The organism is Pseudomonas sp. YuFO20 (genome assembly GCF_035064975.1).
GTDB classification, from domain to species: domain Bacteria; phylum Pseudomonadota; class Gammaproteobacteria; order Pseudomonadales; family Pseudomonadaceae; genus Aquipseudomonas; species Aquipseudomonas putida_AE.
Map to the genome: position 1 here is coordinate 1 of NZ_JAXDEO010000001.1, position 56399 is coordinate 56399.

The following is a 56399-nucleotide window of genomic DNA, read 5'->3' on the forward strand; positions in this document are numbered from 1 at the left end:
TTATCGGCGCTTTGGTGAAGGGGTGGGGCGAAGTCTCCCACGGTCTGTACTGGCTAGAGTCAGATGCTGGCTTTTAGTCCCACCACCCCTACAAGTCTAAACATACAAGCGGGCTTGCTCGCGAAGGCGTCCTCAAGAACACACAAATTCATACCTCAAACCACCGCCGCAAAATTCTGCCTGAACTGCTGCGGTGTCACCCCCAGCCTGCGGTTGAACACGCTGCGCATGTGCTGGGCATCGCGGAATCCGCACTGATAGGCCACGGTCTTGAGCGGCGCCAGGGTGCTTTCCAGCAGCACCCGCGCCGCATCCACCCGCGCCCGCTCGACAAACTCGGCCGGGGTGATTTTCGCTTCCTTGGCAAACACCCGGGAAAAGTTGCGGGCACTCATGTTGGCGGCATTGGCCAGGTCGGCGATGGTCAGGTCGCCTGTCAGGTTCGCCAACACGTAATGCTGAACCATCGCCACGGCGGAGGTCGGCTCAGCGTGAGGCGTAAGGAACGGGCTGAACTGTGATTGCCCACCCGAGCGCTGGGTGAACACTACCAATCGTTTTGCCACGCTCAAGGCCACGTCCGGCCCGTGATCGCGCCCCAGCAGATACAGCGACAGATCGATCCCGGCCGTCACCCCGGCCGAGGTGAACAGCTCGCCGTCCTGGACGTAAAGCCGATCGGCTTCGACCTGAGTCGTCGGACACAACTCAGCCAACGCAGCGGCATCGCCCCAATGGGTGGTCACCGTCCGCCCTTCCAGCAATCCCGCCCGGGCAAGCATGAACGCACCGTTGCAGATCGAGCCAAAACGCTGCGCCCGCGCGCAGGCATCGCGCAGCCAGGCATCGAACGCAGTGCCGAAGGACATGAAGGGCAATTGCGGTCCGCCGGCCACCAGCAGCAGGTCATAGGACGCCAGCGCTTCGCTGAAATGCCGGTGGGCGTTCAACGCCAAACCGTTGGAGCACGCCATCACCCCGCGTTCCACGCCAATGACCTCGAGCAGGTAGTGATCCTCGGGGGCGAGGAAGCGGTTGGCTTCGGAAAACACATCCATGGGGCCGGTGACGTCCAGCGCCTGGACGCCGGCGAAGACCACGATGGCGACGGTTTTCTGCATGGTTCAAATACACCTTCAAAATTGAAAGAGATCACACGCCACCCTAGCCAAACCACGCTCAACAAGCGAGGTTGGCGCGATATGCATGCTCATTGGCAAGGATCGCAGCCATGGGTCGATTGTCCCGTTTGCCGGCCGCGAACAGACTTTAACCCTCAGCGCCGCTTCGGCGTCTACCTTGAGGAAAAGCCCATGAGCACCACCATCGCCGGCATCAAGATCCCCGACAGCGCCTTGGCCAACGCCACCACCGAATACATCCGCGACATCGAATCCGACCTGCTCTACCACCACTCGCGCCGGGTGTTCCTGTTCGGTGCGCTGAGCGGCGAGCGCAAGCAACTGGCCTACAACCCGGAGCTTTTGTACGTGGGCGCGATGTTCCATGACCTGGGCCTGGTGGAAGGTTATCGCAGCGACAACGAGCGCTTCGAAGTCGACGGCGCCAATGCGGCGGCCGCGTTTCTCAAGCCCTACGGGTTCAGCGATGACGACATCGAGCAGGTCTGGCTGTCGATCGCCCTGCACACCACGCCGGGCGTGCCGCAACACCTGCGGCCAAACGTGGCGCTGGTAACCGCTGGTGTTGAAATGGACGTGCTGGGCATGGACTACGCGGCGTTTTCCACCGTGCAGCGTGAAGCGGTGGTGCATGCGCATCCACGGGGTGAGGGGTTCAAGAAGTGCATCATCTGCGCCTTTGCCGACGGCTTGCGCCATCGTCCGCAGACCACGTTTGGCAATGTGAAGACCGATGTATTGATGGATCAGGAGCCGGGGTTCAAGCCGATGAACTTCGTTGAGGTCATCCGCAAATCCCCTTGGGTAGCGTGAACGCCAAATAAACCTGTGGGAGCGGGCTTGCTCGCGAAGGGGTCGTGTCAGTCAATAGAGATGTCGACTGACACACCGCTTTCGCGAGCAAGCCCGCTCCCACATGAGATCCCGGTTGACCATGATTCTGCGGCCAACCGGTCGAGACTTACGCCGCTTCCGGCTGCGCGCGACGCACGTCCGGTTGCTTCCACGAATCGGCGGCGCTTTCTTCGATGGCTTGCTGGATCGCACGCTTGCGCGCTTCTTCGGCGCGACGGCTGAAGAACCAGACCAGGAAGGTCATCAGCGACACCGCCAGCAGAATCAGACTGGCCACGGCGTTGATTTCAGGTTTCACACCCAGGCGTACCGCCGAGAACACTTCCATCGGCAAGGTGGTGGAACCCGGGCCCGACACGAAGCTCGCCAGCACCAGGTCATCCAGCGACAGGGCAAACGACATCATGCCGCCGGCACCCAAGGATGGCGCGATCATCGGGATGGTGATCAGGAAGAACACCTTCCACGGCCGTGCACCCAGGTCCATCGCTGCTTCTTCGATGGACAGGTCCAGCTCACGCAAGCGCGCCGACACCACCACCGCCACATACGCCGCACAGAACGTGGTGTGGGCGATCCAGATGGTGACGATGCCACGTTCCTGTGGCCAGCCAATCATCTGCGCCATGGCCACGAACAGCAGCAACAGCGACAGACCGGTGATCACTTCGGGCATTACCAGCGGCGCGGTGACCAGGCCACCGAACAGGGTGCGACCCTTGAAGTGGGTGATCCGGGTCAGCACGAAGGCCGCCAGCGTACCCAGCGCCACCGCCGCAATCGCCGTGTAGCAGGCGATTTCCAGCGAGCGCAGCACCGAGCCCATCAGTTGGGTGTTGTCCATCAGGCCGACGTACCACTTGATCGACCAGCCGCCCCACACCGTCACCAGTTTCGAGGCGTTGAACGAGTAGATCACCAGGATCAGCATCGGCGCGTAGATGAACAGCAATCCCGCTACCAGCATGAAACTCGAGAAACGGAAGCGCTTCATTCCTTGCCCTCCATCTCTTTGGCTTGGCTACGGTTGAACAGGATGATCGGCACGATCAGGATCGCCAGCATCACCACCGCCAGGGCGGACGCCACCGGCCAGTCACGGTTGTTGAAGAACTCTTGCCAGAGCACTTTACCGATCATCAGGGTCTCCGGACCGCCGAGCAGTTCCGGGATCACGAACTCACCCACGACCGGGATGAACACCAGCATGCAGCCGGCGATGATGCCGTTCTTGGACAGCGGAATGGTGATCTTCCAGAAGCTGTTGAAGGTGCTCGAACCGAGGTCGGACGCGGCTTCCAGCAGGCTGTTGTCGTGCTTCACCAGGTTGGCGTACAGCGGCAGGATCATGAACGGCAGATAGGAATAAACGACACCAATGTAGACCGCGAGGTTGGTGTTGAGGATCTGCAGCGGCTCGTCGATCCAGCCCATGGTCATCAGGAAGCCGTTGAGCAGGCCGTTGTTGCTGAGGATGCCCATCCACGCATACACGCGGATCAGGATCGCGGTCCAGGTCGGCATCATGATCAGCAGCACCAGCACCGTTTGCAGCTCTTTGCGGGCACTGGCGATGGCGTAGGCCATCGGGTAGCCGATCAGCAGGCAGAGGATGGTGCTGATCAGCGCCATCTTCAACGAGCCGAGGTAGGCGGCGATGTACAACTCGTCGTCGCCGAGCATCGCGTAGTTGCCCAGGTTCAGCAGCACCTGCAGTTTCTGTTCGGCGTAGCTGTAGATCTCGGTGTACGGCGGAATGGCCACGTCGGCTTCGGCGAAGCTGATCTTCAGGACGATGAAGAACGGCAACATGAAGAACAGGAACAGCCAGATGAAGGGAACCCCGATGACCAACTGGCGGCCACCGGGAATTATTCGATTGAGGCGGCGTTTGAATTTGCGCATGTTCATGAGCGAAGTACCACGCCGCTATCGTCTTCCCAGTACACGTAGACCTGGTCACCCCAGGTTGGCCGCTGGCCACGGCGCTCGGCGTTGGCGACGAACGACTGGACGATCTTGCCGCTCGGCAGCTCGACGTAGAACACCGAGTGACCGCCCAGGTAGGCGATGTCATGGACCTTGCCGCTGGACCAGTTGTATTCGCAGGTCGGCATGGTCGGGGTGACGAGCAGTTTTTCCGGACGGATCGCGTAGGTCACGGCCTTGTCCTGCACCGAGGTGCTGATGCCGTGGCCGACGTAGATCTTCCGGTCGAGGTCCTTGCAGGTGATGATCGCGTGGCCCTCGGCATCGTCGATCACTTCACCGTCGAAGATGTTGACGTTGCCGATGAATTCGCAGACCAGGCGGCTGGTCGGGGTTTCGTAGATGTCGATCGGGCTGCCGATCTGGGCGATCCAGCCCAGGTGCATGATCGCGATGCGCTCGGCCATGGTCATGGCCTCTTCCTGGTCGTGGGTCACCATGACGCAGGTTACGCCGACGCGCTCGATGATCTCCACCAGCTCCAGCTGCATTTGCGAACGCAGTTTTTTATCCAGCGCGCCCATCGGTTCGTCGAGCAACAGCAGCTTCGGACGCTTGGCCAGGGAACGGGCCAGGGCCACACGCTGGCGCTGGCCGCCGGACAACTGATGCGGCTTGCGCTTGGCGTACTGGCTCATTTGCACCAGCTTGAGCATGTCGGCCACGCGGGCATCGATTTCCGCAGATGGCAGCTTGTCCTGCTTGAGGCCGAAGGCGATGTTCTGCGCCACGGTCATGTGCGGGAACAGGGCGTAGGACTGGAACATCATGTTGATCGGCCGCTCGTACGGCGGCATGTCCGTGATGTCTACGCCATCGAGGAAGATGCGCCCCTCAGTCGGTCGTTCGAAGCCGGCGAGCATGCGCAGCAAAGTGGATTTGCCCGATCCCGAACCGCCGAGCAAGGCGAAGATCTCGCCTTTCTTGATTTCCAGGGACACATCGTCCACGGCAATCGTCTCGTCGAACTTCTTCGTGACCCGGTCGATTTTGACCAGCACCTGTTTAGGTGACTGGTCGCCCTCGAGGGCTTTCTTATAGGCGCCGGAGGCAACAGCCATTTACGAAACTCCCAGAAAAAAAGAGTGCAGTTCGCTCAAGGTGAGCCAACCTTGGATAGTTTGAGCCTTGAAGCTATTTGCCCGACTTGACCTTGGTCCAGCTGCGGGTCATCAAACGTTGAATGTTTGGCGGCAGTTCGATGGACACGTAGGTCTTGTCGAGGACCGATTGCGGTGGATAAACCGATTCGTCGGTGCGAATCGACTGTTCCATCAGTTTGTCCGACGCCGGGTTAGGGTTGGCGTAGCCGACATAGTCACTGACTTGAGCGATCACCTCAGGTTTCAACAGATAGTTGATGAACGCGTGGGCTTCCTTGACGTTGGCGGCGTCCTTGGGAATCGCCAGCATGTCGAACCACAGCGCGCCGCCTTCCTTGGGAATCGAGTAGACGATGTCCACGCCTTTCTTGGCTTCGGCCGCGCGGTTGCGGGCCTGGAACATGTCGCCGGAGAAACCGATCGCCACGCAGATATCGCCGTTGGCCAGGTCCGCGATGTATTTGGAGGAGTGGAAGTAGGTCACGTAAGGCCGCACCGCCAGCAACTTGGCTTCAGCCTTCTTGTAGTCTTCGGGGTTGGTGCTGTTGGGATCCAGGCCCAGGTAGTTGAGGACCGTGGGCATCATTTCGTCGGCGGAATCGAGGAACGCCACGCCGCAGCTTTGCAGCTTCTTGATGTTCTCCGGCTCGAAAACCGCGGCCCAGGAATCGATCTTGTCGACGCCCAGCGCAGCCTTGATCTTTTCGGGGTTGTAACCGATGCCGTTGGTGCCCCACAGGTACGGCACGGCGTACAGGTTACCCGGATCGTTTTGCTCCAGGCGCTTTAGCAGCACCGGGTCGAGGTTCGAATAATCCGGCAACTGCGACTTGTCGAGCTTCTGGAATGCCCCGGCCTTGATCTGCTTGCCGAGGAAGTGGTTGGACGGCACTACCACGTCGTAACCGGTGCGCCCGGCCAGCAACTTGCCTTCCAGGGTTTCGTTGGAATCGAATACGTCATACACCGGTTTGATTCCGGTGGCTTTCTGGAAGTCGGCCAGGGTGGTCTCGCCGATGTAATCCGACCAGTTATAAATATGCACGGTACCGGCAGCCTGGACACTGGCAGCGAGTGTCAGTCCGGCGCCGATCAACATGGCATTGCGCAACAAAGAAAAAATAGGCAAGTGGAGGTCCTCTAAAATGAGTTGGGCTCAAGTTGCCCCGTGTTACATGACAGCCATGGCTGCCTGGCAACTAAACCGGCGCGCAACTTACCCTCGAAAAACCGTTCCAGCAAACTTTATGAAGACCCTTGTAGGAGCGAGCTTGCTCGCGATGGTCGTCAACGATAACGCTGGGTGCCTGACACCCCGCGGCGTTGCGATTTTTTTCGCGAGCAAGCTCGCTCCTACAGAGGTTTTACTTACTCCTTATTTACCGGATTTGATCTTGGTCCAGCTGCGGGTCATGATCCGCTGGGTCGCGGCCGGCAGGTCGGCAATCGCGTACAGCTTGGCCAATACATCCGCCGGCGGGTAGATGCCCGGGTCGGCAGTGATTTCTTTATCAACCAATGGCGTAGCGGCCGCGTTACCGTTCGGGAAGCGTACGGCGTTGGTGATTTCCGCCATGATTTCCGGCTTCTGCAGGAAGGTCATGAACTTGTAGGCGCCTTCGACGTTTTCGGCATCTTTAGGGATGGCGACCATGTCGTAGAAGCTGCCTGCACCTTCTTTCGGAATGTTGTAGCTGACTTTCACCTTGTCACCGGCTTCAGCCGCGCGGGACTTGGCCTGGTAGATGTCACCCGAGTAACCCACGGCCACGCAGATGTTGCCGTTGGCCAGGTCGGAGATGTACTTGGACGAGTGGAAGTAGCCTACCGAAGGACGGATTTTCAGGAACAGCGCTTCAGCTTCGGCCAGTTGTTTCTTGTCCTGGCTGTCGGTTGGATAGCCGAGGTAGTGCAACGCCACCGGAATCATCTCGGTTGGCGAGTCGAGGAAACTGATACCGCACGACTTCAACTTGGCGGCGTTTTCAGGTTTGAACAGCAGATCCCAGGAATTGGTCGGTGCGTCGGCACCCAGCGCAGCCTTGACCTTCTCGGCGTTGAAGCCGATACCGATCGAACCCCACATGTACGGGAACGCGTGTTCGTTGCCCGGGTCGCTGACCGACACGGCTTTGAGCAGGTCAGTGTTCAGGTTTTTCCAGTTGGGCAGCTTGGACTTGTCCAGCTTCTGGTAAACGCCGGCCTTGATCTGCTTGGCCAGGAAGTTGTTCGACGGTACGACGATGTCGTAACCGGACTTGCCTGCCAGCAACTTGGCCTCGAGTGTTTCGTTACTGTCGAACACGTCGTAGACGACTTTGATACCCGACTCGTCTTCAAACTTTTTAATGGTGTCCGGAGCGATGTAATCGGACCAGTTATACACGTGCAGAACTTTGTCATCCGCCTGAACCGCGCCCGCCATCAAGCCCATCAGGGACATGGCGAGGAGGGTCTTGCCAGCAAGCTTTTTTCCTAATGCCTTCATGCGTAATGCTCCAAATTTTTCTTTTTTGAACCACTTTGTTCAGCGGCCGAACCCGGACAACTGGAACCGCGGCTAGTCTGGCAAGATCCGAGGCGGTCTTTCAAGGAAAGGCCAGCCTTTCTCACGGCTCCGGGCGAAAGTTTCATGCCTTGCGCCCAGAGCCTAGCACTTAGGCCTGCAACGCACTCAGGGTCAGGTCCAGGCACTTGCGCGCCTTGGTCACCAACTCATCGATTTCCGCAGGCGTAATCACCAGCGGTGGCGCGATGATCATGGTGTCGCCCACGGCACGCATGATCAGCCCGTTATCGAAGCAGAACTGCCGGCAGATCATGCCGACGCCTTTGCCTTCGTAGCGCTTGCGAGTGGCCTTGTCCTGAACCAGTTCGATCGCCCCCAGCAGACCGACCCCACGAACTTCCCCTACCAGAGGATGATCGTTGAGTTCACGCAAACGTTTCTGCAAATACGGTGCCGTTTCAGCGTGGACGCGCTCGATAATTTTTTCATCGCGCATGATGCGGATGTTTTCCAGCGCCACTGCCGCCGCCACCGGGTGACCGGAATAGGTGAAGCCGTGGTTGAAGTCGCCACCTTCGTTGAGCACGTCCACCACTTCGTCCCGCACGATCAGGCCACCCATGGGGATGTAGCCGGAGGTCAGGCCCTTGGCGATGGTCATCATGTCTGGCTTGAGGTCGTAGAAATCGCTGCCAAACCACTCGCCGGTACGGCCGAAACCGCAGATCACTTCGTCGGCCACGAACAGGATGTCGTACTTGGCGAGAATTTCCTTGATGCGTGGCCAGTAGCTGTCTGGCGGAATGATCACACCGCCAGCGCCCTGGATCGGCTCGGCAATAAAGGCGCCGACATTGTCCACGCCGACTTCGAGGATTTTCTCTTCCAGCTGGTTGGCCGCCCAGATCCCGAACTCTTCAGGGGTCATGTCGCCGCCTTCGGCGAACCAGTACGGCTGGGCGATGTGGACGATGCCCGGAATCGGCAAGTCGCCCTGTTCGTGCATGTAGGTCATGCCACCCAGGCTCGCGCCGGCCACGGTGGAACCGTGATAACCGTTCTTGCGGCTGATGATGACTTTCTTCTTCGGCTGGCCCTTGATCGCCCAGTAGTGACGAACCATGCGCAGCATGGTGTCGTTGCCTTCAGAGCCGGAACCGGTGAAGAACACGTGGTTCATGCCTTCTGGCGCGACATCGGCGATGGCCTTGGCCAGCTCCAGTACCGGCGGGTGGGCGGTCTGGAAGAACAGGTTGTAGTACGGCAGTTCGCGCATCTGCTTGCTGGCGGCATCGGCCAGTTCATCGCGACCGTAACCGATGGCCACGCACCACAGGCCGGCCATGCCGTCGAGGATCTTGTTGCCTTCGCTGTCCCACAGGTAGACGCCCTTGGCATTGGTGATGATCCGCGGGCCTTTCTCCTTCAGCTGCTTGAAGTCGCTGAACGGAGCCAGGTGGTGATCATTGCTCAGGGTTTGCCATTCACGGGTTTGCGGATTGTTGCTGGTCATACCAATCTCCTAAAAAATCCAGGTGAGAGCGCCACCCGACAACGGCGGCGCCCGGCGCATCAGACGGCAAAAAGCAGGAATTCCCGTTCCCACGAACTGATGACGCGCTTGAAGTTTTCATGCTCGGCCCGCTTGACCGCGACGTAGCCAGTGATGAAATTCTTGCCTAGGTAACGCTCGATGGTTGCGCTGTTTTCCATGCGCTCGAGCGCGTCTTCGATGGTCAGTGGCAGGCGCAGGTTGCGGCGCTCATAACCACGGCCCACCACCGGCGCGCTCGGGTTCAGGCCCTCGACCATGCCGATGTAGCCGCACAGCAAGCTCGCGGCAATGGCCAGGTACGGGTTGGCATCGGCGCCCGGCAGGCGGTTTTCCACGCGACGGTTCTGTGGCCCGGCATCCGGCACCCGCAGGCCCACGGTGCGGTTCTCTTCGCCCCACTCCACGTTCACCGGCGCCGAGGTGTCCGGCAGGAAGCGGCGGAACGAGTTGACGTTGGGGGCGAACAGCGGCAACAGCTCGGGAATCAGCTTCTGCAAACCACCGATGTGGTTGAGGAACAGCTGGCTCATGGTCCCGTCTTCATTGGAGAAGATGTTCTTGCCGGTCTCCATGTCGATGATGCTCTGGTGCAGGTGCATGGCGCTGCCAGGCTCGCCGGTCATCGGCTTGGCCATGAAGGTCGCGGCCACGTTGTGCTTGAGTGCGGCCTCGCGCATGGTGCGCTTGAACACCAGGATCTGGTCGGCCAGGGACAGGGCATCGCCGTGACGGAAGTTGATCTCCATCTGTGCCGTGCCGTCCTCGTGGATCAGCGTGTCGAGGTCCAGTTCCTGCAGTTCGCACCAGTCATAGACGTCCTCGAACAGCGGATCGAACTCGTTCGCCGCCTCGATGGAGAACGACTGGCGACCGATTTCCGGGCGACCGGAACGGCCGACCGGTGGCTGCAACGGATAATCCGGGTCGTCACTGCGCTTGGTCAGGTAGAACTCCATCTCCGGCGCCACGATTGGCTGCCAGCCCCGGTCGGCATAGAGCTTGAGGACCTTCTTGAGCACGTTGCGCGGCGACAGCTCGATCGGGTTGCCCTGCTTGTCGTAGGTGTCGTGGATCACCTGGGCGGTCGGTTCGATGGCCCATGGCACCAGGAACACCGCGTTCTGGTCGGGACGGCAAATCATGTCGATGTCGGCCGGGTCGAGCAGCTCGTAATAGATGTCATCTTCGACATAGTCGCCGGTCACGGTCTGCAGCAGAACGCTCTCGGGCAGGCGCATGCCCTTTTCGGCGATGAATTTGTTGGTCGGCGAGATCTTGCCCCGGGTGATCCCGGTCAAGTCGGCGATCATGCATTCGACTTCTGTGATCTTGTGGTCTTTCAACCAATCGGTGAGCTGGTCGAGGTTGTTACTCATAAATGCCTCTAGGCTTTGAGTTTCCTGACTCTTGGGAGTCAGGCAGTAGTTGACGCATCGGCGTCGCGTTGAAATGCAAGTTTGCGCCAGGCTATCGTGCTTGTGTGTACTTCTGCGCATGACAGGCGTGCAGAATCGCGAGCGGTGCCCTGCACGAAGGCCGAGCCGCTATTGTGAATCGGTTCTATATTGAATGGAGTAACCGTAATGGGTGTGCCGTCGAGACCGTCCAGAATATCGGACGGGGTCGGTCGATCCGCCAGGGACGGGAAGATCACCGACAGGTCCGGAGCCGCTGCGGCCACGGCGCTGACGCAGGTGTCGCCACTGCTGTGATAAGCATACAGACCGATCTGCGAAGAGCAGGCGGTGACGCCGATTATCGGCAGGCGAGACATGAAGCACCCCGGTATTATTGCTGTTATGGGTTTGATTCGAGCTTAGCCTTGTTCATTTTTTTACACAACACCCCCGTAAAAAATACAACACGGCCCGCTCAAGCTTGCGGGGGTTAAACGGCCAAGGGCTATAAAAACGCCCCAAAGCGCCCAAAAAAAGCCACACGAGCGCTTTTTTAGGGCAAAAAAGGCCTCGCTTGACTTCGGCAAGCCGTTCGGGTTGACTGGAATCCGAAAAGATCAATGATTGATATTTTTAACAACAAAGGTGTTGCATCATGTCGGTACCCCCGCGTGCCGTTCAGCTTAACGAAGCGAACGCGTTCCTTAAGGAACATCCTGAGGTTCTGTACGTTGACCTTCTGATTGCGGATATGAATGGTGTGGTGCGCGGCAAGCGCATCGAACGCACCAGTCTCCACAAGGTTTACGAGAAAGGCATCAACCTGCCGGCCTCTCTATTTGCTCTGGATATCAACGGCTCTACGGTGGAAAGCACCGGCCTAGGCCTGGACATCGGCGACGCCGATCGAATCTGCTATCCAATCCCCGATACCCTGTGCAACGAGCCATGGCAGAAGCGCCCCACCGCGCAACTGTTGATGACCATGCACGAACTCGAAGGTGATCCTTTCTTCGCCGACCCGCGGGAAGTCCTGCGACAAGTCGTGACCAAGTTCGATGAAATGGGCCTGACCATCTGCGCCGCGTTCGAACTGGAGTTCTACCTGATCGACCAGGAGAACGTGAACGGTCGTCCGCAACCGCCGCGCTCGCCGATTTCCGGCAAACGCCCGCACTCGACACAGGTCTACCTGATCGACGACCTCGACGAATACGTCGACTGCCTCCAGGACATCCTGGAAGGTGCGAAAGAGCAAGGCATCCCGGCCGACGCCATCGTCAAGGAAAGTGCCCCGGCGCAGTTCGAAGTGAACCTGCACCACGTGGCCGACCCGATCAAGGCTTGCGACTACGCCGTACTGCTAAAGCGCCTGATCAAGAACATCGCCTACGACCATGAAATGGACACCACCTTCATGGCCAAGCCTTACCCGGGCCAGGCGGGCAACGGTCTGCATGTGCACATTTCGATTCTCGACAAGGACGGCAAGAATATTTTTGCCAGTGAGGATCCCGAGCAGAACGCCGCGCTGCGTCACGCGATCGGCGGTGTGCTCGAGACCCTACCGGCGCAGATGGCTTTCCTCTGCCCGAACGTCAACTCCTACCGTCGATTCGGCGCGCAGTTCTATGTGCCGAACTCCCCGTGCTGGGGCCTGGACAACCGCACCGTGGCGATTCGCGTACCCACCGGCTCCGCCGATGCCGTGCGTATCGAACACCGTGTGGCCGGCGCCGATGCCAACCCGTACCTGCTGATGGCTTCGGTCCTGGCGGGCGTGCACCACGGCCTGGTCAACAAGATCGAGCCGAACGCACCGGTGGAAGGCAACAGCTACGAGCAGAACGAGCAGAGCCTGCCGAACAACCTGCGCGATGCGTTGCGCGAGCTGGACGACAGCGAGGTCATGGCCAAGTACATCGATCCGAAATACATCGATATCTTCGTGGCCTGTAAGGAAAGTGAGCTGGAGGAGTTTGAACACTCCATCTCCGACCTTGAGTACAACTGGTACCTGCATACCGTTTAAGTGGTTGCAGTGAAAAGAAACGCCGTCGGCCGCAAAGCCTGCGGCGTTTTTTTATGGGTAATTTCAGTTGCACCGAGTCGCCTGCTTCGCGAGCAAGCCCGCTCCCACATTTGTCCTGCGTACACAGTTCAAGTGTGGGAGCGGGCTTGCTCGCGAAGGCGTCCGGGCAGACAACATAGAAGCCTGCTCGTACAATGCCCCCTGCCCCGCAGGAGACTCCAATGACGCGCACCGCCACCGCTCGCAAACCCCGCGCCCGCAGCCAGGCCCGGATCGATTCGATACTCGACGCCGCCCGCACGCTGCTGGCCGCCGAGGGCGTGGCCAGTCTGTCGATCTACAGTGTCGCCGAACGCGCGCAGATCCCGCCCTCCTCCGTCTACCACTTCTTCGCCAGCGTCCCGTCCCTGCTCGAAGCGCTGACCGCTGACGTCCACGCGGCCTTCCGCGCCTGCCTGCAAGCACCCATCGACCATGGCGCCTTGAGCGGCTGGCGTGACCTGTCGCGACTGGTGGAGCAACGCATGCTCGAGATCTACAGCGAAGACGCCGCCGCCCGCCAACTCATCCTCGCCCAACACGGCCTGACCGAAGTGACCCAGGCCGACCGCCAGCACGACATCGAACTGGGCGACCTGATGCACAAACTATTCGACCACCACTTCGAGCTGCCGAAGCTGCCGAACGATGTTGATGTGTTTGCCCTGGCCATGGAGCTCGGTGACCGGGTGTATGCGCGCTCGGTGCAGCAGCATGGGCAGATCACGCCGCGCATGGCTGAGGAAGGGATGCGGGTGTTCGATGCTTACCTGGGGCTGTATTTGCCGCCTTACCTGCCCAAGCGCGTTGCGCTTTAAAAGATCGCAGCCTGCGGCAGCTCCTACAGAGGAATCCGTTCCCCTGTAGGAGCTGCCGCAGGCTGCGATCTTTTGACTTTAAAAACACTGGCGATCACAACTTGGCGATCGACACCTCGGTGGATTTCACGAACGCGATCACTTCGCTGCCCACCGCCAGCTCCAGCTCTTTCACCGAACGGGTGGTGATTACCGACGTGACGATCCCGGAAGCGGTCTGCACGTCGATTTCCGACAGCACATCGCCCAGAACGATTTCCTTGATCGAGCCTTTGAACTGGTTGCGTACGTTGATGGCCTTGATAGTCATGATATTGATTCCTGTCGTTGATTGAGGCTTGAGTTATTGAGCCCAACGCAACTGCGTAGGCAAGGGTGAAACAGGTTCCGGTTCCGGCGGTTGGCCAGGCAGGGACAGCACGCGGTTGAGCACTTGGGTTTCCAGCGCCGCCAGCCGATGGGAGCCGCGAACCCGAGGGCGCGGCAGTTCCACGTGCAGGTCCAGGCCCACTTCGCCGTCTTCGATCAGGATCACCCGATCGGCAATTGCCACCGCTTCACTGACGTCGTGGGTCACCAGCAACACGGTGAAGCCGTGCTGTTGCCAGAGCCGCTCGATCAGCTGCTGCATCTCGATTCGCGTAAGCGCATCCAGGGCGCCCAAAGGTTCGTCGAGCAGCAGCAAGCGCGGTTGGTGGATCAATGCGCGAGCCAACGCCACCCGTTGCTTCTGCCCACCGGACAGGGCCGCCGGCCACTCGTTGGCGCGATCCGCCAGGCCGACCGCTTCCAGCGCTTCCAGCGCCTTTGGCCGCCAGTTGCCCGTGAGTCCCAGGCCGACGTTGTCGATGATCTTTTTCCACGGCAACAGACGCGCTTCCTGGAACATCAAGCGAGTGTCTTCCCGCGCCTCACTCAGCGGCGCGGAGCCGGCCAGCAATTCACCACCGGTAGGCTTGTCGAGGCCCGCGAGCAAACGCAGCAAGGTGCTTTTGCCACAGCCACTGCGACCGACCACCGCGACGAACTGACCCGCCGGAATGTGCAGGTCGATCTCACGCAGCACCTGCCGCGAGCCGAAGGTTTTTTGCAGCTTGCGCACCGCCAGCGGAATTCCGCGCAGCAGGCGTGGAGGTTGTTGAGCAGTCATGCGGCACCTCCCTTGACGACCTGATAAGCCGGATGCCAGCGCAGCCACACACGTTCAAGTCCACGGGCGGCGAGGTCGGCCAGTTTGCCGAGCACCGCGTAGAGCAGAATCGCCAGCACCACCACGTCGGTCTGCAGGAACTCCCGGGCGTTCATCGCCAGGTAGCCGATGCCGGAACTGGCGGAAATGGTTTCCGCGACGATCAGCGTCAGCCACATGAAACCCAGGGCAAAACGCACACCGACCAGGATCGAGGGCAGCGCCCCCGGCAGGATCACCTGGCGGAACAGGCTGAAGCCGGACAGACCATAGCTGCGCGACATTTCCACCAACGCCGGATCGACGTTGCGGATGCCGTGATAAGTGTTGAGGTAGATCGGGAACAAGGTGCCCAGCGCTACCAGGAAAATCTTCGCCGACTCGTCGATGCCGAACCACAGGATCACCAGTGGAATCAACGCCAGGTGCGGCACGTTGCGGATCATCTGCACCGAGCTGTCGAGCAGGCGTTCGCCCCACTTCGACAGGCCGGTGATAAAACCCAGGGTCAGCCCGATGCCGCCGCCGATGGCGAAACCCAGCGCCGCGCGCCAGCCGCTGATTGCCAGGTGCGTCCAGATTTCGCCGCTGCGCACCAGGTTCACACCGGCTTCGATCACGGCAATGGGCGCCGGCAGAATCCGCGTCGACAACCAGCCCGCCGACACCGACAACTGCCACACCGCCAAGAGCAAGACTGGCAACGCCCAGGGCGCAAGGCTGTGAATGATCTTCTTCATGGCGCGCCTCAGCTCTGGGACGCGGCTTTAGGGAGAATGTCGTTGGCGACCATCTCGCCAAACGGGCTGACGTAGCCGGCGCTTTTCGGTAGCTCCGGACGTTCGATATCCAGGTGCGGGAACAGCAGCTCGGCGACGCGATACGACTCTTCCAGGTGTGGATACCCGGAGAAGATAAAGGTGTCGATGCCCAGGTCCGCGTATTCCTTCACGCGCGCCGCAACGGTCGGGCCGTCACCCACCAGCGCTGTGCCTGCACCGCCGCGCACCAGGCCGACACCGGCCCACAGGTTGGGACTGACTTCCAGGTTGTCGCGATTGCCGCCGTGCAGCGCGGCCATGCGTTGCTGGCCAACGGAATCGAAGCGCGCCAGCGAAGCCTGGGCGCGAGCGATGGTGTCGTCGTCCAGGTGCGAGATCAATCGATCAGCCGCTTGCCAGGCCTCGGCGTTGGTTTCACGCACGATCACATGCAGGCGAATACCGAAGCGCACGGTGCGCCCGAGCTTGGCGGCCTTGGCGCGCACCTGGGCGATTTTCTCGGCAACGGCGGCCGGTGGCTCACCCCAGGTCAGGACCATTTCGACCTGCTCGGCTGCGAGGTCTTGCGCCGCTTCCGACGAACCGCCGAAGTACAGCGGCGGACGCGGTTGCTGGATCGGCGGATAGAGCAACTTGGCACCCTTCACGCTGATGTGCTGGCCGTCGTAGTCGACGGTTTCGCCTTCCAGCACCCGACGCCAGATGCGGGTGAATTCCACCGAGGCCTGGTAGCGCTCTTCGTGGCTGAGGAACAGACCGTCGCCGGCTAACTCTTCCGGATCACCCCCGGTGACCAGGTTGAACAGCGCACGACCGCCGGACAGACGATCCAGGGTCGCGGCCTGCCGCGCTGCCACCGTCGGGGAAATGATCCCGGGGCGCAAGGCGACGAGGAATTTCAAACGCTGGGTCACCGGGATCAGCGACGCCGCCACCAGCCACGAGTCTTCGCAGGAACGCCCGGTGGGAATCAGCACCCCGCCGAAGCCCAGTCGATCCGCCGCTTGCGCGACCTGTTGCAGGTAACCGTGATCGACGGCGCGAGCGCCTTCGGCGGTGCCAAGGTAATGGCCGTCGCCGTGGGTAGGCAGGAACCAGAAGATATTGAGGCTCATGGAGTGGTCTCCTTGGGGGTTCGAATTTACTGGGCTTTGGTTACAGAGCTTTGGTTACTGAGCTTTGGGCAACGGCCGCCGGTGGCGTCCAGATCACGTCTTTGATACTCAGCGGCTTGGGAATCAGCTTGAGCTGGTAGAAGCTGTCGGCGATTTTCTGCTGGGCGGCGACCACTTCCGGGGTCAGGAACAACGCGCCGTAGCCCTGGCGTTTCACCGAAGTCAGGGTGATGTCCGCCGGCAGGCCGAGCAGTGGCGAAACCTGTTTGGTCACGTCTTCAGGGTTGGCTTTCGACCATTCGCCGACTGCCCGCACTTCTTCCACGAGGGTCTTGATCACCTCAGGATTTTTCTGCGCATAGGGCTTGGTGGCGAGGTAGAACTGGTGGTTGTCGACGATGCCCTGGCCATCGCGCAGGGTGTGCGCTTGCAGCTGCTGTTCGGCGGCCGCCTGGTACGGGTCCCAGATGACCCAGGCATCGACGCTGCCACGCTCGAACGCGGCGCGGGCATCGGCCGGCGGCAGGAAGACGGTCTGGATATCGGTGTATTTGAGCCCGGCGTCTTCCAGGGCGCGCACCAGCAGGTAGTGCACGTTGGAGCCTTTGTTCAGCACGACTTTCTTGCCCTTGAGGTCCTTCACCGATTTGATCGGCGAGTCCTTCGGCACCAGGATAGCTTCGCTGTGCGGCGCTGGCGGTTCGTAGGCGACGTAGAGCAGATCCGCGCCCGCTGCCTGGGCGAACACGGGCGGGGTTTCGCCGGTGACGCCGAAGTCGATGGAGCCGACGTTCAGGCCTTCGAGCAGTTGCGGGCCGCCGGGGAATTCAGTCCATTGCACGTCGACGCCTTGGGCGGCGAGGCGTTTTTCCAGGGTGCCTTTGGCTTTGAGCAGCACCAGGGTGCCGTATTTCTGATAACCGATACGGAGTGTCTCGGCTTGAGCTTGAGTAATGGCGCCGAAGGTGACAGCCGCAGCAAACAGAGCGACCAGACCGCGACGCAAAATGACAGGGCGCATGGCGCTCTCCTTTTTGCAGTTGGGTTTTGGCTGCACCTGCTTGCCCGTTGGCGGGCGAGTAAGGCCAGTACTTCAAATTTCGATGAGGCTTAAATGCTCCAGCGAGCACTCAATAAACGATCATTCAACAGGTTCGGATCAAGCGGCCTGGGCCGTCGTGCCATGGCGCTGAAAAACAACTCCAGCGACTCGTCCAGTCGTTGCTCCAGCTCCGGCGCCAACTGCGCCAGGGCGCTGCCTTCGCCATAGGCGATCTGGCTGTCGACGGCGAAAATCCCTTGCAGCAGCTCCTGGGCCTTCAATGCCGACAGCACCGGCTTGAGGGCATAATCCACCGCCAGCATGTGGGCAATGCTGCCCCCCGTGGCCATCGGCAGCACCACCTTGTGGCTCAGGGCGCGTTCGGGCAGCAGGTCCAAAACGGTTTTCAGGGCTCCGGAAAACGAAGCCTTGTACACCGGCGTGGCGATCAGCAGGCCATCGGCGTTTTCAATCTGTTGCAGCAGATCGACGACCTTCGGGCTGTCGAAGCGTGCGTGCAGCAAGTCTTCGGCCGGGAAGTCCCGTACCTGATAACTCACCACTTCCACGCCCCGCTCTTGTAACCAACGTCGGGAGCGATCCAGCAGCACCCCGGATCGGGAGCGCTGGCTGGGACTGCCACCCAGTGAGACGACCAGCATTGAGAGACTTCCTTAAACGGTGTTGGCGATTCGCGGCTTGCGATCTCGCTTTGATGCAGTGACCTTAACAGGTGATTTATATATCTATAAATCATATTTATTCATTTGGTTATTCGTTTAAGAGATATGCGAGTCAGTTTCTTCCAGGCAAAAAAACAGGCCGTTAAAACGACCTGAAATCCCCTGCTTTATGGATGCATTTCACTCTTGACACTGCGTTGCCTGACCCGCCGTCTTCGCGAGCAAGCCCGCTCCCACAGGGAGTACGCGGTCACTGTGGGAGCGGGCTTGCTCGCGAAGGCGGCATCTGCCACAGCACAAAGCTCAATGACTCATTTGTTTGGCTGCGGCGTCAGGCGCAGGTACGGTTTCACCGCGCGATAGCCCTTGGGAAAACGCTGGCGGATTTCATCTTCATCCTTGAGCGACGGCACGATCACCACCTCGTCACCGTCCTGCCAGTTGGCCGGGGTGGCCACCTTGTAGTTGTCGGTGAGTTTCAGCGAGTCGATCACCCGCAGGATTTCATGGAAGTTGCGCCCGGTGCTCGCCGGGTAGGTGATGGTCAGCCGGACCTTTTTGTTCGGGTCGATCACGAACAGCGAACGCACCGTCAGGGTGTCGTTGGCGTTGGGATGGATCAGGTCGTACAGGTCCGAGACCTTGCGGTCGGCGTCGTCGAGAATCGGGAAATTGACCAGGGTGCCCTGGGTTTCGTTGATGTCTTCGATCCACTTGTGGTGCGATTCCACCGGGTCGACGGACAGGGCGATGGCCTTGACCCCACGCTTGGCGAATTCATCTTTCAGCTTGGCGGTGAAGCCCAGCTCGGTGGTGCACACCGGCGTGAAGTCGGCCGGATGGGAAAACAGCACACCCCAGCTATCGCCCAGCCACTGGTGGAACTGGATAGCACCAGCGCTGGAATTCTGTTCGAAATCGGGGGCGATATCGCCGAGTCTGAGGCCCATGGTGCTGCTCCTTGTGAGTGCTTGATGAGCTCAACTGTGCCTGTATTTTTTATCTATTAAAAAGAATAAATATCGATTTATTTAGCACTAAATAGAATATTAAATATCTCTTCACTGGACGCGCGAAGCCATCGCGCCGAACATCGGCCACAAGGTTCGAGAAGGCCTTGAGTTGCTGCAAAAGAGGGGACTTTCCTGGCGGGTTTACGGGGGTGAGCCCGCCTCGAAAACACAAAAGCCCCACCCGGCGTGATGCCGGGTGGGGCTTTTTTTTCCTTTGGTTACCCGAGCGCTGTTAAAGCAGCGGGATCGAGTAGCTGACGATCAGGCGGTTCTCGTCCTGGGAGCGAGTATTCGGCAGATCGGTGCGCCAGGTGGCGTTTTTCCACATTACGCCGAGGTTTTTCAACGCACCGGACTGGACCACGTAACCCACGGTCAGGTCGCGCTCCCACTCGGAAGCGCCGCTGGCCGCTTCACGACCGGCAGCGTTGACGGTATCGATGTCATCGCCATGCAGGTACACCACACCCGCCGTCAGGCCAGGCACGCCGAGCTTGGCGAAATCATAGGAGTAGCGTGCCTGCCAGGTGCGCTCGCCGGCACGGGCGAACTTCTGGATTTGCGAATCGGTGATGATGTAGGCCGACGATCCGTCGCCCTGGTTCAGCCAAGGGAAGTCGCTGCTGCCGTTGCTGACCTGGTAACCGCCACCGAAGGTGTGACCGGCAACGGTGTACAGGAACAGGCCGCTGTACAGGTTGTTGTCGACCTTGCCTTTACCGCTCGGCGCGTTGTAGTTGCCGGTGGTGTAGTACAGCGGATCGTGGCCGTTGGCACCGTCATCGGTGCTGTTGAAGTAGCGCAGGTCCGACTTCAATACACCTGGGCCGATTGACCAGTTGTGCACCAGGCCCAGGAAGTGTTGCTTGTAGAACTCTTCGAGGTTGCCGTAGTAGTACTGGGCCGTCAGGTCCTTGGTGAGCTTGTAGTCACCACCGGCGTAGATGAACTTGTTGCTGTCCCGGCCTATTGAAGCACGGCTATTGGCGCCGGAGATAGAAAGCTGTTCGTTGTTGCTCGAGTTACGGCCTTTTACCTGCTCGATCTGGCCACCGATCAGGGTCAGGTCCTTGATGTCGCCCGAGGAGAGTTGGCCACCCTGCCAGGTTTGTGGCAGCAGACGGCCGTCGTTGGTCACGATCACTGGCAGTTTTGGCTGCAGGGTGCCTAGTTTCAGCTCGGTCTGGGAGATCTTGGCTTTGGCAGTCAGGCCCAGGCTGGAGAAGTTATCAACGGCTTCGCCGTTGGACTTGCTCGGGAAAACAGTACCGCCGTAGGAGTTGTTGGAAGCACCGTTGGTGCCGCCACCCGAATCCAGCTTCACGCCCAACAGGCCGATCGCATCAATACCGAAGCCAACCGGGCCTTGGGTGTAACCGGAGGTAAAACGCAGATCGAAGCCCTGGCCCCATTCTTCGTTTTTGTTCGGACCCGTACCGTCACGGTAGTCGGTGTTGATGTAGAAGTTGCGCAGCCCCAACGTTGCCTTGCTGTCTTCGATGAAACCGGCGGCGCTTGCCTGCTGCGCCAAAACCCCTACGGCCACAGCCAGGGCCAAGGTGGACTTGTTCATTGTTTCGCTCCTATCGTTTTCTAATTCCTGGTCCTGGGTCGAATGCCCTGGATCCGCAAGCGCAATTGGCGCCAGACCGTCTGGATCGGTCGTTTTTTTGGCCGCGCAGAATACTCCTTCATAATCCTAAAAAGAATTGCAAAATTAATTTTAATCGCATTTAGGAATATGACCCGACAGCGCTGACCCGAGGTTGTCGGCGATAAAACCGATTCCGGTGTTGTAGGGTGTTCGGGGATGTGAAGCTCGAATCCGAGGCTTACGGTGCGTGCCGGATGGCCTTACTTTAAGCGGATTAGTAAAAAGCTAAAAAGAATAAAAGATCATCACATGCATTGTTTATGGAATATAAAAATGCACGCAAAAAAAAGCCTCGTCCGGTGACGAGGCTTTTGGCTACGGCTTACTTGAAGGCGTAGGTGTAGTTGAAGATCAGACGGGTCTGGTCTTCATCGAGCGTACTGGTGTTACCACGGTACATACCGTGACGCAGCGTCGTGCCGAACCCTTTAAGCGGACCGGTTTGAATCACGTAATCCACACGCAGGTCGGTCTCGCGCTCGTTCAGGTCATCACCCACGCCATTGGTGGCCTTGATGTCCCGGCCATACAGGTAGGCAGCCGACGCTTTCAAACCTGGCACGCCCAGCGAAGCGAAGTCATAGGAGTATTGACCGTAGGTGGTGTTTTCACCGGCACGGATAAAGCTGGCCACAGTGGCATCGGTGAACGAGTAGAAACTGGCGCCGCCAGCACCTTCGTTGCGACCGTTGCCATCGACAACGTTGCCCTGGTTGAGGAAGACGAAGCCGCCGTCATCGCTGACACGCTGATGTCCGAGCAGGAATGCACTGCCGCCCAGGGTATAGGTGAACGTGGCGCTCCAGGTCTTGTTATCGACCTCGCCCGGGGTCTTGGCGTAGCCGTTGTTGTTGTTGAACTGGTAGCCGGCCTGGCCGTTCTTGCCGTCGGAGCTACTGTCGAAATAGCGGATGTCGGTCTTGAACGACTGGTTGGCTGCGATCGGATAAACGTGCACCAGGCCGAGGAAGTTCTGCTTGTAGTAGTCTTCCAGGTTCGCGTAGTAGTACTGCAGCAACAGGTCCTTGGTGACCTTCCAGTCAGCACCGGCGTAGCGGAACTGGTTGCTGTCCTGAGTACCGCCAGCCACGGCAAGGCCAGTGCTGTTGGAAGAGGCGCGACCTGTCGCGTGCTCCAACTGACCCACGTTAAAGGTTACGTTGTCGATTTCCTTGGAGGTGATGGTGCCACCTTCAAAGGTCTGTGGCAGCACGCGGCTGTCGTTCGCGATCAGGATCGGCATGTTCGGTTGCAGGGCGCCACCGAGGTGGGCCTCGGTCTTCGAGACACGTGCCTTGACGTTGCCCGCCAGACGGCTCCACGAGCTCTCTGCAGAACCATCGGAATCGCTTGGGGTAAAGGAGTTGTTGTCCGGGTGATGGCCCTTGCCACCGTCCAGGTGGATACCGACCAGCGCCTGGGCGTCGATACCGAAACCGACAGTACCCGGGGTATAGCCGGACTGGAAGTCGAACTTGAGACCTTCAGCGGCCTCTCGCTGCCGGTTGGCAGGCGTGCTCGCGCCTTCACGCTTATCGGCGTCGAAATAATAGGTACGCGAACTGACGGAAGCCTTGCTGTCTTCGATGAAACCGGCGGCGCCTGCCTGCTGCGCCAAAACCCCTACCGTCACGGCCAGGGCCAAGGTGGACTTGTTCATTGTTAAACTCCTCTCGTCTCTAATTCTTGTATTCCTGGCCGGGGGTCAATTGCCCCTGATCCTAAGATTCGCGATTAGCGCCGCAGCGTGACTCACAAGTCAATCGTAACTATGTGTGTCTACGACCATAGTCTAATCACCGGTTTTTTGGTCCATGCAGGGTCATGAGTTCGTCATAAACCTGAAAAGAACGGATAAATTCTTTTCTCATACCCTTTAGGAATTTAGCTCACCGTCTTGCCTACCTCAGGATAGAGCGGCTGACTCATAAGCTAATTCCGAAATTGTATTTATTAGGCGTTTTTTAGATCGATTAGGTTTAGTAGCAATTCCGCCACAAAACCTATCGAAAAGGCCGAAGCCATGACGACCAAGCGCGCACTATCCCGACCATTTGTTACAGTTTGTGTATCGTTGATTTTTTCTTTTTCCGCCCACGCGGCGAACCTCACGGTGGGCTACCAGACCGGTATCGACCCCAGCAAAGTCCCGCAGGCCGATGGCCTTTACGAAAAAACCATTGGCGAGAAAATCGACTGGCGACGTTTCAACAGTGGCCCGGAAGTGGTCACCGCCATCGCCTCCGGTGATGTGCAGATCGGCAACCTCGGCTCCAGCCCACTGGCCGCCGCGGCGTCGCGCAATCTGCCGATTGTCGCGTTCCTCGTTTCCGCACAGATCAACGCCGCCGAGGCCTTGGTAGTGCGCAACGGCAGTGGCATCGATAAACCGCAAGATCTGATCGGCAAGACCATCGCCACCCCGTTCGTTTCCACGTCCCACTACAGCCTGTTGGGTGCGTTGAAGCACTGGGGCCTGGACGCCTCGAAAGTCAAAGTGGTGAACCTGCAACCGGCGGAAATTGCCGCCGCGTGGAAGCGCGGAGACATCGACGGCGCGTTCGTCTGGTCGCCCGCCCTGGGGGAAGTTCGCAAGACTGGCAAGACCTTGACCGATGCCGCGCAGGTCGGCCAATGGGGTGCACCGACCTTCGAAGTCTGGGTCGCGCGCAAGGATTACGCCGAGAAACACCCGGAGGTCATCGCCCGCTTCGCCAAGGTCACCCTGGACTCATTTGCCGACTATGCGGCACACAAGGACAGCTGGACCGCCGATTCGGTGCCGGTGCAGAAAATCGCCAAACTGACCGGTGCCAACGCCGCCGACGTGCCGGAACTGCTGGCTGGGTCCGCGTTCCCGGATGCCAAGGCACAACAGACCGGTGCCTTGCTGGCCGGCGGTACGGCGCAGGCGATTGGCGAGACGGCGAAGTTCTTGAAGGAACAGGGGAAGGTTGAGACGGTGCTGGCGGATTATTCGCCGTATGTCAGTGCGAAGTTCGTCCAGGAATAACGCAACATCCCCTGTAGGAGCTGCCGCAGGCTGCGATCTTTTGATCTTGAAAAATCAAAGTCAAAAGATCGCAGCCTGCGGCAGCTCCTACAGGGGGTTCGTGGTTACAGGGCTTTTTCGAAGATCTTCGAATTGCGCTGATAGTTGTACAGCGACGCCCGCGCCGATGGCAGGCGATCGACGCTGCTCGGCACGAAGCCGCGCTCGCGAAACCAGTGCGCCGTGCGCGTGGTGAGCACGAACAGGGTTTTCAACCCTTGGGCCCGGGCGCGGGTTTCAATGCGCTCGAGCAGTTCATCACCGCGACCGCCATGGCGGTACTCCGGGTTCACCGCCAGGCACGCCAGCTCCCCGGCATCGGAGTCGGCGATCTGGTACAGCGCCGCACAGGCGATAATCATGCCCTCACGCTCCACCACGCTGAACTGCTCGATCTCCCGCTCGAGCACTTCGCGCGAGCGGCGTACCAGAATGCCCTGCTCTTCCAGCGGGCTGATCAGGTCCAGCAAGCCGCCGACGTCTTCGATGGCCGCTTCGCGCACCACCTCGAATTGCTCCTGGGCCACCAGCGTGCCGCCACCATCACGGGTGAAGAGCTCGGTCAGCAGCGCACCGTCTTCGGCGTAGCTGACGATATGGCTGCGGGCCACGCCGCCACGGCAGGCTTCAGCGGCGGCATCGAGCAGCTCGGCCTGGTAGTTGCTGCCCAGGCGCTGCAGATGCGCCGGCACCTGTTGCGGACGCAGCTCGCGGACCAGCCGGCCGTGTTCATCGATCAGGCCAAGGTCGGCGCCAAACAGCAGCAGCTTGTCCGCGCCCAGGTCAATGGCCGCGCGCGTAGCGACGTCTTCACAGGCGAGGTTGAAAATTTCACCGGTCGGCGAGTAGCCCAGCGGCGACAGGAGCACGATGGAGCGTTCGTCCAGCAGGCGATTGATGCCCTTGCGATCAACCCGACGCACTTCACCGGTGTGGTGATAGTCGACACCTTCCAGCACGCCGATCGGCCGTGCAGTCACCAGGTTGCCGCTGGCCACCCGCAAGCGCGAGCCCTGCATCGGCGACGACGCCATGTCCATGGACAGGCGCGCTTCGATGGCGATGCGCAGTTGACCGACCGCATCGATCACGCACTCCAGGGTCGCGGCATCGGTGATGCGCATGCCGTGGTGGTAATGCGGGGTCAGGCCGCGAGCCTCGAGGCGTGCTTCGATTTGCGGGCGCGAACCGTGCACCAGCACCAGGCGCACGCCGAGGCTGTGCAACAGCACCAGGTCGTGGACGATGTTGCCGAAGTTTGGATGTTCAACGCCGTCGCCGGGCAGCATGACGACAAAGGTGCAATCGCGGTGGGCGTTGATGTAGGGCGAAGCATGACGAAGCCAATTGACGTATTCGGGCATGAACCTGGGCCTGTAATAAATAGCAGCCGAAAAAAGGGCGAAACAGTAAAACGCACAGCGGGCTGATGGTTATCGTCGGAACAGGCTTGGCGACACGCGCGCTCTCCTCATGAATACGGGTTTTGAACCTGACAAATTAATCGAGAACCCCTGTAGGAGCTGCCGAAGGCTGCGATCTTTTGATCTTTGTTTTACAAGCAAGATCAAAAGATCGCAGCCTTCGGCAGCTCCTACAAGGGCTTGCGTTCAACCGACAGACGCCAGTTCTTTGGCCGGCGTCAGGCAGTAATGTTCAATCAACTGACGTAATAGATGCACCGTAGGCTGCAAACGTGACATTTCGAGGAATTCCCCCGGTTGGTGGGCGCAGGCGATATCGCCCGGGCCGAGCACCAGTGTTTCGCAGCCAAGGCGCTGAAGATAAGGCGCTTCGGTGCCGAATGCCACTGCTTCGGCGGCATGGCCGGTGAGCTTTTCGGCGATGCGCACCAGTTCCGCATCCTCAGCCTGTTCGAAAGGCGGCACGGCGGGGAACAGCGGTGCGTAATCGATCTTGACCTGATGGCGTTCGGCAATCGGCTTGAGCTTCTGCAGAATCTCGGCACGCAGGACCTTGGGATCCATCCCCGGCAACGGCCGCAGATCGAATTCCAGCGAACACTGGCCGCAGATACGGTTGGGGTTGTCGCCACCATGGATGCAGCCGAAGTTCATGGTCGGCATCGGCACGCTGAACTGCGGATTACGGAATTCGCGCTGCCACAGCAGGCGCAGGCCGCGCAGTTCGCCGATGGCATCGTGCATGGCCTCGAGCGCGCTGTGACCCAGGCGCGGGTCCGAGGAGTGGCCGCTTTGCCCAAGGATATCGATGCGCTCCATCATGATGCCTTTGTGCATGCGGATCGGCTTGAGCCCGGTCGGCTCGCCGATCACCGCCGCACGCCCCAGCGGGCGCCCCGCCTCGGCCAGCGCCCGGGCGCCGGACATCGAGCTTTCTTCATCGCAGGTGGCCAGGATCAGCAGCGGCTGCTTGAACGGTTGGTCGAGCAGCGGCTTGACGGCTTCGATGGCCAGGGCGAAAAAGCCCTTCATGTCGCAACTGCCCAGGCCGACCCAGCGGCCGTCGACTTCCGTCAGCTTCAGCGGGTCGGTCTGCCACAGCGCGCCATCGAACGGCACCGTATCGCTGTGACCGGCGAGCACCAGCCCGCCGGGCCCGCTGCCAAAACTGGCGAGCAGGTTGAATTTGCCGGGGCTGACCTGCTGGATGTCGCAGGCAAAGCCCAGGTCGCCGAGCCAGGCGGCCAGCAGGTCGATCACCGGACGATTGGATTGGTCGAGGCTTGCCTGGGTGCAGCTGACGGATGGTGCAGCGATCAGCGCAGCGAACTGATCTTTCATGGACGGCAAAGGCATCGCTGACTCCAACTCCCGGATTGAAGTCCATCATAGAGCCATCCGGTGACAGGAATAAACCGTCGCGCGGCGTAGGCAGGTCGAGTCCTGTACACTGCACGGCCTTGGCAGCCACCTTTTCCCCCGGCTGCGCTCCCGATCCTGGATTTTCCGGCCATGCAGAAAGAAACCGAAATCAAACTCCGCGTCAGCCGCGAAACCCTCGCCGCCCTGCGCGAGCACCCGTTACTGAAAAAACGCAACAAAAGTGGCTGGGAACGCCGTGAGTTGATGAATCAATACTTCGACACCCCGGAGCGAGACCTGGCCCGGGCCAAAGTCGCCCTGCGCCTGCGCAAGGATGGCGAAGAAGTGATCCAGACCCTCAAGACCCGCGGCCAGAGCGTCGCCGGCCTGTCCGTACGTAACGAGTACGACTGGAACCTGCCCAAGGCCAAACTCGATCTGAAAAAACTCGACGGTGAATGCTGGCCCGAAGAGCTGGCTGAACTGGACAAGAAAACCCTGAAAGCCATCTTCACCACCGATTTCGTCCGCGAGCGCGCGGAAATCGCCTGGGGCCGTGGCAAGACCAAGGTGGTCATCGAAGCGGCGCTGGACCTGGGCCATGTGGTGGTCGGCAAGCAGAAAGAAGAAATCTGCGAACTGGAACTGGAATTGCGCGAAGGCGAGCCCGCCGCTCTTCTGGAACTGGCCGCCGAACTGGCCGAGAAACTGGCCCTGATGCCATGCGACATCAGCAAGGCCGAACGCGGCTATCGCCTGTACGACGCCCACAGCTACTCGCTGAGCCTGCCGGCACCGCAGATCAGCGCCGAAACGCCACTGGACGACGCCTTCGCCGCGCTCAGCTGGCACTTGCTGGGCAGCAGCCAGCGCCTGGCCGAGCAGTATCGCTTCAATGGTCATTGGCGCCTGTTGCAGGACTGGGTCGAGAGCCTGGCTGAAATGCGCGCGCTGATCAGCAGCCTCGGCCAAGCCGCGCCACGTCAGTCGACCCACGATCTGCGAGTTGCACTCGACGCCTTGCTGGAAGACTGGCGCCCGCTGGTCCAGGCCGGCCTGGACGACGAAGACGTGCGCAAGGCCGCGCCGGAGCAGTTCCTCGAAGAACTCGAAGACCCTCGCTGGGGCCTGTTCTCCCTGAACACCTCGCGCTGGTTGCTGGCCCGCACCTGGACCGCCGACCGCAACACCCGCGGCAATCGCCAGGGCGCCGCGCAACTGGGCAGCTGGCTGCCACGTTTGCTGGGCGAAGAAGCCACTTCGCTGCAATTGCAGCGTTACCAGCAGCAGCCGGAAGACCTGGCTGAGCAACTGCCGCGCATCGAACGCATCCAGGTGTGGCTGCATCACGCACGCAACGTGCTGGAGATCCCGGAAATGGATCGCCTGTACGGCGAGCTGAACAAGCTGGCGCAATTGGCCAACGAGCCGATCACCGATGAAGTCCTGGATGCGCGCAAGCAGCAGGCGATCGCGGTGTATCAGAATCGTGCCTGGAAGATGCTTCTGCGTCTGTAATACCGCTATCGCCAGCAGGCTGGCTCCCACTGGGGATTTGTTGCGTACACAAAACCAATGTGGGAGCCAGCCTGCTGGCGATGGATTTCAGACCGGCAAACTGGTGGTCGACTTGATCTCCGACAACGCCACGACCGAGTTCACCTCCTGTATCCCCGGCACCAGCGACAGCTTCTCAAAGAAGAACCGCTCATACGCCTCGATGTCCGCCGCAACGATGCGCAACATGAAATCCACCGCCCCCATCAGCACGTAACACTCCAGCACCTCCGGAAACCCTCGAATCGCCTCGGTGAATTCGGTGAAGTTCGAACGGCCATGGGCGTTGAGCTTTACCTGGGCAAAGATCTGCGTGTTCAGGCCGATTTTCTTGCGGTCGAGCAAGGTGACCTGGCCACGAATGATCCCCTCCTCCTTCATCCGCTGAATCCTTCGCCAGCAAGGCGACTGCGATAGCCCCACCTGCTCGGCGATCTGCGCGCTCGAGAGCGAAGCATCCTCTTGCAGCAAGGCGAGAATCCTGCGGTCGTAGTTGTCCAGCTCGCTGTGCATAAAAAAACCTTAAACCGATAATTATGTGAATTGCACTATTCAAAAAAGCCGCAATATGCCTAATCATAGATAAGAAATACCCGGCGGCGAATGTAAAAATTTCTCCAACAACTTGGAGACCGAGCATGCCGTACCTGGAAGCCGTAAATACCTCGCCCACCCGCTTTGATGCCTGGAATGCCGGCAACGCCCATTGCCGCGTTCACTACCAATTGCTGGCGGAAGCCGAGCCAGATCTGCTGTGCCGTGCGCTCAATCTGTTCGCCTTGCAGTTCCTGACACCAGAACAGGTGCAGGTGCAGCGCCAGGAGGACTTGCTGGCGATCGATATCGTCATCGACGGATTGAGCTGGCATCGCGCCCAGGTGATCGCGGAAAAACTTCGAAACCTGATCAGCGTTTGCTCGGTCGAGCTGCAAAGCGTTGATTCGGCGTGGGTTGAAGCGGCCCGGGCAGCCGGCTGAAAAAACCCGATACGGCTTCGTCGGGTAGTGGCCCAACGGCCTGCAGGGTCACGACTATCCTTTGCGCACTGTCGTTCAAAGGAGCCCGCATGTCCGTACAAATCGCCTTTCAGGACCGCTGGCTGGATCTCAATGATGTGCTGCGTGAACTGGTCGCCCAGGGCTTCGTCAGCCAGGACTCGGCCGAACAGGCGTTCAATGCCCGACGCCGTAACGCCGCCCATGGCCAGATGCACCCGCTGGAATTCATCGCCAGCCAACACCTGGACGACCTCAGCCGTCCCGGCAAGCACCTCGACCTTGAAAGCCTGACCCTGTGGCTGTCGCAGCAGGCCGGCCAGCCTTACCTGCGGATCGATCCGCTGAAAATCAACGTCGCGGCCGTGACGCCGCTGATGTCCTACGCCTTCGCCCAGCGCCACAAGATCCTCGCAGTCTCGGTCGATCGCGACGCAGTGACGATCGCCAGCGCCCAGCCCTACGTCACCGCCTGGGAAGCCGACCTGACCCACGTGCTGAAGCTACCGATCAAGCGCGTGGTGGCCAACCCGGTGGACATCCAGCGTTTCAGCGTGGAGTTCTTCCGCCTGGCCAAATCGGTCACCGGCGCGAATAGCGGCGATCAGCAGGTCAACACCCTGGGGAACTTCGAACAGTTGCTCAACCTCGGCGCCAGCGATCAGGAGCCCGATGCCAACGACGCGCACATCGTCAATATCGTCGACTGGCTGTTCCAGTACGCCTTCCAGCAACGCGCCAGTGATATCCACATCGAGCCCCGGCGCGAACAGGGCACGGTGCGCTTTCGTATCGACGGCGTACTGCACAACGTCTACCAATTCCCGCCACAGGTGACCATGGCCATCGTCAGTCGCCTGAAGAGCCTCGGGCGAATGAACGTCGCAGAAAAACGCAAACCCCAGGATGGCCGGGTGAAAACCAAGACCCCGGAGGGCGGCGAAGTCGAGTTGCGACTCTCGACCCTGCCCACGGCCTTTGGCGAAAAAATGGTCATGCGCATCTTCGACCCGGAGGTGCTGCTCAAGGACTTCGATCAGCTGGGTTTTTCCGCCGACGACCTGCGACGCTGGCAGGACATGACCGGCCAGCCCAATGGCATCATCCTGGTCACCGGCCCCACCGGGTCGGGCAAGACCACCACGCTCTACACCACGCTGAAAAAACTGGCGACGCCGGAGGTCAACCTTTGCACCATCGAAGACCCGATCGAAATGGTCGAGCCGGCGTTCAACCAGATGCAGGTCCAGCACAACATCGACCTGACCTTCGCCGCCGGCGTCCGGGCGCTGATGCGGCAAGACCCGGACATCATCATGATCGGCGAGATCCGTGACCTGGAAACCGCCGAGATGGCCATCCAGGCTGCGCTGACCGGACACCTGGTGCTGTCGACGCTGCACACCAACGATGCACCCAGCGCCATCAGCCGCCTGCTGGAACTCGGCGTGCCGCATTACCTGATCAAGGCCACCGTGCTCGGCGTAATGGCCCAACGCCTGGTGCGCACCTTGTGCCCACATTGCAAGGCACCGCAAGCCTTGGCCGAAGAAGACTGGCAAACCCTGACCCGGCCCTGGCAGGCGCCGCTGCCTGGCAACACCCAGCGCGCCATTGGCTGCCTGGAATGCCGCGATACCGGCTATCACGGTCGCGCCGGGGTGTACGAAATCATGCAACTGAGCGACGGCCTCAAGGCGCTGATCAATCCCGACACCGACTTGCTGGCGGTGCGGCGCCAGGCGTTCAAGGAAGGCATGCGCAGCCTGCGACTGTCGGGTGCACAGAAAGTGGCGGCCGGTTTGACGACCATCGAGGAGGTGTTGCGGGTGACGCCGCAGAGCGAGCAGAAGTAGCCGGGCCGGGAGGGAACTCGATTGAGGGACGACAATCCAACACCGCAGTTAATCAGTGGAGTCACCCATCATGCGTCTCAAACTTGCTGTCGCTACCATCGCCCTGTTGTCCCTGCCTGTCGGTTCGGCGATGGCCGATAGCTTTTGGCGTAACGTCATTTCCTCCGGTGCAACCACCGGTTCGACCTACCTGACGTTCAAGGATCACAAGCTGATCGTCGCTGCCCAGGACGATGCCGGCAGCTTTGTCGCCAGTGACGGCGGCATCCGCGGCCCGTACCTGGAAGCGGCGATGCAGAAGGTTCGCGCCGACAACCCGGGGCTGCAGGCTACGGACATGGAACTGGCGAATGCGATTTTGGCGAAGAATGCCGTGGCCTCGGAATAAGCTTAGCCTGAACAAAAATGCCGCTCCCATGAGCGGCATTTTTTATGGCCAACACAAAACCCTCTGTAGGAGCTGGCTTGCCAGCGATGGTGGGTCAGACAAATTGATGTCGACTGACACTCCATCGCTGGCAAGCCAGCTCCTACAGGAGGGGTGTGTGTTTTTCAGCGGTACTCGTCCAGCGGCACACACGCACAAAACAGATTCCGGTCGCCGTAGACATTGTCCACCCGGTTCACCACCGGCCAGTACTTGTGCGCCTTGGTGTGAGCATCCGGCGTGACCGCTTGCTCAATGCTGTAAGGCCGCTCCCATACCCCAGTGATGTCCGCCAGCGTATGGGGCGCGCGTTTCAAAGGGTTGTCCTCGGCCGGCCAGTTGCCGTTCTGCACCTCGGTGATCTCCGCGCGGATACTCAGCATCGCCCCGATGAAGCGGTCCAGCTCCGCCTTCGATTCACTTTCAGTGGGCTCGACCATCAAGGTCCCCGGCACCGGGAACGACATGGTCGGCGCATGGAAGCCATAGTCCATCAGGCGCTTGGCCACGTCTTCTTCGCTGATACCGGTCAGCGCCTTCAGAGGTCGCAGGTCGAGAATGCATTCGTGGGCCACCCGCTCGTTGCGCCCGGTGTAGAGGACTGGAAACGCGCCGGACAGATGCCGCGCCAGGTAATTGGCCGCCAGGATCGCCACTTCGCTGGCGTCGGCCAATTGCGGCCCCATCATGGCGATGTACATCCAGCTGATCGGCAGAATGCTCGCGCTGCCCCAAGGCGCGGCACTGACGGCGCCGTTCTGCGGCAGCGGCCCTTCGATCGGCACCACCGGGTGGTTGGCCACGAAGGGTGCCAGGTGCGCGCGCACGCCAATCGGCCCCATACCCGGCCCACCGCCGCCATGGGGAATGCAGAAGGTCTTGTGCAGGTTCATGTGTGACACATCGGCGCCGATGTCCGCCGGGCGCGCGAGGCCAACCTGGGCATTGAGGTTGGCGCCGTCCATGTACACCTGGCCGCCGTGGCTGTGGATGACTTCACAGATTTCGCTGATGCCTTCCTCGTACACGCCGTGGGTCGAGGGATAGGTCGCCATCAGGCAGGCGAGTTTATCCCCGGCTTGGGCGGCTTTGTCTTTCAGGTCATCCAGATCGACGTTGCCCGCTTCGTCGCACTCGACAATCACCACGCGCATCCCGGCCATTTGCGCCGAGGCCGGGTTGGTGCCATGGGCCGATGAAGGAATCAGGCAGATATCCCGCCCGCCCTCCTGGCGGCTCTCGTGGTATTTGCGGATCGCCAGCAACCCGGCGTACTCGCCTTGGGCCCCGGAGTTGGGCTGCATGCAGATCGCATCGAAACCGGTGATCGCGCAGAGCCAACGCTCCAGTTCTTCGATCATCAATGAGTAACCGACCGCCTGCTCCTTGGGCGCGAACGGATGCAGGTTGGCGAACTGCGGCCAGGTAATCGGGATCATCTCGCTGGTGGCATTGAGCTTCATGGTGCAAGAGCCCAGCGGGATCATCGATTGATTGAGCGCCAGATCCTTGTTTTCCAGTTGCTTGAGGTAGCGCAGCATCTCGGTTTCGCTGTGGTGGGCGTTGAACACCGGATGGCGCAGGTAGGGCGAGGTTCGCCTGAGCACGTCGGGAATGCCGCCATCCAGAGCTTCAGCGTCCAGTTCCTCGACGTTGAGCCCATGATCGGCACCCAGAAACACATCGAGCAGTTTCGCCACCGTGCTTTCGTCAGAGGTTTCGTCGAGGCTCAAAGCCAACTGCCCACGCCCAAGAATGCGCAGGTTGATCTGCGCGGCCTGGGCGCTTTCGAGGATCGCGGTCTGGGTGCCACCGACTTCCAGGGTCAAGGTATCGAAGAAGTGTTGGTTGAGGCGGTTGATGCCCTTGCGCTCAAGGCCGGCGGCAAGGATGCAGGTCAGCCGGTGCACGCGCTGGGCGATCCGTTTGAGCCCCTCCGGGCCGTGATAAACCGCATAGAAACTGGCGATATTGGCCAGCAGCACCTGCGCGGTGCAGATGTTCGAGTTGGCCTTTTCACGACGAATATGCTGCTCGCGGGTTTGCAGCGCCATGCGCAGGGCAACGTTGCTGCGGGCGTCTTTCGACACGCCGATGATGCGTCCGGGAATCGCTCGTTTGTACTCGTCACGGCTGGCAAAAAACGCCGCATGAGGGCCGCCGTAGCCCATGGGCACGCCGAAACGCTGGGATGAGCCGAACACCACGTCGGCCCCCAGCTCCCCCGGCGGGGTCAGCAACAGCAGGCTCAACAGATCGGTGGCGACACAGGCCAGCGCCTGCTGGGCATGCAGATGATCGATCAACGGACGCAGGTCACAGATCTCGCCGCGGGTGTCGGGATATTGCAGCAGCGCACCGAACACCTGGTGCTGTTTCAAGTTATCCACAGCGTCGACGATCAGCTCGAAGCCGAAGCCTTCAGCGCGGGTTTGCACCACGGAGATGGTCTGCGGATGGCAATGTTCGTCGACAAAGAACAGATTGCTTTTCGACTTGGCGACCCGCTTGGCCAGGGCCATGGCTTCCGCCGCCGCAGTGGCTTCATCCAGCAGCGAGGCGTTGGCCAGTTCCAGGCCCGTGAGGTCGATGGTCAATTGCTGGAAATTCAGCAGGGCTTCGAGCCGACCCTGGGCAATTTCCGGTTGGTAGGGTGTATACGCGGTGTACCAGCCGGGATTTTCCAGGACGTTGCGCAGGATGACGGCCGGCGTCAACGTGCCGTGATAGCCCATGCCGATCAGGCTGGTCCAGACCTGGTTCTGCTCGGCGTAACCGCGCAGCTTGGCCAGCGCGGCTTCTTCGTCGAGGGCCGGCGGCAAATCGAGTGGCCGGTTCAGGCGGATTCCCGGCGGCACCGTCTGCTCGATCAACTCGACCCGGCTGCCGAGGCCCAGGCTGTCGAGCATTGCCTGTTGCTCGGCGGCATCAGGCCCGAGGTGGCGGCGAAGGAAGGCATTGGGGTCGCGTAACTGGCTCAGGGACGGCAACTGGGACATGACGGGCTCTCTCTTGACTGGCGCTCGGCGTCGATGCAACACGGTCAAACCAGCATAGCAGTCCCCTGAAAATCAAAAGATCGCAGCCTTCGGCAGCTCCTACAGGGGACCGCATTTCAATGTAGGAGCTGCCGAAGGCTGCGATCTTTTAGGGTACAAAAAAGCCCCGACAGGTCGGGGCTTTGGGGTAACGCTGAAGGCTTATTCGCCGATGGCGGCCTTGTAAGCCGCTGCATCGAGCAGCTTTTCCAGGTCAGCCGCGTTGCTTGGCTTGATCTTGAAGATCCACGCACCGTACGGGTCGGAGTTGAGCAACTCAGGTTCAGCGCTCAGTGCTTCGTTGACCGCGATCACTTCACCGGCAATCGGGGAGTAGATGTCGGAAGCGGCTTTTACCGATTCAACGACACCGGCCTGGTCTTCAGCGGCAAACACATTGCCCACTTCGGTCAGCTCAACGAACACCACATCACCCAGCGCTTCCTGCGCGTGATCGCTGATGCCCACGGTGACGGTGCCATCGGCTTCCAGGCGAGCCCATTCGTGACTCTCGGCAAAACGCAGGTCGGCAGGGATATCGCTCATGTTCTGTGTCCTCAGGAAAATGATCGGCGGTCAAGGTCCGCCGGAAAAGGTTAGATCAAGGTTTTGCCATGGCGGACGAAGGTCGGCTTGACCACTCGGACCGGGTACCACTTGCCACGGATTTCCACTTCTGCGCGGTCGGCCGTAGCCATTGGCACGCGCGCCAGTGCAATCGACTTGCTAAGCGTAGGAGAGAAACTACCACTGGTGATCTCCCCTTCGCCAACATCGGCGATGCGGACCACTTGATGAGCGCGCAAAACCCCGCGCTCCTCGAGGACCAGACCGACCAGCTTGTGTTGTATGCCGCCGCTGCGCTCGGCTTCCAGCGCCGTGCGGCCGATGAACTGGCGAGCGGCCGGCTCCCAGGCGATGCTCCAGGCCATGTTGGAGGCCAGCGGGGAAACGTCCTGGTGAATGTCCTGACCGTACAGGTTCATGCCCGCCTCGACCCGCAGGGTGTCACGCGCGCCCAGGCCAATGGGGGAAATGCCCGCGCCCACCAGATCGTTGAAGAATCCCGGTGCCTGGTCGGCCGGTAGAATGATTTCCAGGCCGTCTTCACCGGTGTAGCCGGTGCGTGCGATGAACCAGTCACCGTCGGGCTTGCCCTCGAAAGGCTTGAGCTGCTGGATCAATGTGCCGCGTGCCTGGTTCACCAACTCGGCAATCTTGTTCCGGGCATGAGGCCCCTGGATGGCCAGCATGGCCATTTCGGAACGCTCGTTAAGCTGCACATCGAAACCGTCGAGATGCGCCTGCATCCACGCCAGGTCCTGATCGCGGGTGGAGGCGTTGACCACCAGGCGGTAACCGCTTTCGAGGCGATAGACGATCATGTCGTCGACGATACCGCCGCGCTCATTGAGCATGGCGCTGTACAACGCGGAACCGGGTTTGTGCAGGCGTTCGACGTCGTTGGTCAGCAAATGCTGAAGCCATGCCTTGGCCTGGGGGCCGTCGACATCGATCACGGTCATGTGGGATACATCAAAAACACCGCAATCGCGGCGCACCTGATGATGCTCCTCGACCTGGGATCCATAATGCAGAGGCATATCCCAACCGCCAAAATCGACCATCTTCGCGCCCAGGGCGAGATGAAGGTCATACAGAGGCGTACGCTGTCCCATGGGTTTCTCCTTCCGGGCGTGGCGAAGGTGCGGGCCAGTGATACTGCTTGCGGGAGCCGTGAAATAAAAGGCTTCCAGCTGTTTTCACTACCTTGTCTGTCAGACGGACCGCACCGAATGCCGCGCATTGTAGCCGCATGGTGTAGGACTGGCACCTAGCTGTTTCGATGCGCCGAACGACGTATCAATCCGATGACCGGTAGCAGTCCGACCAAAACCAGGGTCAAGGCCGGCAAAGAGGCCCTCGCCCACTCGCCTTCACTGGTCATTTCGAAGATCCTCACCGCCAGCGTATCCCAGCCAAACGGGCGCATCAGGAGGGTCGCGGGCATTTCCTTGAGCACATCGACGAACACCAGCAACGCCGCGCTCAACGAACCGGGGAGCAGCAACGGCAGATACACTTTGAAAAACAGTCGCGGACCACTGACGCCCAGGCTACGTGCCGCTTCGGGCAAAGATGGCCGTATTCGCGCCAGACTGCTTTCCAGCGGACCGTAAGCCACGGCGATGAAGCGCACCAGATAGGCCAGCAGCAACGCCAGCAGGCTGCCCAGCAGCAACGGCTTGGCAGCCCCACCGAACCAACCGGAGAGCGGGATCACCAGTTCACGATCCAGGTAACTGAACGCCAGCATGATCGACACCGCCAGCACCGAACCGGGCAAGGCGTAGCCAAGGTTGGCCAGGCTGACCCCGGCGCGGATGCCTTGGGTGGGCGCCAGCCGCCGGGCAAACGCCAAGACCAAGGCGACACTGACGGTGATCAACGCCGCCATCGTCCCCAGGTACAAGGTGTGGAGTATCAGCGCGGTGTAGCGCTCATCCAGGTCCAGGCGCCCGCGCTGCCAGAACCAGACCAGCAGCTGCAGCATCGGAATGACGAAGGCGCAGGCGAACACCAGCGCGCACCAGGCTGTCGCCAACAGCGCCTTGAGCCCGCGCAGGTGGTACAACGCCTTGACCCGTGGCCGTTCGTTGCTCGCCCGGTTGGCACCGCGGGCGCGCCGCTCGCCGTACAGTACGAGCATCACCACCAGCAGCAACAGGCTGGCCAGTTGCGCGGCGCTGGAGAGGCTGAAAAACCCGTACCAGGTCTTGTAGATGGCGGTGGTGAAGGTGTCGAAGTTAAAGACCGACACGGCGCCGAAATCCGCCAGGGTTTCCATCAGCGCCAAGGCGACGCCAGCGCCGATGGCGGGACGCGCCATGGGCATCGCAACGCGCCAGAACGCCTGCCATGGGGATTGACCGAGCACCCGCGCCGCTTCCATCAAGCCCTTGCCCTGAGCGAGAAACGCGGTGCGGGCCAGCAGATAAACGTAGGGATAGAAGACCAGCACCAGGACCAGTATCACCCCGCCCGTGGAGCGCACGCGCGGCAATCGCAGGCCAGTGCCGAACCACTCCCGCAGCAGGGTCTGCACGGGGCCGGCAAAATCCAGCAGCCCGACAAAGACGAACGCCAGCACGTAGGCCGGAATCGCAAAGGGCAGCATCAGTGCCCAGTCCAGCCAGCGCCGGCCGGGGAATTCGCAGAGGCTGGTGAGCCAGGCCAGGCTCACCCCCAGCACCGTCACGCCAACGCCGACACCGAGTACCAGGGTCAGGGTGTTGCCCAGCAGGCGCGGCATCTGGGTTTCCCAGAGGTGAGACCAGATCTGCTGGTCGATGGTTTGCCAGGACAACAGCAGGACGCTGAGGGGCAGCAGGACCAGCGCAGCGATGGCGAAGACCAGGGGATACCAGCGGCGTTGGGCGGGGTGGGCCAAGGGATGGTTCTCGCAAAATCCTGAATTGTAGGGAAAACGCAAAAAGATCGCAGCCTCCGGCAGCTCCTACAGGGGACCTGTGTAGGAGCTGCCGAAGGCTGCGATCTTTTGCTTTAAAACCGTGGCGTCAGTTCCAGCCAGCCCGGTCCATCATGCGAATCGCTTCGGCCTGGCGCTTGCCCGCGACTTCCACCGGCAGGGTATCGGCGACGAACTTGCCCCAGGCGGCGACTTCGGCGGAGGGCTGCACGGTCGGGTTGGCCGGGAATTCCTGGTTCACGTCGGCGAAGATCTTCTGCGCCTCAGGCGTGGTCATCCACTCCACCAACGCCTTGGCCGCTTCCGGGTGCGGCGCGTTTTTGATCAGGCCGATGCCCGACAGGTTGACGTGCACGCCGCGATCCGCCTGGTTCGGCCAGAACAGTTTTACCGGCAGGTCCGGCTTCTGCTTGTGCAGGCGGCCGTAGTAGTAGGTGTTGACGATGCCGACGTCGCACTGGCCGGCATTGATGGCCTCGAGCACCGCCACGTCGTCGGAGAACACGTCAGTGGACAGGTTGTTGACCCAGCCCTTGAGGATCTTCTCGGTTTTCTCGGCGCCGTGCACTTCGATCATGGTGGCGGTCAGGGACTGGTTGTAGACCTTCTTCGCCGTGCGCAGGCACAGGCGACCTTCCCAGTTCTTGTCGGCCAGCGCTTCGTAGGTGGTCAGTTCGCCCGGTTTCACCCGGTCGGTGGAATAGGCGATGGTCCGCGCGCGCAGGCTCAGGCCGGTCCAGGCATGGGAGGCCGCGCGGTATTGCAGCGGAATGTTGGCATCGATGGTTTTCGAGGTGAACGGCTGGAGGATGCCCATCTGCTCGGCTTGCCAGAGGTTGCCGGCATCGACGGTCAGCAGCAGGTCGGCGGGCGTGTTCTCGCCCTCGGCCTTGATCCGCTGCATCAGCGGCGCTTCCTTGTCGGTGATGAACTTCACCTTGACCCCGGTTTTCGCGGTGTAGGCATCGAAGACAGGCTTGATCAGTTCGTCGATGCGCGAGGAGTAGACCACTACCTCGTCAGCGGCCTGGGCGGCGGTGCTGCCGATCAGAGTCAGGGCCAGTGCGGTCAGTAGACGCTTCGGTGCCAACATGGGAGCGGTCTCTCGATTGAAAAAGTGAGGGCAAATGATAAGGACTCACATTTGCCTTCTCAATCGAACAGTTTGCGGAGGAGTTACCAGATGTTGCACAGGCCCGCGAATTTGCTGTGATCCCTGTAGGAGCTGCCGAAGGCTGCGATCTTTTGATTTTGCTTTTAAAAAGAGCAAGATCAAAAAATCGCAGCCTGCGGCAGCTCCTACAGGGGTATAGGGGAGGTGTCAGGCCTTGGCGAGGGCCGGCAGGTCGCCGATCAATCCCAACGCCTCACGCACGAACAGCGCCTTGGCCTCGGGCATCCGGTCGACCATCTTCAACCCGGTATTACGCAACCAGCGCACCGGCAATGGATCAGCCTGGAACAGCCGCTCGAAGCCTTCCATCGCCGCCATCAGCGCCAGGTTATGCGGCATGCGCCGACGCTCATATCGACTCAACACCTTCACATCCGCCAGGCGCTCGCCACGCGTGTTGGCCTGCAACAGGACTTCGGCCAGCACCGCCGCATCGAGGAAACCGAGGTTCACGCCCTGCCCGGCCAATGGATGAATGGTGTGCGCCGCGTCGCCGATCAGGGCCAGGCCCTCGGCCACGTAACGCTTGGCATGGCGCTGACGCAGGGGCACGCACAGACGCGGGTCGGCGCTGAGCACGCTGCCTAGCCGGCCTTCGAAGGCCCGCTCCAGCGCGCGACAGAAACCCTCGTCATCCAGCGCCATCAGCTGTTCGGCTTCGCCAGGAGTGGTCGACCAGACGATCGAGCACCAATCCTGCTGACCGTCGCGCTCCAGCGGCAGGAACGCCAGCGGACCGTTGTCGGTAAACCGCTGCCAGGCGGTCGCTTGATGGGGCTTGGAACTGCGCACGCTGGTGACGATGGCGTGGTGCAGGTAATCCCACTCCCGCGTGGCGACACCGGTCAGGCGCCGCACCGCCGAGTTGGCGCCATCCGCCGCGATCACCAGCGGCGCGCGCAAGGTACGGCCATCGGCCAGGGTCAGCAGCCAGTCGTCGCCGGAGCGGCGCATCTGCTCCAGTCGCGCGTTGGCCAGCATGCCCAGGTCACAGTCGTGCAATCGGTCGAGCAAAGCGTCCTGAACCACACGGTTCTCGACGATATGACCCAGTACCTCCGCGTGCACACTGGTCGCGGAAAAATGGATTTGCCCTGTGCCGCTGCCATCCCAGACCTGCATCTCGCTGTAAGGGCTGCTGCGCCGGCTGGCGATGCCGTCCCAGACACCCAGGCGTTCGAGAATTCGCTGACTGGCAATGGACAATGCACTCACTCGCGGCTCGAACGGCGCTTGCGGGTCATAGGGTTTGACGCTCATCGGGCTGCCATCGAGCAGCAGGACTTCCAGCCCGCTGTCCTGCAACGCCAGCGCCAGGGCGCTGCCGACCATTCCGGCCCCGACAATCAGCAGATCTGCGCGCATTTCCATGCTTTAAGCCTGTCTCGCTTGCGGCTTGAGCCGCACGTAAAGGGTTTTTCCGACACGCGCCACCAGGTTACCGGCGCCGTCATGAATATCGACCTGCAATTGCGGCAGGTACTTCCTGCCATCCGCCGTCTGCCGCCGGATCTCGTCGAGCAGGGTGTCGTCAATGTTGAAACGGGCAAACACCGGGCCTTTGCCCGGCGCGATGAAATCGATGTCGGCGGCCTTGTCCCAGACGATGTAATCGCGACCCAGGTTTTCCATCAACATCAACATGAAGAACGGGTCGACCATCGAATACAGGCTGCCGCCGAACTGCGTGCCGACGTAATTGCGGTTGTACCAGCTCAGGCCCATGGACACCTGGACGTCACGAAAGTCATCGCTGATGTGCCGTACCCGAACCCCGGCCCCAAGGTACGGCGGGTAGAGGTTCATGAACCGGCACATCAGGCGGGCCTTGCCAAACCGGCGGGTCAGCCACTTAAACATCAGGACGGGTACCCAGGCCCATGGCTTGCCGGGCGAACCAGCGCTTGGCCGGCGGCAGCAGGTCCAGGCCGAGCAGGCCCAGGTTGCGACCCAGTGATACCAGGGGCTGGGTGCTGCCGAACAGGCGCGTGACCTGGTCGGAGAATCCGACGGTGAGGTTCTGGTCCAGTCGCTGGCGCTCGCGGTAATCCTGCAAGGTGGCGAAATTGCCCGGCAGTTGTTCGCTGGCGAGCAGTGCATCGGCCAGCGCCTGGGCATCGCGCAGGGACAGGTTGAAGCCCTGGCCGGCAATCGGGTGCAGGCTGTGGGCCGCATTGCCGAGCACCACCAGGTGCGAGCGCACCTGCTCTTCGGCCTCCACCAGCGCCAGCGGATACAAGTGCCGCACACCGACTTGCTTCAACGTGCCGAGGCGATAACCGAATACCCCCTGCAGCTCGCTCAGGAAACTGCGCTCATCGAGGGCGGCCAGGCGTTGCGCATCCATGCCCTGACGCGTCCAGACCAGCGCACAGCGGTTGTCCGGCAACGGCAGCAACGCCATCGGGCCATCGTCGGTGAAGCGCTCGAACGCCATGCCTTCATGGGCTTCGCTCGGGGTGATGTTGGCGATCAGCGCGCTCTGGTTGTACGGGCGCTTCCTGATGCCGATGCCCAGTTGCTCGCGCAGGCCGGAACGGCCGCCATCGGCGAGCACGGCGAGATCACAATCGAACGAGGTTTCATCACTCAGGGTCAGGCGGTAGCCGTCGGTGAGCGGCTCCATGCGCGTGACTTCCGCCGGGCAACGCCAGCTGATCACGTCCTTGTCCAGGCCTTGCCACAGGCAGTGTCCGAGCCAGGCGTTTTCCACCACGTAACCCAGCGCCGGAACGCCCTCTTCCATCGCCGACAGTCGCGCCGTGGAAAAACGCCCGCGGTCAGAGACGTGGATCTGCTTGATCGGCTCGGCGCGGCGGGAGATTTCCTGCCAGGCGCCCAAGCGCTGGTAAATCTGCCGCGCACCGAAGGACAACGCCGTGGAGCGTGCGTCGTAACTGGGTTGATAGGCGTCACCGGGGGCAAACGGTTCGATCAGCACGATCTTCCAGCCACGCGCCTTTGCCCCAGCCTGTAAGGCCAATGCCAGACTGGCACCGACCAGGCCGCCACCGATAATCGCCAGGTTGAAACGACTCATGCCGCTTGTGTCCGTGCTTGCGCCATCAGGGCCTCGATTTCGGCGACCGTTTTCGGCACGCCTTTGGTCAGGATTTCACAGCCGGTTTTGGTGACCACCACGTCGTCCTCGATGCGCACGCCAATGCCGCGCCATTTCTTCGCTACGTTCTGGTTGTCTGCAGCGATATAAATCCCCGGCTCCACGGTCAGCGCCATGCCGACTTCCAGCACGCGCCATTCACCGCCGACCTTGTACTCGCCGACGTCGTGCACATCCATGCCCAGCCAATGGCCGGCGCGGTGCATGTAAAACGCCTTGTAGGCCTCGCTGGCAATCAGTTCGTCGACATCGCCTTGCAGCAAGCCCAACTCGACCAGACCCGCAGTGATCACCCGGACCGTGGCTTCGTGCGCCTGATTCCAGTGCTTGTTCGGGGCAATCTCGGCAAATGCCGCTTCCTGGGCCGCCAGCACCAACTCGTAGATCGCCTTCTGTTCCGCGGAATACTTGCCGTTGACCGGCCAGGTACGGGTGATGTCGCTGGCGTAGCAGTCGATCTCGCACCCGGCGTCGATCAGCACCAGATCGCCGTCCTTGAGCAGCGCGTCATTCTGCTGGTAGTGCAGGATGCAGCTGTTGCGCCCTGCGGCGACGATCGACCCGTAGGCGGGCATCTTGGCCCCGCCCTTGCGAAATTCGTAATCGAGCTCGGCCTCCAGGCTGAACTCATGCAGCCCGACACGGCTGGCCTGCATCGCGCGCACGTGCGCCTGGGCGGAAATCCGTGCGGCTTCGCGCATCACTTTCACTTCTGCCGCCGATTTATACAGGCGCATGTCGTGCAGCAGATGATCCAGGGCAACGTATTCGTTCGGCGGCTGGGCGCCGAGGCTGGCCTTGGAGCGGATCACGTTGATCCAGTCCATCAGGTGCCGGTCGAACTCCGGGTTGCTGCCCATGGCCGAATACACCCGGTCACGGCCTTCGATCAGGCCGGGCAGGATGTCGTCGATATCGGTGATGGGGAAGGCGTCGTCGGCACCGAAGTCGCGAATCGCGCCCTCTTGCCCGGCACGCAGGCCGTCCCACAACTCGCGCTCGGCGTTGCGTTCACGGCAGAACAGGATGTATTCGCCATGCACACGCCCCGGCATCAGGACCAGTACGGCCTGGGGCTCGGGAAAACCGCTGAGGTACTGGAAGTCGCTGTCCTGACGGTAGACGTGCTCGACGTCGCGGTTGCGGATGGCCACCGCGGCGGCAGGCAGGATGGCGATGCTGTTGGGTTCCATCTGCGCCATCAGGGCCTTGCGGCGACGGCTGTATTCCGCTTTCGGGATATGAATCATGGGCAGATGGCTTTCCCTGGCTTTTTGATCAGTGCAGCGACGGCTTGGCGGCAGCCGCCACGTCTTTTTTGGTTTCGGAGAACAGCAGCAACGGCGCGATGCGCACGTACTCCATGACTTCCATATAGTCGCTTTCGCCGTCGTCCGACTCTTCCAGTGCTTCTTGCACCTGGGAAATGGCTGCAAGGTCCTGCAACACTTCGGTGGCCTCCAGGCTCAGGCTGCTGCTGTCGCGGCAGTTCAGGCCGAAACCGCTGAGGAAGCCCTGGCACCATTGGCCCAGTGCCGCGGCACGCTCGGCGAGCGGGGCGTCATCGGTCGGCAGCAGCAGGACCACGGTCACGTCGTCGCCGGTGAGCTCGCCCTTGACCATCTCCTGCAGGCCGATCAAGGCGCTGCGAACGTTGTCCTGAGGCTCGTTTTCGAGCAGTTCGGCGGCGTCGATCAGCCAGCCTTCGGCCTCGAAACCGGCGCCGGCGCAGCTGCGGCCGAGCAACAGGCCGTGCAGTTCGGCAGGCGAGACGTTATGACCGCTGGAAGTCAGCAGGTTGGCGAAGGCTTGGTACGGGGAATTCTGAATGGTCATGGGCAGCTAGGCGCCAGACGGCGCTATGTCTAGAATGAAGGCCTTGTATCCTACATCGACTACCCCTGTAGGAGCGAGCTTGCTCGCGATGGTCGTCAACGATAACGTTGGTTACCTGACACCCCGCGGCGATCTCTGGTTCATCGCGAGCAAGCTCGCTCCTACAGTCCATCACCCATCAGACAGTGAAGACAATGGAAGACACCGACCTGCAAGCGCTGATGGCCAGACTCGAACTGCTGATTACCCGAGTCGAGCAACTTAAGAGCCAAAACGGACTCTTACTAGCTCAGGAAAAGACCTGGCGCGAGGAACGCGCGCACCTCATTGAAAAAAACGAAATCGCCCGGCGTAAGGTCGAATCGATGATTTCGCGCCTCAAGGCCCTGGAGCAAGACTCATGAGTTCAAGCAATAGCGTCACTGTGCAGATCCTCGACAAAGAATATTCGATCATCTGCCCCCAGGAAGAACGCAGCAACCTGGTGAGCGCCGCCCGCTACCTGGACGGCAAGATGCGCGAAATCCGCAGCAGCGGCAAAGTCATCGGCGCCGATCGCATCGCCGTGATGGCCGCGTTGAACATCACCCACGACCTGCTGCACAAGGAAGAACGACCGGACATCCAGGCCAGCGGTTCGACTCGCGAACAGGTGCGCGACCTGCTCGATCGAGTCGATCTGGTGCTCGCCACTGATCCGGATGTCACCAAAGGCTGATTCGTGTCACCGCTTGCGGTATACTCTGATCACTCCCTGGGGTGCTTGCCAGTTGGCGATGTCCCTGAGCCGATTTGCTATACCCTGGAGGTTGCACGTTGGGCTGGTGTGCATGTCCGCTAGACGGAAAGCCTGAAAGCCTACTGCATCTTCCACCTTGAACTTTCGGGTTCAAGGGCTAAGTCGACAGCGGTACATCCGGGGAGCCTGATTCCAGTCCGATGCCGGTTTAAATACCGGCATCGGCGTTTCTACAGATACGATATCTGTAATTGCATTACCGAAGCCCCGAATCCATGACCGAACCTGCGCTGCTCCCTCGCCCGCAACTTCGACGCATGTTGCGCAAGGCCCGCCGCGCACTGACGCCCTGTCAGCAACGCCAGGCGGCCCGCGGGCTGTACAAGCAATTGGCCCAGCAACCGCTGTTTCGCCGCGCCAGGCACATCTCCCTTTATCTGCCCACTGACGGTGAAATCGATCCGCGCCTGCTGCTGCGTGCGGCTCAACGTCGGGGCAAGGCCACCTATCTACCGGTGCTCAGCGCCTGGCCGCGCACCAAGATGGTGTTCCAGCGCATCCGCCCCGGCGAAAAACTCAGGCTCAATCGCTTCCGTATCCTGGAACCCAGGCACAACCTCGCCCGGCAACGTAAAGTCTGGGCGCTGGATCTGGTGCTGCTGCCATTGGTGGGGTTTGACGATGTCGGCGGGCGCCTGGGCATGGGCGGCGGCTTCTATGATCGCAGCCTGGCCTACCTGGCGCGCCGCAATGACTGGCGCAAGCCGACGTTGCTGGGACTGGCCCACGAATGTCAGAAGGTCGAGCGACTGGCTCAGGCGAGCTGGGATGTGCCGTTGCAGGGAACGGTGACGGACAAGGCCTGGTATTACGCAGGCTAGACGCCACCGGATTCAGCGGCGTCGAAAAGCGCGGATCAGCGTTTGAAGGCTGTCGACTGTTGCTGCAATGACGAGATTTCGACCGGTGCATCGTTCTTGTTGACCCACAGGCTTTGGGCATAGCCAGTGGTCACGACGCCGAGGCCGAACAAAATAACCAAAATCCATAGTAAATCCGGTTTGCGTTTCATCGATTGCCCCCCAAAGGCATATCAACACGATGACAGCAGCGGTTTCCGTTTGTTGGCCGTGCAGCAGCGTCAAGCTTGAAAGGCCGGCATTTTGCGACAACGTGAACCGGCACGCAAATGCTGGCGTCAACCGACTGTCGGTTTGTCATAAAATTGCCCGACAACCTCTCCACCCACTTCGCAAGGAGCCAGAACCATGGCCTATTGGCTGATGAAGTCCGAGCCCGACGAGCTCTCGATCAAAGATTTGGAAAAGCTCGGCAAAGCGCGCTGGGACGGGGTTCGCAACTATCAGGCGCGTAACTTTTTGCGGGCCATGGCGGTGGGGGACGCGTTCTTTTTCTATCACTCGAGCTGCCCGGAGCCGGGGATTGCTGGCATCGGCAAGATTGTCGAAGCCGCGTATCCCGACCCGACGGCGCTCGAGCCTGAGAGCCACTACTACGATCCAAAGGCAACGGCAGAAAAAAACGCCTGGAGCGCGATTGATGTCGCGCATGTCGAGACGTTTTCCCGGGTGTTGAAACTCGATTATCTGAAGCAGCAGACGGCGCTGGCCGAGATGCCGCTGGTGCAGAAGGGCTCGCGGCTGTCGGTGATGCCGGTGACAGAGGAGCAGTGGGCGGCGGTGATTGCGCTCAAGCCGTAATATTTGCAGCGACTCTGCGAATGCCTTCGCTGGCAAGCCAGCTCCCACAGGGTTCTGTGGTGAATGCAGGATTGTGATTCACCACAAACCTTGTAGGAGCTGGCTTGCCAGCGAAGAGGCCGGTAAAGGCGCTGCAAAACTTATTGGATGATCAGGTTGTTGAACAACAAATCCTCAACCACCGGCTTGCCCGTTTCATCATTCATGATCTGCTGGGTTTGCTTCAAGGCTTCCTGACGCAGCTTTTCCTTGGCCTCGACATTGTTCATCGTCTCGCTGGACTGCTGGGCAAACAACGCCACCAGTTGATTGCGAATCAGCGGCTCGTTGGCCTTCACCGCCTTGGTGGCCTCGTCACCGGTCACACGCAAGGCCACATCGGCCTTGTAGACCTTGAGCTTGGGCGTTCCATCCAACCCGTAGTTGCCCACGAACGGCGGGCTCAAGGTGACGTAATTGACCTTCGGCGCCACCTCTTCCTTTTCCTCGGCCACCGCTGCCACAGGTAGGGACAGGGCCAGCAACAACATGATCCACGCTTTCACAATTCGCTCCTTATCCGGTTTGCGGCCCAGCATAACCACCCGCCACGCCAACACAAGCTTATGGCTGACTATCAGGCCCGGGCATGCTCGTTGACCCGTCGACTCACACACCTACACTTATCGGCCATCACTCCAAAAGGAATAGCCCTGATGAAAGCCGTGCTGTGCAAAGCCTTCGGTCCTGCCGAATCGCTGGTGCTGGAAGACGTCGCCAGTCCTGTCGCGAAGAAGAACGAAATCCTGCTGGAGGTACACGCCGCCGGGGTGAACTTCCCCGACACGCTGATCATCGAGGGCAAGTACCAGTTCAAGCCGCCCTTCCCTTTTTCCCCGGGCGGTGAAGCCGCAGGCATCGTCAGCGAAGTGGGCGAAAAGGTCAGCCACCTGAAAGTCGGCGACCGGGTCATGGCCCTGACCGGCTGGGGCAGTTTTGCCGAACAGGTCGCAGTGCCCGGCTACAACGTGTTGCCGATCCCGCCCTCCATGGACTTCAACACCGCCGCCGCCTTCAGCATGACCTACGGCACCTCGATGCACGCCCTCAAGCAACGCGGCAACCTGCAACCCGGCGAAACCCTGCTGGTACTGGGCGCCTCCGGCGGTGTCGGCCTGGCGGCAGTGGAAATCGGCAAGGCCATGGGCGCCCGGGTGATCGCCGCAGCCAGCAGCGCGGAAAAACTCGCCGTTGCCAAGGCTGCGGGCGCCGATGAACTGATCAACTACAGCGAAACCAGCCTCAAGGACGAAATCAAACGCCTGACCGACGGCCAGGGCGCCGACGTGATCTACGACCCGGTAGGTGGCGACCTGTTCGACCAGGCCATCCGCGCCATCGCCTGGAACGGCCGCCTGCTGGTGGTCGGTTTCGCCAGCGGACGCATCCCCGAACTGCCGGTGAACCTGGCACTGCTCAAGGGTGCAGCGGTATTGGGCGTATTCTGGGGCTCGTTTGCCCAGCGCCAGCCCCAGGACAACACCGCGAACTTCCAGCAATTGTTTGGCTGGTTTGCAGAGGGCAAGTTGAAGCCGCTGGTGTCGCAGGTGTATCCGTTGAGCAATGCGGCGCAGGCCATCAATGATCTTGGCCAGCGCAAGGCGGTCGGGAAGGTGGTGGTGCAGGTTCGCTGAATCAGCGCATGATAAAAAAGGCCAGAACAACTGACATGGTTCTTCTGGTCCTTTCGTTTATATGCCTAGAGCAATTTGCGAATGTCCTCCGGCAAAAACCTCGCGTACCTGGAAACAGGTCTGTTCATGCATTGCCTGACAATCACCGGCACCTTCCTGTTCAGCTGGGCTATCAGCGCAAGACGTCGCTCATTGCTCAGCGTTGTCGTAGAAAACGCGTTCGACAGGTAAGCACGGGTATAGTGAAACGCGGCGACATCCCCCCAGGCATGATCCGGGGTACGAACAGTTCTTTCGTTGAGATCCCGACATTTCAATTCCTTAAGCCATTTGTTGAGGTCAATTGGCAGCGCTGAATCGTATCTGAAGATCATCGGTGCTATCACTTCCTGCTCCGCTGGTTTGTCACCCTCGACCGTCCACGGTTTGAATCGCCATTGCTCAATCGCCACTCTGGTCGCCTCAGCGAGATCGGGATGGTCGCTTTGCAAAATGCTCACCTTGCTGACCGATCCATCGGCATTGACCATAAATCTGACCCGAACATCACCAATGATCCCGGCCCGTTGAAGTGCCGGCGGGTAAATCGGCTTCGGGTTATTGTCCGGTATCAGGAAAACCTCCCCGGCCAGGATTTCGCCAGACATCACCAGCATGAGCATCAACACAAACCACCGCATAAACCTTCCCCCTCACACCTGAAATGCCATGTCTGGCAGTAGGACCAAGGGTAGAGATGCAGGGTTTTAAGCTGAAGGTCATGGTGTCTGGTAGTAACGCAGGACATTTCCCAAAAACCTGCCCTATTCCTGGCAAATCAGGCTTATCGAAACGCCAAGAGTAATTATTCCTACACCGCCCTTCATTTACACCTGAGCGACATGTTCATAAAGGAACGCTCGAATTCCAACATTTCCGCTGTTTTGCCGATGCGAACCGATGCTATTTTCGGTAACGAAACTGTAACATTCGCATCCGCAGTCAAAACAAGAAATTTGGAGCTCTTGAATGTTTGCTTTCTTTCGTCCTGCCACGCATCAGGCTCCCCTGCCTGAAGAAAAAATAGACAGCACCTACCGACGCCTGCGCTGGCAGATCTTCGCCGGTATCTTCATCGGTTACGCCGGTTACTACCTGCTGCGCAAAAACTTCTCCCTGGCCATGCCTTATCTGATCGAAGAGGGCTACACCCGTGGAGAACTGGGGGTGGCGTTGTCGGCGATTGCCATCGCCTACGGCTTGTCCAAGTTCCTGATGGGCATCGTTTCCGACCGTTCCAACCCGCGTTACTTTCTGCCGTTCGGCCTGGTGGTCTCGGCGGCGGTGATGTTCACGTTCGGTTTTGCCCATTGGGCGACGTCCAGCGTGACCATCATGTTCGTCCTGCTGTTCATCAATGGCTGGGCGCAGGGCATGGGCTGGCCGCCGAGCGGGCGGACCATGGTGCACTGGTGGTCGCAGAAGGAACGCGGTGGCGTGGTGTCCCTGTGGAACGTGGCGCACAACGTCGGTGGCGGTCTGATCGGCCCGCTGTTCCTGATCGGCATGGGCCTGTTCAACGACTGGCACGCGGCGTTTTATGTGCCGGCGGCGGTGGCCATGGCCGTGGCGGTGTTTGCCTTCATCACCATGCGCGACACCCCGCAATCGGTCGGCCTGCCACCGATCGAGAAGTACAAGAACGATTACCCGGAAGGCTACGACGCCAGCCACGAAGAAGAATTCAGCGCCAAGGAAATCTTCGTCAAATACGTGCTGCGCAACAAAATGCTCTGGTACATCGCCCTGGCCAACGTCTTCGTCTACCTGCTGCGCTACGGCGTGCTGGACTGGGCGCCGACCTACCTCAAGGAAGCCAAGGGTTTCACCGTGGACAAGACGTCCTGGGCGTACTTCTTCTACGAGTGGGCCGGTATTCCGGGCACGCTGCTGTGCGGCTGGATGTCGGACAAGATCTTCCGTGGCAACCGTGGCCTGACCGGCATGGTGTTCATGGCATTGGTGACCGTGGCGACGCTGGTGTACTGGCTCAACCCGGCCGGCAATCCGACGATCGACATGATCGCGCTGGTGTCCATCGGCTTCCTGATCTACGGGCCGGTGATGTTGATCGGTTTGCAGGCGCTGGAACTGGCACCGAAAAAAGCCGCCGGCACGGCTGCGGGCTTCACCGGTCTGTTCGGGTATCTAGGGGGATCGGTCGCGGCCAGTGCAGCGATGGGCTACACCGTGGACCATTTCGGCTGGGACGGCGGTTTCGTCTTGCTGATCGGTGCCTGCCTGCTGGCGATGGCCTTCCTTGCGCCGACGTTGTGGCACAAGCAGGTCGCCAGTCAGAGCCGCGAAGCACTCGCTTGATCGTCCTTTGACTTGCAACGCTTGAGCCGCGCCTCCAGATTCCGGTCTGGCATGGCGTGGCTACGCAGGGCGTGGGCGGTCTGCTCGACATAATCGCGAGTGGTGCCGTAACGCCCGCAAGCGTTTTCGAACACGTGGCTCAGCACGTGATCCGGCAGGTTGCCAGCGTAGCTGGGCAGATGCCGCTCCAGAACGAATCCCAACGCCTGAACCTGGTTGCCGTCTTCTAGTCGGCAGTTGAGCCAGTGCGGGCGATAGGACGGGAATGGCATTTCTCTTTTCCACAGCGCATACAGCGAAGCGTCCAGTTGCTCTTCCGGCAAGCGGTAGGCGAACCCGCTGCAGGAGCCGCCGCGATCCAGGCCAAACACCAGGCCGGGCATTTCCGGCGTGCCGCGATGTTCGTGGGACCACAGGTACAAACCACGATGGTAGCCATGCACGCGACCGCGAACCCGCTCCACCGCCGTGCACTCCGGTCGCCAGATCAGTGAGCCGTAGGCGAACAGCCACACCGGGCCGCCCTTGTGGCGAGCCATGGTCGACTGCATCGAGCTGAGCAATTGTTCGTGCGTGAGCTGCGGCCCCAGATCGAGCCGCGGAGGGTAAGCCAGGTTCAAGATCGAAGGTTCAATGGCGCTCATGGCGAATAGCGTTCAGCTCCCCGCGAGTTAAGAGTTACTTAATAGAACGCACCGCTGTAACAATAAGGCACATATGTTTTTCAAAGCAATTCAAGTGCCATGGCACTGTTGTTAATTAATTACCTGAACACAATATAACCTACCGGCATTTATACGATTTTATAAATACCGATAAGCTATATATGGGGTTATAACCTGTAGGAGCGAGCTTGCTCGCGATGGACTCAAGAGCGCCGGGCATCCTGACTGCCCGCGTAATCGTTAACGACCATCGCGAGCAAGCTCGCTCCTACAGTGTGGTGGGACAGAATCAGGATCGTGGCGCGTATGCAAATACGTCGGCGCGCATCTGGTGGGCGTCCATTCCTGCCTCGACCAGCGCGTCCAGGGTGCCGTAGACCATGGCAGGCGAGCCACTGGCATAGACATGCAGGGCCTTGAGGTCGGGGAAGTCTTCGCAGACCGCTTCATGCAACATGCCGCAGCGCCCCTGCCAGCCGCATTGGTCGCTGACGACTTTATGCAGGAACAGGTTGGGCAGTTTCAGCCACTCATCCCAATGTTCGATTTCGTAAAAGTCTTCAGGACGACGCACTCCCCAGTACAAGTGCACCGGGTGCTTGAAGCCTTCGGCGCGGCAATGTTCGATCAAGCCATGAACCTGGCCCATCCCGGTGCCCGCCGCAATCAGCACCAGCGGACCGTCCGGCAACTCGGCCAGGTGCGCATCACCGAACGGCATGTCGATACGCACCATCGTGTTGCGTTGCAGTTGCTCGATCAGGCTGAGCGCACTGGGTTCGCGCGCCAGCACGTGGATTTCCAGATCTCGCCCGCCAGAGGGCGCCGAGGCCAGGGAGAAGGAGGACTTGTCGCCGTTGTCACGATGGATCATCAGGTACTGGCCGGCGTGATAACGCGGTGGCTTGCCGGCAGGAGCCCGCAGCCGCACCCGCCAGGTATCGCCACCAACCTCGGTGCAACTGGTGACCTGACACGACAGACTGCGCACCGGCAATTCTCCCAGCGCGAGCACGCCATCCCACAGCACGATGCAGTCTTCCAGCGGCTCTGCAATGCAAGTGTAGAACTCGCCATGGTCGCGCACGAGACCTGCCTGCTCGACGCGGCCTTCCACCAGCAGCGCGGCGCATACGTGGCAGTTACCGTTGCGACAGCTTTGCGGGCATTCATAGCCCAGGCGGCGTGCGCCATCGAGAATCCGCTCGCCGGGCAAGATATCCAGTACTGCGCCGGAGGGCTGCAAGGTTACACGCATCAATCTATTCCTAACTGATTCCAGATGGCATCGATCCGTTGGGTCACGGCGTCGTCCTTGACGATTACACGGCCCCACTCACGCGTGGTTTCACCCGGCCATTTATGCGTGGCATCGAGCCCCATCTTCGAACCCAGGCCGGAAACCGGCGAGGCGAAGTCCAGGTAGTCGATCGGTGTGTTCTCGATCATCACCGTGTCGCGCTTGGGGTCCATGCGCGTGGTGATGGCCCAGATCACGTCGTTCCAGTCCCGCGCGTTGATATCGTCGTCAGTGACGATAACGAACTTGGTGTACATGAACTGTCGCAAAAACGACCAGACACCGAGCATTACCCGCTTGGCATGCCCCGGGTACGACTTCTTCATGGTCACGACGGCCATGCGGTACGAACAGCCCTCGGGTGGCAGGTAGAAGTCGGTGATCTCCGGGAACTGCTTCTGCAGGATCGGCACGAACACTTCGTTCAGCGCCACACCCAGGATCGCCGGCTCATCCGGTGGACGGCCGGTGTAGGTGCTGTGGTAGATCGGCTTGATCCGGTGGGTAATGCGCTCGACGGTGAACACCGGGAAGCTGTCGACTTCGTTGTAGTAACCGGTGTGGTCGCCGTACGGCCCTTCATCGGCCATCTCGCCCGGGTGAATCACCCCTTCAAGGATGATTTCGGCGGTGGCCGGCACTTGCAGGTCGTTGCCGCGGCACTTGACCAGTTCGGTCCGGTTGCCGCGCAGCAGGCCGGCAAAGGCGTATTCGGAAAGACTGTCTGGCACCGGGGTCACGGCACCGAGGATGGTCGCCGGGTCAGCCCCCAGCGCCACGGCCACCGGGAACGGCTGGCCAGGGTGCTTCTCGCACCATTCACGATAATCCAGCGCGCCGCCACGGTGGCTGAGCCAGCGCATGATGACCTTGTTGCGGCCAATCACTTGCTGACGGTAGATACCGAGGTTCTGCCGGTCCTTGTTCGGCCCCTTGGTGACCGTCAGGCCCCAGGTGATCAGCGGGGCGACGTCGCCTGGCCAGCAGGTCTGCACGGGCAAGGTCGACAGGTCGACGTCGTCGCCTTCGACCACCACTTCCTGGCAGATCGCGTCTTTGACGACCTTGGGCGCCATGGAGATGATCTTGCGGAAGATCGGCAGCTTGGACCAGGCGTCTTTCAGCCCCTTCGGCGGCTCGGGTTCCTTGAGGAACGCCAGCAACTTGCCGATTTCACGCAGCTCGCTGACCGCTTCGGCGCCCATGCCCAACGCTACGCGCTCGGGGGTACCGAACAGGTTGCCGAGCACGGGAATGTCAAAACCGGTAGGTTTTTCGAATAGCAGGGCCGGGCCCTTGGCGCGCAAGGTGCGATCGCACACCTCGGTCATTTCGAGCACTGGGGACACCGGAACCTGGATGCGCTTGAGTTCGCCGCGCTGTTCCAGGCCGCTGATAAAGTCGCGCAAGTCGCGATACTGCATGCGTGAGCCTCGTATTGGCCGTGGCGTTCGGGGTGGGCAGTTTAGCGCCGAACCCCTCTATTCAGAACCACGAACTGGCGGTTCATCAAAAATCAGATAGCAAAAAGCCGGGTTTCCCCGGCTTCTTGGCCCGTTCGACTTACTTGCGTTTCATCGACAGGAAGAACTCATCGTTGGTCTTGGTCGTTTTCAGCTTGTCGACCAGGAACTCGATGGCAGCGACTTCATCCATCGGATGCAGCAGCTTGCGCAGGATCCACATGCGCTGCAACTCGTCGTCGGCCGTCAGCAACTCTTCGCGGCGAGTACCGGAACGGTTGATGTTGATGGCCGGGAATACGCGCTTTTCAGCGATGCGACGATCCAGAGGCAGTTCCATGTTGCCGGTGCCTTTGAATTCCTCGTAGATCACTTCGTCCATCTTCGAGCCGGTTTCAACCAGCGCGGTGGCGATGATGGTCAGCGAGCCGCCTTCTTCGATGTTCCGCGCAGCGCCGAAGAAACGTTTCGGTTTCTCCAGGGCGTGGGCATCGACACCACCGGTCAGTACCTTGCCGGAGCTCGGGATCACGGTGTTGTAGGCACGGGCCAGACGGGTGATGGAGTCGAGCAGGATCACCACGTCCTTCTTGTGTTCGACCAGGCGCTTGGCCTTCTCGATCACCATCTCGGCAACCTGCACGTGGCGGGTTGGCGGCTCATCGAACGTCGAGGCAACCACTTCGCCGCGCACGGTGCGCTGCATTTCGGTAACTTCTTCCGGACGTTCGTCGATCAGCAGCACGATCAGATGAACTTCAGGATTGTTACGGGCGATGTTCGCGGCGATGTTCTGCAGCATGATCGTCTTACCGGCTTTCGGCGGTGCAACGATCAGACCGCGCTGGCCTTTACCGATCGGGGCGCACAGGTCGATGACTCGACCGGTCAAGTCTTCGGTGGAACCGTTACCGGCTTCCATCTTCATGCGCACGGTCGGGAACAGCGGGGTCAGGTTCTCGAAGAGAATCTTGTTTTTCGCGTTTTCCGGACGGTCGAAGTTGATCGTGTCGACCTTGAGCAGCGCGAAATAACGCTCGCCTTCCTTCGGAGGGCGGATCTTGCCAACGATGGTGTCACCGGTGCGCAAGTTGAAGCGACGGATCTGGCTCGGCGAGACGTAGATATCGTCAGGGCCGGCAAGATAGGAGGCGTCTGCAGAGCGGAGGAAGCCGAAGCCGTCCTGGAGAATCTCCAGCACGCCATCACCGGAGATTTCCTCGCCGCTTTTCGCGTGCTTTTTCAGCAGGGAGAAAATCACGTCCTGCTTGCGCGAACGGGCCATATTTTCTATGCCCATCTGTTCGGCCAATTCGAGCAGTTCGGTAATCGGCTTTTGCTTGAGTTCAGTCAGATTCATATAGGAATGACGTAATCATTTATGGAGGGGGGAAATTAAGCTTTTGGCTTAATGAGGCCGCGCCGCGGAGAAGGCGACAGGATCGCGTACTTATTCGAAAAGGAGAGCGTCGGCGACGGCTAGCAGGGGGCACTGGAGAAACCAGCGCGGGGCCGAATGTAACACCTGAGTTTCGGAGCGTCTAGCCCTCCACAACGAAAAAAGCCCCGCCATTTGCGGGGCCTTTTTCTGACAGGCTGCTACGACGCTTAAATGTTGGCGTCGAGGAAAGCTGCCAGCTGCGACTTCGACAGTGCGCCAACCTTGGTCGCTTCAACGTTGCCGTTCTTGAACAGCATCAGCGTCGGGATACCACGCACGCCGTGCTTGGCGGGGGTTTCCTGGTTTTCGTCGATGTTCAGTTTGGCAACGGTCAGCTTGCCTTTGTAGGTCTCGGCAATTTCGTCCAGGACAGGAGCGATCATTTTGCAAGGGCCGCACCATTCAGCCCAGTAGTCGACCAGTACAGCGCCTTCAGCCTTGAGTACGTCGGCCTCGAAGCTAGCGTCGCTAACGTGTTTGATAAGATCGCTGCTCATGGAATTCTCCAGGGTTGTAAGCAAAAAAACGTGGCCCATCATAGCCGCCCTTCCCCCGTTCAGGAAGGTGCAGATGATTGAGTCTCGCTATGGTGTTACATGAGTTTGGGTATAGCTCAGGTCACGCGGTGGCGGGAGCGACGAAGGCGATTCCGGTACGCAGGGCCGCGTTGCGCACATGTTCGTGCATGGCCTTTTGCGCGGCCCCCGAGGCCCGGCGCGCCAGCGCGCGAAGGATTTTGCGGTGTTCCTGCCAGGTTTCCATGGCCCGCTCGGCCCGGATGAACGGTAGC

The 56399-nt window shown here is 60.4% G+C and carries 53 protein-coding genes, 1 other RNA gene and 1 pseudogene (1 of these 55 running past the window's edge); 15 read left to right on the forward strand and 40 right to left on the reverse strand.

All coding sequences use genetic code 11. The features are described from left to right. Positions 1-155 precede the first annotated feature (155 nt). The gene (locus tag SOP85_RS00005; RefSeq protein WP_323625679.1) at positions 156-1121 is read right to left on the reverse strand and encodes a GlxA family transcriptional regulator; all 966 of its coding nucleotides are present in this window, start codon (positions 1119-1121) and stop codon (positions 156-158) included. A 192-nt stretch (positions 1122-1313) separates the two neighbouring features. Between SOP85_RS00005 and SOP85_RS00010 the strand changes: the two genes are divergently transcribed. Further along, positions 1314-1955, forward strand: coding sequence for an HD domain-containing protein (locus SOP85_RS00010; RefSeq protein WP_323625681.1), 642 nt, complete (start codon positions 1314-1316; stop codon positions 1953-1955). Positions 1956-2103: 148 nt separating this feature from the next. Here the strand turns inward: SOP85_RS00010 and SOP85_RS00015 are convergent, their stop codons facing one another. The 8 genes and pseudogenes from SOP85_RS00015 to SOP85_RS00055 all read right to left on the reverse strand — a co-directional run. Beyond that, positions 2104-2991, reverse strand: coding sequence for an ABC transporter permease subunit (locus SOP85_RS00015; RefSeq protein WP_323607225.1), 888 nt, complete (start codon positions 2989-2991; stop codon positions 2104-2106). Continuing rightward, complete coding sequence (locus SOP85_RS00020) at positions 2988-3869, reverse strand: ABC transporter permease subunit (protein ID WP_274073867.1); 882 nt, start codon at positions 3867-3869, stop codon at positions 2988-2990. Before SOP85_RS00020 ends, SOP85_RS00015 begins: the two co-directional genes overlap by 4 nt. A 35-nt stretch (positions 3870-3904) precedes the next feature. Next, positions 3905-5047 (reverse strand): ABC transporter ATP-binding protein, encoded by a 1143-nt coding sequence (locus SOP85_RS00025; RefSeq protein WP_274073621.1) that lies wholly within the window; start codon positions 5045-5047, stop codon positions 3905-3907. A 73-nt stretch (positions 5048-5120) separates the two neighbouring features. Further along, positions 5121-6218 carry a polyamine ABC transporter substrate-binding protein gene (locus tag SOP85_RS00030; RefSeq protein WP_274073622.1) on the reverse strand — a complete coding sequence of 366 codons (1098 nt, stop codon included), beginning with the start codon at positions 6216-6218 and terminating at the stop codon, positions 5121-5123. Positions 6219-6464: 246 nt separating this feature from the next. After that, positions 6465-7577 (reverse strand): polyamine ABC transporter substrate-binding protein, encoded by a 1113-nt coding sequence (locus SOP85_RS00040; RefSeq protein WP_323625682.1) that lies wholly within the window; start codon positions 7575-7577, stop codon positions 6465-6467. 169 nt (positions 7578-7746) lie between these two features. Continuing rightward, a complete protein-coding gene (locus SOP85_RS00045) occupies positions 7747-9111 on the reverse strand; it encodes an aspartate aminotransferase family protein (RefSeq protein WP_274073624.1) in 1365 nt (454 codons plus the stop codon). A gap of 59 nt (positions 9112-9170) precedes the next feature. Then, positions 9171-10529: a glutamine synthetase family protein gene (locus SOP85_RS00050; protein WP_274073625.1), complete on the reverse strand. Its 1359-nt coding sequence runs from the start codon at positions 10527-10529 to the stop codon at positions 9171-9173. A 125-nt stretch (positions 10530-10654) separates the two neighbouring features. Next, positions 10655-10927, reverse strand: a pseudogene (locus tag SOP85_RS00055) (gamma-glutamyl-gamma-aminobutyrate hydrolase family protein); the annotation flags it as partial. 278 nt (positions 10928-11205) lie between these two features. On the opposite strand from SOP85_RS00055, the gene SOP85_RS00060 reads away from it, so the two are divergent. Then, positions 11206-12582: a glutamine synthetase family protein gene (locus tag SOP85_RS00060; RefSeq protein ID WP_274073626.1), complete on the forward strand. Its 1377-nt coding sequence runs from the start codon at positions 11206-11208 to the stop codon at positions 12580-12582. Positions 12583-12803: 221 nt separating this feature from the next. Continuing rightward, positions 12804-13439 carry a TetR/AcrR family transcriptional regulator gene (locus SOP85_RS00065; protein ID WP_323625683.1) on the forward strand — a complete coding sequence of 212 codons (636 nt, stop codon included), beginning with the start codon at positions 12804-12806 and terminating at the stop codon, positions 13437-13439. A 94-nt stretch (positions 13440-13533) separates the two neighbouring features. On the opposite strand, the gene SOP85_RS00070 is transcribed toward SOP85_RS00065, so the two are convergent. From SOP85_RS00070 to SOP85_RS00110, 9 genes are all read right to left on the reverse strand, one after another. Beyond that, positions 13534-13749 (reverse strand): TOBE domain-containing protein, encoded by a 216-nt coding sequence (locus SOP85_RS00070; RefSeq protein ID WP_007967989.1) that lies wholly within the window; start codon positions 13747-13749, stop codon positions 13534-13536. Positions 13750-13782: 33 nt separating this feature from the next. Then, a complete protein-coding gene (gene ssuB / locus SOP85_RS00075) occupies positions 13783-14589 on the reverse strand; it encodes an aliphatic sulfonates ABC transporter ATP-binding protein (protein ID WP_274073628.1) in 807 nt (268 codons plus the stop codon). Continuing rightward, positions 14586-15368, reverse strand: coding sequence for an aliphatic sulfonate ABC transporter permease SsuC (ssuC, locus tag SOP85_RS00080; protein WP_274073629.1), 783 nt, complete (start codon positions 15366-15368; stop codon positions 14586-14588). Before ssuC ends, ssuB begins: the two co-directional genes overlap by 4 nt. Before the next feature lie 8 nt (positions 15369-15376). Then, entirely contained in the window at positions 15377-16525 is a 1149-nt protein-coding gene (gene ssuD, locus SOP85_RS00085) for an FMNH2-dependent alkanesulfonate monooxygenase (RefSeq protein WP_166618582.1), read from the reverse strand. A gap of 40 nt (positions 16526-16565) precedes the next feature. Next, on the reverse strand, positions 16566-17546 hold the full coding sequence (locus tag SOP85_RS00090; RefSeq protein WP_323625684.1) for a sulfonate ABC transporter substrate-binding protein: 981 nt from the start codon (positions 17544-17546) through the stop codon (positions 16566-16568). A gap of 89 nt (positions 17547-17635) precedes the next feature. Next, positions 17636-18229, reverse strand: coding sequence for an NADPH-dependent FMN reductase (ssuE, locus tag SOP85_RS00095; protein ID WP_323607221.1), 594 nt, complete (start codon positions 18227-18229; stop codon positions 17636-17638). Between the two features lie 332 nt (positions 18230-18561). Further along, a complete protein-coding gene (locus tag SOP85_RS00100; protein ID WP_323625685.1) occupies positions 18562-19200 on the reverse strand; it encodes a peroxiredoxin in 639 nt (212 codons plus the stop codon). 295 nt (positions 19201-19495) lie between these two features. Then, positions 19496-20836, reverse strand: coding sequence for an OprD family porin (locus SOP85_RS00105; RefSeq protein WP_323625686.1), 1341 nt, complete (start codon positions 20834-20836; stop codon positions 19496-19498). 403 nt (positions 20837-21239) lie between these two features. Next, entirely contained in the window at positions 21240-22577 is a 1338-nt protein-coding gene (locus SOP85_RS00110; protein WP_274073635.1) for an OprD family outer membrane porin, read from the reverse strand. A gap of 363 nt (positions 22578-22940) precedes the next feature. Between SOP85_RS00110 and tauA the strand changes: the two genes are divergently transcribed. Continuing rightward, entirely contained in the window at positions 22941-23930 is a 990-nt protein-coding gene (gene tauA, locus SOP85_RS00115) for a taurine ABC transporter substrate-binding protein (RefSeq protein ID WP_323625687.1), read from the forward strand. A gap of 104 nt (positions 23931-24034) precedes the next feature. Here the strand turns inward: tauA and argA are convergent, their stop codons facing one another. Together argA and argE are read right to left on the reverse strand one after the other, a co-directional pair. Next, complete coding sequence (gene argA / locus SOP85_RS00120) at positions 24035-25333, reverse strand: amino-acid N-acetyltransferase (protein WP_008064942.1); 1299 nt, start codon at positions 25331-25333, stop codon at positions 24035-24037. 246 nt (positions 25334-25579) lie between these two features. Further along, on the reverse strand, positions 25580-26749 hold the full coding sequence (argE, locus tag SOP85_RS00125; RefSeq protein WP_274073637.1) for an acetylornithine deacetylase: 1170 nt from the start codon (positions 26747-26749) through the stop codon (positions 25580-25582). A 156-nt stretch (positions 26750-26905) separates the two neighbouring features. On the opposite strand from argE, the gene SOP85_RS00130 reads away from it, so the two are divergent. Next, positions 26906-28273 (forward strand): CYTH domain-containing protein, encoded by a 1368-nt coding sequence (locus tag SOP85_RS00130; RefSeq protein ID WP_274073638.1) that lies wholly within the window; start codon positions 26906-26908, stop codon positions 28271-28273. Between the two features lie 87 nt (positions 28274-28360). Here the strand turns inward: SOP85_RS00130 and SOP85_RS00135 are convergent, their stop codons facing one another. Further along, a complete protein-coding gene (locus tag SOP85_RS00135) occupies positions 28361-28825 on the reverse strand; it encodes an Lrp/AsnC family transcriptional regulator (RefSeq protein WP_274073639.1) in 465 nt (154 codons plus the stop codon). A gap of 125 nt (positions 28826-28950) precedes the next feature. On the opposite strand from SOP85_RS00135, the gene SOP85_RS00140 reads away from it, so the two are divergent. From SOP85_RS00140 to SOP85_RS00150, 3 genes are all read left to right on the forward strand, one after another. Then, positions 28951-29289: a hypothetical protein gene (locus SOP85_RS00140; protein ID WP_323625688.1), complete on the forward strand. Its 339-nt coding sequence runs from the start codon at positions 28951-28953 to the stop codon at positions 29287-29289. 89 nt (positions 29290-29378) lie between these two features. Next, complete coding sequence (locus tag SOP85_RS00145; RefSeq protein ID WP_323625689.1) at positions 29379-31163, forward strand: GspE/PulE family protein; 1785 nt, start codon at positions 29379-29381, stop codon at positions 31161-31163. Positions 31164-31230: 67 nt separating this feature from the next. Then, positions 31231-31551 carry a DUF2388 domain-containing protein gene (locus tag SOP85_RS00150; protein ID WP_169857239.1) on the forward strand — a complete coding sequence of 107 codons (321 nt, stop codon included), beginning with the start codon at positions 31231-31233 and terminating at the stop codon, positions 31549-31551. Between the two features lie 164 nt (positions 31552-31715). Here SOP85_RS00150 and gcvP read toward each other — a convergent pair whose 3' ends face one another. The 10 genes from gcvP to SOP85_RS00200 all read right to left on the reverse strand — a co-directional run bounded on the left by gcvP (position 31716) and on the right by SOP85_RS00200 (position 44249). Next, complete coding sequence (gcvP, locus tag SOP85_RS00155) at positions 31716-34589, reverse strand: aminomethyl-transferring glycine dehydrogenase (RefSeq protein ID WP_323625690.1); 2874 nt, start codon at positions 34587-34589, stop codon at positions 31716-31718. A gap of 201 nt (positions 34590-34790) precedes the next feature. Next, positions 34791-35174: a glycine cleavage system protein GcvH gene (gene gcvH / locus SOP85_RS00160; protein WP_274073643.1), complete on the reverse strand. Its 384-nt coding sequence runs from the start codon at positions 35172-35174 to the stop codon at positions 34791-34793. A gap of 50 nt (positions 35175-35224) precedes the next feature. Next, positions 35225-36307, reverse strand: coding sequence for a glycine cleavage system aminomethyltransferase GcvT (gene gcvT, locus SOP85_RS00165; protein ID WP_323625691.1), 1083 nt, complete (start codon positions 36305-36307; stop codon positions 35225-35227). Positions 36308-36462: 155 nt separating this feature from the next. Then, complete coding sequence (locus SOP85_RS00170) at positions 36463-38079, reverse strand: ABC transporter permease (protein ID WP_323625692.1); 1617 nt, start codon at positions 38077-38079, stop codon at positions 36463-36465. Between the two features lie 127 nt (positions 38080-38206). Continuing rightward, entirely contained in the window at positions 38207-39211 is a 1005-nt protein-coding gene (locus SOP85_RS00175) for an extracellular solute-binding protein (protein ID WP_274073646.1), read from the reverse strand. Between the two features lie 228 nt (positions 39212-39439). After that, positions 39440-40657: a 2-octaprenyl-3-methyl-6-methoxy-1,4-benzoquinol hydroxylase gene (locus SOP85_RS00180; RefSeq protein ID WP_323607229.1), complete on the reverse strand. Its 1218-nt coding sequence runs from the start codon at positions 40655-40657 to the stop codon at positions 39440-39442. Between the two features lie 9 nt (positions 40658-40666). Next, entirely contained in the window at positions 40667-41152 is a 486-nt protein-coding gene (locus tag SOP85_RS00185) for a DUF4442 domain-containing protein (protein ID WP_274073647.1), read from the reverse strand. Further along, positions 41145-42332 (reverse strand): 2-octaprenyl-6-methoxyphenyl hydroxylase, encoded by a 1188-nt coding sequence (ubiH, locus tag SOP85_RS00190; RefSeq protein WP_274073648.1) that lies wholly within the window; start codon positions 42330-42332, stop codon positions 41145-41147. The genes SOP85_RS00185 and ubiH overlap by 8 nt, the downstream gene beginning before the upstream one ends. Beyond that, a complete protein-coding gene (gene pepP, locus SOP85_RS00195; protein WP_274073649.1) occupies positions 42329-43663 on the reverse strand; it encodes a Xaa-Pro aminopeptidase in 1335 nt (444 codons plus the stop codon). Before pepP ends, ubiH begins: the two co-directional genes overlap by 4 nt. 28 nt (positions 43664-43691) lie before the next feature. After that, positions 43692-44249, reverse strand: coding sequence for a YecA/YgfB family protein (locus tag SOP85_RS00200; protein WP_274073650.1), 558 nt, complete (start codon positions 44247-44249; stop codon positions 43692-43694). Between the two features lie 194 nt (positions 44250-44443). Here SOP85_RS00200 and SOP85_RS00210 point away from each other — a divergent pair, with 194 nt between their 5' ends. From SOP85_RS00210 to SOP85_RS00225, 4 genes are all read left to right on the forward strand, one after another. Further along, entirely contained in the window at positions 44444-44653 is a 210-nt protein-coding gene (locus SOP85_RS00210) for a TIGR02449 family protein (RefSeq protein ID WP_007982902.1), read from the forward strand. Further along, positions 44650-44967, forward strand: a complete 318-nt coding sequence (locus SOP85_RS00215) for a cell division protein ZapA (protein ID WP_008055229.1) — start codon at positions 44650-44652, stop codon at positions 44965-44967. The genes SOP85_RS00210 and SOP85_RS00215 overlap by 4 nt, the downstream gene beginning before the upstream one ends. 30 nt (positions 44968-44997) lie before the next feature. Beyond that, positions 44998-45176: non-coding RNA, 6S RNA (ssrS, locus tag SOP85_RS00220), on the forward strand. An 87-nt stretch (positions 45177-45263) separates the two neighbouring features. Next, entirely contained in the window at positions 45264-45869 is a 606-nt protein-coding gene (locus SOP85_RS00225; RefSeq protein WP_274073651.1) for a 5-formyltetrahydrofolate cyclo-ligase, read from the forward strand. 35 nt (positions 45870-45904) lie between these two features. On the opposite strand, the gene SOP85_RS00230 is transcribed toward SOP85_RS00225, so the two are convergent. After that, on the reverse strand, positions 45905-46060 hold the full coding sequence (locus tag SOP85_RS00230) for a hypothetical protein (protein WP_274073652.1): 156 nt from the start codon (positions 46058-46060) through the stop codon (positions 45905-45907). A gap of 196 nt (positions 46061-46256) precedes the next feature. On the opposite strand from SOP85_RS00230, the gene SOP85_RS00235 reads away from it, so the two are divergent. Continuing rightward, entirely contained in the window at positions 46257-46709 is a 453-nt protein-coding gene (locus SOP85_RS00235; RefSeq protein ID WP_274073653.1) for an EVE domain-containing protein, read from the forward strand. 140 nt (positions 46710-46849) lie between these two features. Here SOP85_RS00235 and SOP85_RS00240 read toward each other — a convergent pair whose 3' ends face one another. Next, positions 46850-47254 carry a flagellar basal body-associated protein FliL gene (locus SOP85_RS00240; RefSeq protein ID WP_274073654.1) on the reverse strand — a complete coding sequence of 135 codons (405 nt, stop codon included), beginning with the start codon at positions 47252-47254 and terminating at the stop codon, positions 46850-46852. A 150-nt stretch (positions 47255-47404) separates the two neighbouring features. On the opposite strand from SOP85_RS00240, the gene SOP85_RS00245 reads away from it, so the two are divergent. Further along, positions 47405-48382, forward strand: coding sequence for an NADPH:quinone oxidoreductase family protein (locus SOP85_RS00245; RefSeq protein WP_323625693.1), 978 nt, complete (start codon positions 47405-47407; stop codon positions 48380-48382). Between the two features lie 65 nt (positions 48383-48447). Here the strand turns inward: SOP85_RS00245 and SOP85_RS00250 are convergent, their stop codons facing one another. Next, positions 48448-49062 carry an energy transducer TonB gene (locus tag SOP85_RS00250; RefSeq protein WP_323607214.1) on the reverse strand — a complete coding sequence of 205 codons (615 nt, stop codon included), beginning with the start codon at positions 49060-49062 and terminating at the stop codon, positions 48448-48450. Between the two features lie 328 nt (positions 49063-49390). Between SOP85_RS00250 and glpT the strand changes: the two genes are divergently transcribed. After that, positions 49391-50740 (forward strand): glycerol-3-phosphate transporter, encoded by a 1350-nt coding sequence (gene glpT, locus SOP85_RS00255; RefSeq protein WP_323625694.1) that lies wholly within the window; start codon positions 49391-49393, stop codon positions 50738-50740. Here glpT and SOP85_RS00260 read toward each other — a convergent pair. The 6 genes from SOP85_RS00260 to SOP85_RS00285 all read right to left on the reverse strand — a co-directional run. Further along, positions 50716-51384 (reverse strand): gamma-glutamylcyclotransferase, encoded by a 669-nt coding sequence (locus SOP85_RS00260; RefSeq protein ID WP_323607212.1) that lies wholly within the window; start codon positions 51382-51384, stop codon positions 50716-50718. The two genes, glpT and SOP85_RS00260, sit on opposite strands and share 25 nt — an antisense overlap. Positions 51385-51694: 310 nt before the next feature. Continuing rightward, a complete protein-coding gene (locus tag SOP85_RS00265) occupies positions 51695-52663 on the reverse strand; it encodes a CDP-6-deoxy-delta-3,4-glucoseen reductase (RefSeq protein WP_323607211.1) in 969 nt (322 codons plus the stop codon). Beyond that, positions 52663-54129, reverse strand: a complete 1467-nt coding sequence (ubiD, locus tag SOP85_RS00270; RefSeq protein WP_274073663.1) for a 4-hydroxy-3-polyprenylbenzoate decarboxylase — start codon at positions 54127-54129, stop codon at positions 52663-52665. Before ubiD ends, SOP85_RS00265 begins: the two co-directional genes overlap by 1 nt. 139 nt (positions 54130-54268) lie before the next feature. Continuing rightward, positions 54269-55528 (reverse strand): transcription termination factor Rho, encoded by a 1260-nt coding sequence (rho, locus tag SOP85_RS00275; RefSeq protein WP_003206716.1) that lies wholly within the window; start codon positions 55526-55528, stop codon positions 54269-54271. 248 nt (positions 55529-55776) lie between these two features. Continuing rightward, positions 55777-56106, reverse strand: coding sequence for a thioredoxin TrxA (gene trxA / locus SOP85_RS00280; RefSeq protein WP_003206727.1), 330 nt, complete (start codon positions 56104-56106; stop codon positions 55777-55779). A 121-nt stretch (positions 56107-56227) separates the two neighbouring features. Continuing rightward, positions 56228-56399, reverse strand: partial view of a FadR/GntR family transcriptional regulator gene (locus SOP85_RS00285; protein WP_323625695.1) — the 3' portion only. It continues 536 nt past the right edge of the window; the window shows 172 of its 708 coding nt (coding positions 537-708); its start codon lies off the right edge, out of view; its stop codon occupies positions 56228-56230.

Bases quoted from the DNA above. Each gene is read 5' to 3' on its own strand.
- SOP85_RS00005 (WP_323625679.1), bottom strand. From the start codon at position 1,121: ATGCAGAAAACCGTCGCCATCGTGGTCTTCGCCGGCGTCCAGGCGCTG.
- SOP85_RS00010 (WP_323625681.1), top strand. From the start codon at position 1,314: ATGAGCACCACCATCGCCGGCATCAAGATCCCCGACAGCGCCTTGGCC.
- SOP85_RS00015 (WP_323607225.1), bottom strand. From the start codon at position 2,991: ATGAAGCGCTTCCGTTTCTCGAGTTTCATGCTGGTAGCGGGATTGCTG.
- SOP85_RS00025 (WP_274073621.1), bottom strand. From the start codon at position 5,047: ATGGCTGTTGCCTCCGGCGCCTATAAGAAAGCCCTCGAGGGCGACCAG.
- SOP85_RS00040 (WP_323625682.1), bottom strand. From the start codon at position 7,577: ATGAAGGCATTAGGAAAAAAGCTTGCTGGCAAGACCCTCCTCGCCATG.
- SOP85_RS00045 (WP_274073624.1), bottom strand. From the start codon at position 9,111: ATGACCAGCAACAATCCGCAAACCCGTGAATGGCAAACCCTGAGCAAT.
- SOP85_RS00050 (WP_274073625.1), bottom strand. From the start codon at position 10,529: ATGAGTAACAACCTCGACCAGCTCACCGATTGGTTGAAAGACCACAAG.
- SOP85_RS00060 (WP_274073626.1), top strand. From the start codon at position 11,206: ATGTCGGTACCCCCGCGTGCCGTTCAGCTTAACGAAGCGAACGCGTTC.
- SOP85_RS00065 (WP_323625683.1), top strand. From the start codon at position 12,804: ATGACGCGCACCGCCACCGCTCGCAAACCCCGCGCCCGCAGCCAGGCC.
- SOP85_RS00070 (WP_007967989.1), bottom strand. From the start codon at position 13,749: ATGACTATCAAGGCCATCAACGTACGCAACCAGTTCAAAGGCTCGATC.
- ssuB (WP_274073628.1), bottom strand. From the start codon at position 14,589: ATGACTGCTCAACAACCTCCACGCCTGCTGCGCGGAATTCCGCTGGCG.
- ssuC (WP_274073629.1), bottom strand. From the start codon at position 15,368: ATGAAGAAGATCATTCACAGCCTTGCGCCCTGGGCGTTGCCAGTCTTG.
- ssuD (WP_166618582.1), bottom strand. From the start codon at position 16,525: ATGAGCCTCAATATCTTCTGGTTCCTGCCTACCCACGGCGACGGCCAT.
- SOP85_RS00090 (WP_323625684.1), bottom strand. From the start codon at position 17,546: ATGCGCCCTGTCATTTTGCGTCGCGGTCTGGTCGCTCTGTTTGCTGCG.
- ssuE (WP_323607221.1), bottom strand. From the start codon at position 18,229: ATGCTGGTCGTCTCACTGGGTGGCAGTCCCAGCCAGCGCTCCCGATCC.
- SOP85_RS00100 (WP_323625685.1), bottom strand. From the start codon at position 19,200: ATGGGCCTCAGACTCGGCGATATCGCCCCCGATTTCGAACAGAATTCC.
- SOP85_RS00105 (WP_323625686.1), bottom strand. From the start codon at position 20,836: ATGAACAAGTCCACCTTGGCCCTGGCTGTGGCCGTAGGGGTTTTGGCG.
- SOP85_RS00110 (WP_274073635.1), bottom strand. From the start codon at position 22,577: ATGAACAAGTCCACCTTGGCCCTGGCCGTGACGGTAGGGGTTTTGGCG.
- tauA (WP_323625687.1), top strand. From the start codon at position 22,941: ATGACGACCAAGCGCGCACTATCCCGACCATTTGTTACAGTTTGTGTA.
- argA (WP_008064942.1), bottom strand. From the start codon at position 25,333: ATGCCCGAATACGTCAATTGGCTTCGTCATGCTTCGCCCTACATCAAC.
- argE (WP_274073637.1), bottom strand. From the start codon at position 26,749: ATGCCTTTGCCGTCCATGAAAGATCAGTTCGCTGCGCTGATCGCTGCA.
- SOP85_RS00130 (WP_274073638.1), top strand. From the start codon at position 26,906: ATGCAGAAAGAAACCGAAATCAAACTCCGCGTCAGCCGCGAAACCCTC.
- SOP85_RS00135 (WP_274073639.1), bottom strand. From the start codon at position 28,825: ATGCACAGCGAGCTGGACAACTACGACCGCAGGATTCTCGCCTTGCTG.
- SOP85_RS00140 (WP_323625688.1), top strand. From the start codon at position 28,951: ATGCCGTACCTGGAAGCCGTAAATACCTCGCCCACCCGCTTTGATGCC.
- SOP85_RS00145 (WP_323625689.1), top strand. From the start codon at position 29,379: ATGTCCGTACAAATCGCCTTTCAGGACCGCTGGCTGGATCTCAATGAT.
- gcvP (WP_323625690.1), bottom strand. From the start codon at position 34,589: ATGTCCCAGTTGCCGTCCCTGAGCCAGTTACGCGACCCCAATGCCTTC.
- gcvH (WP_274073643.1), bottom strand. From the start codon at position 35,174: ATGAGCGATATCCCTGCCGACCTGCGTTTTGCCGAGAGTCACGAATGG.
- gcvT (WP_323625691.1), bottom strand. From the start codon at position 36,307: ATGGGACAGCGTACGCCTCTGTATGACCTTCATCTCGCCCTGGGCGCG.
- SOP85_RS00175 (WP_274073646.1), bottom strand. From the start codon at position 39,211: ATGTTGGCACCGAAGCGTCTACTGACCGCACTGGCCCTGACTCTGATC.
- SOP85_RS00180 (WP_323607229.1), bottom strand. From the start codon at position 40,657: ATGCGCGCAGATCTGCTGATTGTCGGGGCCGGAATGGTCGGCAGCGCC.
- SOP85_RS00185 (WP_274073647.1), bottom strand. From the start codon at position 41,152: ATGTTTAAGTGGCTGACCCGCCGGTTTGGCAAGGCCCGCCTGATGTGC.
- ubiH (WP_274073648.1), bottom strand. From the start codon at position 42,332: ATGAGTCGTTTCAACCTGGCGATTATCGGTGGCGGCCTGGTCGGTGCC.
- pepP (WP_274073649.1), bottom strand. From the start codon at position 43,663: ATGATTCATATCCCGAAAGCGGAATACAGCCGTCGCCGCAAGGCCCTG.
- SOP85_RS00200 (WP_274073650.1), bottom strand. From the start codon at position 44,249: ATGACCATTCAGAATTCCCCGTACCAAGCCTTCGCCAACCTGCTGACT.
- SOP85_RS00210 (WP_007982902.1), top strand. From the start codon at position 44,444: ATGGAAGACACCGACCTGCAAGCGCTGATGGCCAGACTCGAACTGCTG.
- SOP85_RS00215 (WP_008055229.1), top strand. From the start codon at position 44,650: ATGAGTTCAAGCAATAGCGTCACTGTGCAGATCCTCGACAAAGAATAT.
- SOP85_RS00225 (WP_274073651.1), top strand. From the start codon at position 45,264: ATGACCGAACCTGCGCTGCTCCCTCGCCCGCAACTTCGACGCATGTTG.
- SOP85_RS00230 (WP_274073652.1), bottom strand. From the start codon at position 46,060: ATGAAACGCAAACCGGATTTACTATGGATTTTGGTTATTTTGTTCGGC.
- SOP85_RS00235 (WP_274073653.1), top strand. From the start codon at position 46,257: ATGGCCTATTGGCTGATGAAGTCCGAGCCCGACGAGCTCTCGATCAAA.
- SOP85_RS00245 (WP_323625693.1), top strand. From the start codon at position 47,405: ATGAAAGCCGTGCTGTGCAAAGCCTTCGGTCCTGCCGAATCGCTGGTG.
- SOP85_RS00250 (WP_323607214.1), bottom strand. From the start codon at position 49,062: ATGCGGTGGTTTGTGTTGATGCTCATGCTGGTGATGTCTGGCGAAATC.
- glpT (WP_323625694.1), top strand. From the start codon at position 49,391: ATGTTTGCTTTCTTTCGTCCTGCCACGCATCAGGCTCCCCTGCCTGAA.
- SOP85_RS00260 (WP_323607212.1), bottom strand. From the start codon at position 51,384: ATGAGCGCCATTGAACCTTCGATCTTGAACCTGGCTTACCCTCCGCGG.
- SOP85_RS00265 (WP_323607211.1), bottom strand. From the start codon at position 52,663: ATGCGTGTAACCTTGCAGCCCTCCGGCGCAGTACTGGATATCTTGCCC.
- ubiD (WP_274073663.1), bottom strand. From the start codon at position 54,129: ATGCAGTATCGCGACTTGCGCGACTTTATCAGCGGCCTGGAACAGCGC.
- rho (WP_003206716.1), bottom strand. From the start codon at position 55,528: ATGAATCTGACTGAACTCAAGCAAAAGCCGATTACCGAACTGCTCGAA.
- trxA (WP_003206727.1), bottom strand. From the start codon at position 56,106: ATGAGCAGCGATCTTATCAAACACGTTAGCGACGCTAGCTTCGAGGCC.